Annotated in this window: 59 protein-coding genes and 1 tRNA gene (2 of these 60 cut by a window edge); 27 read left to right on the top strand and 33 right to left on the bottom strand. The window is 65.9% G+C overall.

What is annotated here, in order from left to right; translation table 11 throughout:
* The 7 genes in view from ileS to ELY13_RS14960 are tightly spaced (at most 59 nt apart) and all read right to left on the bottom strand, a layout consistent with a single transcriptional unit that may run on beyond the window.
* Positions 1-1,916 carry the 5' portion of an isoleucine--tRNA ligase gene (gene ileS / locus ELY13_RS05780; protein WP_126172947.1) on the bottom strand. It extends 931 nt beyond the left edge of the window, so the window shows 1,916 of its 2,847 coding nt (coding positions 1-1,916); its start codon is at positions 1,914-1,916; its stop codon lies off the left edge, out of view.
* A 59-nt stretch (positions 1,917-1,975) separates the two neighbouring features.
* On the bottom strand, positions 1,976-2,902 hold the full coding sequence (locus tag ELY13_RS05785) for a bifunctional riboflavin kinase/FAD synthetase (RefSeq protein WP_206435990.1): 927 nt from the start codon (positions 2,900-2,902) through the stop codon (positions 1,976-1,978).
* A complete protein-coding gene (locus ELY13_RS05790; RefSeq protein WP_126172948.1) occupies positions 2,899-3,396 on the bottom strand; it encodes a dihydrofolate reductase in 498 nt (165 codons plus the stop codon). Before ELY13_RS05790 ends, ELY13_RS05785 begins: the two co-directional genes overlap by 4 nt.
* Positions 3,393-4,445 carry a 5-(carboxyamino)imidazole ribonucleotide synthase gene (locus tag ELY13_RS05795; RefSeq protein WP_126173179.1) on the bottom strand — a complete coding sequence of 351 codons (1,053 nt, stop codon included), beginning with the start codon at positions 4,443-4,445 and terminating at the stop codon, positions 3,393-3,395. Before ELY13_RS05795 ends, ELY13_RS05790 begins: the two co-directional genes overlap by 4 nt.
* Before the next feature lie 29 nt (positions 4,446-4,474).
* The gene (purE, locus tag ELY13_RS05800) at positions 4,475-4,954 is read right to left on the bottom strand and encodes a 5-(carboxyamino)imidazole ribonucleotide mutase (RefSeq protein ID WP_126172949.1); all 480 of its coding nucleotides are present in this window, start codon (positions 4,952-4,954) and stop codon (positions 4,475-4,477) included.
* Positions 4,947-5,642, bottom strand: coding sequence for a 2,3-diphosphoglycerate-dependent phosphoglycerate mutase (gene gpmA / locus ELY13_RS05805; protein WP_126172950.1), 696 nt, complete (start codon positions 5,640-5,642; stop codon positions 4,947-4,949). Before gpmA ends, purE begins: the two co-directional genes overlap by 8 nt.
* Before the next feature lie 40 nt (positions 5,643-5,682).
* On the bottom strand, positions 5,683-5,823 hold the full coding sequence (locus tag ELY13_RS14960) for a hypothetical protein (protein ID WP_164549709.1): 141 nt from the start codon (positions 5,821-5,823) through the stop codon (positions 5,683-5,685).
* 92 nt (positions 5,824-5,915) lie between these two features.
* Between ELY13_RS14960 and ELY13_RS05810 the strand changes: the two genes are divergently transcribed.
* Positions 5,916-5,990, top strand: a tRNA-Thr gene (locus tag ELY13_RS05810).
* Between the two features lie 97 nt (positions 5,991-6,087).
* Here the strand turns inward: ELY13_RS05810 and ELY13_RS05815 are convergent.
* Together ELY13_RS05815 and ELY13_RS05820 are read right to left on the bottom strand one after the other, a co-directional pair.
* Positions 6,088-6,525, bottom strand: a complete 438-nt coding sequence (locus ELY13_RS05815; RefSeq protein ID WP_126172951.1) for a PRC-barrel domain-containing protein — start codon at positions 6,523-6,525, stop codon at positions 6,088-6,090.
* 192 nt (positions 6,526-6,717) lie between these two features.
* Positions 6,718-7,023, bottom strand: coding sequence for a GNAT family N-acetyltransferase (locus tag ELY13_RS05820; RefSeq protein WP_126172952.1), 306 nt, complete (start codon positions 7,021-7,023; stop codon positions 6,718-6,720).
* A gap of 50 nt (positions 7,024-7,073) precedes the next feature.
* Between ELY13_RS05820 and ELY13_RS05825 the strand changes: the two genes are divergently transcribed.
* Both ELY13_RS05825 and ELY13_RS05830 read left to right on the top strand, forming a co-directional pair.
* Positions 7,074-8,069, top strand: coding sequence for a threonine aldolase family protein (locus ELY13_RS05825; RefSeq protein WP_126172953.1), 996 nt, complete (start codon positions 7,074-7,076; stop codon positions 8,067-8,069).
* 71 nt (positions 8,070-8,140) lie between these two features.
* On the top strand, positions 8,141-9,052 hold the full coding sequence (locus ELY13_RS05830) for a DMT family transporter (protein ID WP_241233564.1): 912 nt from the start codon (positions 8,141-8,143) through the stop codon (positions 9,050-9,052).
* On the opposite strand, the gene ELY13_RS05835 is transcribed toward ELY13_RS05830, so the two are convergent.
* Complete coding sequence (locus ELY13_RS05835) at positions 8,986-9,792, bottom strand: Rossmann-fold NAD(P)-binding domain-containing protein (RefSeq protein ID WP_126172955.1); 807 nt, start codon at positions 9,790-9,792, stop codon at positions 8,986-8,988. The genes ELY13_RS05830 and ELY13_RS05835 overlap by 67 nt on opposite strands.
* A gap of 53 nt (positions 9,793-9,845) precedes the next feature.
* Here ELY13_RS05835 and pepN point away from each other — a divergent pair, with 53 nt between their 5' ends.
* The 6 genes from pepN to ELY13_RS05865 all read left to right on the top strand — a co-directional run bounded on the left by pepN (position 9,846) and on the right by ELY13_RS05865 (position 16,867).
* The gene (gene pepN, locus ELY13_RS05840; protein ID WP_126172956.1) at positions 9,846-12,527 is read left to right on the top strand and encodes an aminopeptidase N; all 2,682 of its coding nucleotides are present in this window, start codon (positions 9,846-9,848) and stop codon (positions 12,525-12,527) included.
* Entirely contained in the window at positions 12,520-13,296 is a 777-nt protein-coding gene (pgeF, locus tag ELY13_RS05845; protein ID WP_126172957.1) for a peptidoglycan editing factor PgeF, read from the top strand. Before pepN ends, pgeF begins: the two co-directional genes overlap by 8 nt.
* Positions 13,297-13,489: 193 nt before the next feature.
* A complete protein-coding gene (petA, locus tag ELY13_RS05850; protein WP_126172958.1) occupies positions 13,490-14,068 on the top strand; it encodes a ubiquinol-cytochrome c reductase iron-sulfur subunit in 579 nt (192 codons plus the stop codon).
* A gap of 17 nt (positions 14,069-14,085) precedes the next feature.
* Positions 14,086-15,381 carry a cytochrome b gene (locus tag ELY13_RS05855; protein WP_126172959.1) on the top strand — a complete coding sequence of 432 codons (1,296 nt, stop codon included), beginning with the start codon at positions 14,086-14,088 and terminating at the stop codon, positions 15,379-15,381.
* A 28-nt stretch (positions 15,382-15,409) separates the two neighbouring features.
* Positions 15,410-16,279, top strand: coding sequence for a cytochrome c1 (locus tag ELY13_RS05860; RefSeq protein ID WP_126172960.1), 870 nt, complete (start codon positions 15,410-15,412; stop codon positions 16,277-16,279).
* A gap of 54 nt (positions 16,280-16,333) precedes the next feature.
* Positions 16,334-16,867 carry an adenine phosphoribosyltransferase gene (locus tag ELY13_RS05865; protein WP_126172961.1) on the top strand — a complete coding sequence of 178 codons (534 nt, stop codon included), beginning with the start codon at positions 16,334-16,336 and terminating at the stop codon, positions 16,865-16,867.
* 276 nt (positions 16,868-17,143) lie between these two features.
* Here the strand turns inward: ELY13_RS05865 and ELY13_RS05870 are convergent, their stop codons facing one another.
* Positions 17,144-17,953, bottom strand: coding sequence for a hypothetical protein (locus ELY13_RS05870; RefSeq protein ID WP_126172962.1), 810 nt, complete (start codon positions 17,951-17,953; stop codon positions 17,144-17,146).
* 65 nt (positions 17,954-18,018) lie between these two features.
* On the opposite strand from ELY13_RS05870, the gene lipB reads away from it, so the two are divergent.
* Genes lipB through ELY13_RS05885 form a run of 3 tightly spaced genes read left to right on the top strand, consistent with a single transcriptional unit; the run spans position 18,019 to position 20,693 of the window.
* A complete protein-coding gene (gene lipB / locus ELY13_RS05875; RefSeq protein WP_126173180.1) occupies positions 18,019-18,693 on the top strand; it encodes a lipoyl(octanoyl) transferase LipB in 675 nt (224 codons plus the stop codon).
* Positions 18,690-18,914: a hypothetical protein gene (locus tag ELY13_RS05880; protein WP_126172963.1), complete on the top strand. Its 225-nt coding sequence runs from the start codon at positions 18,690-18,692 to the stop codon at positions 18,912-18,914. Before lipB ends, ELY13_RS05880 begins: the two co-directional genes overlap by 4 nt.
* 3 nt (positions 18,915-18,917) lie before the next feature.
* Positions 18,918-20,693 carry a DUF885 domain-containing protein gene (locus ELY13_RS05885; RefSeq protein ID WP_126172964.1) on the top strand — a complete coding sequence of 592 codons (1,776 nt, stop codon included), beginning with the start codon at positions 18,918-18,920 and terminating at the stop codon, positions 20,691-20,693.
* A 13-nt stretch (positions 20,694-20,706) separates the two neighbouring features.
* Here the strand turns inward: ELY13_RS05885 and ELY13_RS05890 are convergent, their stop codons facing one another.
* From ELY13_RS05890 to ELY13_RS05905, 4 genes are all read right to left on the bottom strand, one after another.
* Positions 20,707-22,821, bottom strand: coding sequence for a prolyl oligopeptidase family serine peptidase (locus ELY13_RS05890; RefSeq protein ID WP_126172965.1), 2,115 nt, complete (start codon positions 22,819-22,821; stop codon positions 20,707-20,709).
* 94 nt (positions 22,822-22,915) lie between these two features.
* Positions 22,916-23,902 (bottom strand): quinolinate synthase NadA, encoded by a 987-nt coding sequence (gene nadA, locus ELY13_RS05895; RefSeq protein ID WP_126172966.1) that lies wholly within the window; start codon positions 23,900-23,902, stop codon positions 22,916-22,918.
* Positions 23,903-24,023: 121 nt separating this feature from the next.
* Positions 24,024-24,707, bottom strand: coding sequence for a DUF4230 domain-containing protein (locus tag ELY13_RS05900; RefSeq protein ID WP_126172967.1), 684 nt, complete (start codon positions 24,705-24,707; stop codon positions 24,024-24,026).
* Between the two features lie 54 nt (positions 24,708-24,761).
* Positions 24,762-24,959, bottom strand: a complete 198-nt coding sequence (locus ELY13_RS05905; protein WP_126172968.1) for a YdcH family protein — start codon at positions 24,957-24,959, stop codon at positions 24,762-24,764.
* Positions 24,960-25,142: 183 nt separating this feature from the next.
* On the opposite strand from ELY13_RS05905, the gene ELY13_RS05910 reads away from it, so the two are divergent.
* Positions 25,143-25,298, top strand: a complete 156-nt coding sequence (locus ELY13_RS05910) for a YdcH family protein (protein WP_126172969.1) — start codon at positions 25,143-25,145, stop codon at positions 25,296-25,298.
* Here the strand turns inward: ELY13_RS05910 and ELY13_RS14965 are convergent.
* Positions 25,244-25,432, bottom strand: coding sequence for a hypothetical protein (locus tag ELY13_RS14965; protein ID WP_164549703.1), 189 nt, complete (start codon positions 25,430-25,432; stop codon positions 25,244-25,246). The genes ELY13_RS05910 and ELY13_RS14965 overlap by 55 nt on opposite strands.
* 18 nt (positions 25,433-25,450) lie before the next feature.
* On the opposite strand from ELY13_RS14965, the gene ptsP reads away from it, so the two are divergent.
* The 4 genes from ptsP (at position 25,451) to tilS (ending at position 30,640) form a co-directional block, all read left to right on the top strand.
* Positions 25,451-27,721, top strand: a complete 2,271-nt coding sequence (gene ptsP / locus ELY13_RS05915; RefSeq protein ID WP_126172970.1) for a phosphoenolpyruvate--protein phosphotransferase — start codon at positions 25,451-25,453, stop codon at positions 27,719-27,721.
* A gap of 85 nt (positions 27,722-27,806) precedes the next feature.
* Entirely contained in the window at positions 27,807-28,667 is an 861-nt protein-coding gene (locus ELY13_RS05920; RefSeq protein WP_126172971.1) for a helix-turn-helix domain-containing protein, read from the top strand.
* A gap of 100 nt (positions 28,668-28,767) precedes the next feature.
* On the top strand, positions 28,768-29,709 hold the full coding sequence (locus ELY13_RS05925; protein ID WP_126172972.1) for a tetratricopeptide repeat protein: 942 nt from the start codon (positions 28,768-28,770) through the stop codon (positions 29,707-29,709).
* The gene (tilS, locus tag ELY13_RS05930) at positions 29,672-30,640 is read left to right on the top strand and encodes a tRNA lysidine(34) synthetase TilS (RefSeq protein WP_126172973.1); all 969 of its coding nucleotides are present in this window, start codon (positions 29,672-29,674) and stop codon (positions 30,638-30,640) included. Before ELY13_RS05925 ends, tilS begins: the two co-directional genes overlap by 38 nt.
* A gap of 13 nt (positions 30,641-30,653) precedes the next feature.
* Here tilS and glk read toward each other — a convergent pair whose 3' ends face one another.
* From glk to ELY13_RS05960, 6 genes are all read right to left on the bottom strand, one after another.
* Positions 30,654-31,634 (bottom strand): glucokinase, encoded by a 981-nt coding sequence (gene glk, locus ELY13_RS05935; RefSeq protein ID WP_126172974.1) that lies wholly within the window; start codon positions 31,632-31,634, stop codon positions 30,654-30,656.
* Positions 31,631-33,445 carry a phosphogluconate dehydratase gene (edd, locus tag ELY13_RS05940; RefSeq protein WP_126172975.1) on the bottom strand — a complete coding sequence of 605 codons (1,815 nt, stop codon included), beginning with the start codon at positions 33,443-33,445 and terminating at the stop codon, positions 31,631-31,633. Before edd ends, glk begins: the two co-directional genes overlap by 4 nt.
* A complete protein-coding gene (gene zwf / locus ELY13_RS05945) occupies positions 33,438-34,868 on the bottom strand; it encodes a glucose-6-phosphate dehydrogenase (protein ID WP_126172976.1) in 1,431 nt (476 codons plus the stop codon). Before zwf ends, edd begins: the two co-directional genes overlap by 8 nt.
* Positions 34,869-34,959: 91 nt before the next feature.
* A complete protein-coding gene (locus tag ELY13_RS05950; RefSeq protein ID WP_126172977.1) occupies positions 34,960-35,376 on the bottom strand; it encodes a secondary thiamine-phosphate synthase enzyme YjbQ in 417 nt (138 codons plus the stop codon).
* Between the two features lie 6 nt (positions 35,377-35,382).
* A complete protein-coding gene (locus ELY13_RS05955) occupies positions 35,383-35,757 on the bottom strand; it encodes a c-type cytochrome (RefSeq protein WP_126172978.1) in 375 nt (124 codons plus the stop codon).
* A 32-nt stretch (positions 35,758-35,789) separates the two neighbouring features.
* Positions 35,790-36,152: a hypothetical protein gene (locus tag ELY13_RS05960; protein ID WP_126172979.1), complete on the bottom strand. Its 363-nt coding sequence runs from the start codon at positions 36,150-36,152 to the stop codon at positions 35,790-35,792.
* A 123-nt stretch (positions 36,153-36,275) separates the two neighbouring features.
* Here ELY13_RS05960 and ELY13_RS05965 point away from each other — a divergent pair, with 123 nt between their 5' ends.
* Entirely contained in the window at positions 36,276-36,833 is a 558-nt protein-coding gene (locus ELY13_RS05965) for an alpha-ketoglutarate-dependent dioxygenase AlkB (RefSeq protein WP_126172980.1), read from the top strand.
* Positions 36,834-36,841: 8 nt separating this feature from the next.
* Here the strand turns inward: ELY13_RS05965 and rimO are convergent, their stop codons facing one another.
* Positions 36,842-38,227 carry a 30S ribosomal protein S12 methylthiotransferase RimO gene (gene rimO, locus ELY13_RS05970; RefSeq protein ID WP_126172981.1) on the bottom strand — a complete coding sequence of 462 codons (1,386 nt, stop codon included), beginning with the start codon at positions 38,225-38,227 and terminating at the stop codon, positions 36,842-36,844.
* A gap of 78 nt (positions 38,228-38,305) precedes the next feature.
* On the opposite strand from rimO, the gene ELY13_RS05975 reads away from it, so the two are divergent.
* Entirely contained in the window at positions 38,306-38,704 is a 399-nt protein-coding gene (locus ELY13_RS05975) for a DUF1761 domain-containing protein (RefSeq protein ID WP_126172982.1), read from the top strand.
* On the opposite strand, the gene ELY13_RS05980 is transcribed toward ELY13_RS05975, so the two are convergent.
* Genes ELY13_RS05980 through serS form a run of 3 tightly spaced genes read right to left on the bottom strand, consistent with a single transcriptional unit; the run spans position 38,701 to position 41,838 of the window.
* Entirely contained in the window at positions 38,701-39,792 is a 1,092-nt protein-coding gene (locus tag ELY13_RS05980) for a potassium channel family protein (RefSeq protein WP_126173181.1), read from the bottom strand. The genes ELY13_RS05975 and ELY13_RS05980 overlap by 4 nt on opposite strands.
* Before the next feature lie 13 nt (positions 39,793-39,805).
* The gene (gene surE / locus ELY13_RS05985; protein ID WP_126172983.1) at positions 39,806-40,558 is read right to left on the bottom strand and encodes a 5'/3'-nucleotidase SurE; all 753 of its coding nucleotides are present in this window, start codon (positions 40,556-40,558) and stop codon (positions 39,806-39,808) included.
* Positions 40,558-41,838: a serine--tRNA ligase gene (serS, locus tag ELY13_RS05990; RefSeq protein WP_126172984.1), complete on the bottom strand. Its 1,281-nt coding sequence runs from the start codon at positions 41,836-41,838 to the stop codon at positions 40,558-40,560. Before serS ends, surE begins: the two co-directional genes overlap by 1 nt.
* Before the next feature lie 143 nt (positions 41,839-41,981).
* Between serS and ELY13_RS05995 the strand changes: the two genes are divergently transcribed.
* Positions 41,982-43,256: a sulfotransferase family protein gene (locus ELY13_RS05995; protein WP_241233565.1), complete on the top strand. Its 1,275-nt coding sequence runs from the start codon at positions 41,982-41,984 to the stop codon at positions 43,254-43,256.
* 48 nt (positions 43,257-43,304) lie between these two features.
* Here ELY13_RS05995 and ELY13_RS06000 read toward each other — a convergent pair whose 3' ends face one another.
* Entirely contained in the window at positions 43,305-43,880 is a 576-nt protein-coding gene (locus ELY13_RS06000) for an NADPH-dependent FMN reductase (RefSeq protein ID WP_126172985.1), read from the bottom strand.
* A gap of 45 nt (positions 43,881-43,925) precedes the next feature.
* A complete protein-coding gene (locus tag ELY13_RS06005; protein WP_126172986.1) occupies positions 43,926-44,624 on the bottom strand; it encodes a pirin family protein in 699 nt (232 codons plus the stop codon).
* Positions 44,625-44,726: 102 nt separating this feature from the next.
* Here ELY13_RS06005 and ELY13_RS06010 point away from each other — a divergent pair, with 102 nt between their 5' ends.
* Positions 44,727-45,617 (top strand): LysR family transcriptional regulator, encoded by an 891-nt coding sequence (locus ELY13_RS06010; protein ID WP_126172987.1) that lies wholly within the window; start codon positions 44,727-44,729, stop codon positions 45,615-45,617.
* A 9-nt stretch (positions 45,618-45,626) separates the two neighbouring features.
* Here the strand turns inward: ELY13_RS06010 and ELY13_RS06015 are convergent, their stop codons facing one another.
* A complete protein-coding gene (locus ELY13_RS06015) occupies positions 45,627-46,070 on the bottom strand; it encodes a DUF4126 family protein (protein WP_164549710.1) in 444 nt (147 codons plus the stop codon).
* A 128-nt stretch (positions 46,071-46,198) separates the two neighbouring features.
* Here ELY13_RS06015 and ELY13_RS06020 point away from each other — a divergent pair, with 128 nt between their 5' ends.
* Positions 46,199-47,026, top strand: a complete 828-nt coding sequence (locus ELY13_RS06020) for a uroporphyrinogen-III synthase (protein WP_126172988.1) — start codon at positions 46,199-46,201, stop codon at positions 47,024-47,026.
* A gap of 33 nt (positions 47,027-47,059) precedes the next feature.
* On the opposite strand, the gene ELY13_RS06025 is transcribed toward ELY13_RS06020, so the two are convergent.
* The 4 genes from ELY13_RS06025 to ELY13_RS06040 form a co-directional block, all read right to left on the bottom strand.
* Entirely contained in the window at positions 47,060-48,805 is a 1,746-nt protein-coding gene (locus ELY13_RS06025) for a bifunctional protein-serine/threonine kinase/phosphatase (RefSeq protein WP_126172989.1), read from the bottom strand.
* 72 nt (positions 48,806-48,877) lie between these two features.
* A complete protein-coding gene (locus ELY13_RS06030; protein ID WP_126172990.1) occupies positions 48,878-49,711 on the bottom strand; it encodes a formate/nitrite transporter family protein in 834 nt (277 codons plus the stop codon).
* Positions 49,712-49,938: 227 nt separating this feature from the next.
* Positions 49,939-50,718 (bottom strand): type I methionyl aminopeptidase, encoded by a 780-nt coding sequence (gene map, locus ELY13_RS06035; RefSeq protein ID WP_126172991.1) that lies wholly within the window; start codon positions 50,716-50,718, stop codon positions 49,939-49,941.
* 1 nt (position 50,719) lies between these two features.
* Complete coding sequence (locus ELY13_RS06040; protein WP_126172992.1) at positions 50,720-50,926, bottom strand: ParD-like family protein; 207 nt, start codon at positions 50,924-50,926, stop codon at positions 50,720-50,722.
* Between the two features lie 183 nt (positions 50,927-51,109).
* Here ELY13_RS06040 and ELY13_RS06045 point away from each other — a divergent pair, with 183 nt between their 5' ends.
* The 5 genes in view from ELY13_RS06045 to ELY13_RS06065 are tightly spaced (at most 57 nt apart) and all read left to right on the top strand, a layout consistent with a single transcriptional unit that may run on beyond the window.
* On the top strand, positions 51,110-51,400 hold the full coding sequence (locus ELY13_RS06045; RefSeq protein WP_126172993.1) for a hypothetical protein: 291 nt from the start codon (positions 51,110-51,112) through the stop codon (positions 51,398-51,400).
* Complete coding sequence (locus ELY13_RS06050; protein WP_126172994.1) at positions 51,397-51,837, top strand: Spy/CpxP family protein refolding chaperone; 441 nt, start codon at positions 51,397-51,399, stop codon at positions 51,835-51,837. Before ELY13_RS06045 ends, ELY13_RS06050 begins: the two co-directional genes overlap by 4 nt.
* A 4-nt stretch (positions 51,838-51,841) precedes the next feature.
* Positions 51,842-52,402 (top strand): RNA polymerase sigma factor, encoded by a 561-nt coding sequence (locus tag ELY13_RS06055; protein ID WP_126172995.1) that lies wholly within the window; start codon positions 51,842-51,844, stop codon positions 52,400-52,402.
* Positions 52,403-52,459: 57 nt separating this feature from the next.
* Complete coding sequence (locus ELY13_RS06060) at positions 52,460-54,250, top strand: copper resistance system multicopper oxidase (RefSeq protein WP_126172996.1); 1,791 nt, start codon at positions 52,460-52,462, stop codon at positions 54,248-54,250.
* A protein-coding gene (locus ELY13_RS06065; RefSeq protein ID WP_241233566.1) for a copper resistance protein B crosses the window boundary here: on the top strand, positions 54,247-54,691 show its beginning. It continues 794 nt past the right edge of the window; only the first 445 of its 1,239 coding nucleotides appear in the window; it begins with the start codon at positions 54,247-54,249; its stop codon lies beyond the right edge, outside the window. Before ELY13_RS06060 ends, ELY13_RS06065 begins: the two co-directional genes overlap by 4 nt.

Here is a 54,691-nt window from a genome sequence, read left to right on the forward strand (position 1 = left end):
GCGTCCATCGTAAAGCCATGGGTGAGAACGGCGTTGTACGGCGCGCGGCCGCGGGTGCCGCAGCTTTCCAGCAGGGAGGACTGGAACCAGCCGCGGTGCTGGTCCGATCCTTCGAGGTAGAGGTCCGCCGGCCACGAAAGGTCCGGCCAGCGCCCGCTGTCGAGCACGAAGGCGTGGGTCGAGCCCGAATCGAACCACACGTCCAGAATGTCGCTCACCCGCTCATACTCGGCGGCGTCGTAGGCATCGCCCAGCAGGGCTTGCGCGTTCTCGTCCGACCACGCGTCCACGCCGTCTTCGCGGATGGCGGCGACGATCCGTTCGTTCACGTCCGGATCGACCAGGTATTCCCCGGTCTTGCGGTGGACGAACAGGGTAATCGGCACGCCCCAGGCGCGCTGGCGGGACAGCACCCAGTCGGGCCGCCCTTCGACCATCGAGCCGATGCGGTTGCGGCCTTTTTCCGGGATGAAGCGGGTATCGGACAGCGCACGCAAGGCGGTCTGGCGCAGGGTTGCGCCTTCGCCCAGATCGGCGCGGATATCGGCCTCAGTCGCGCAGAGCGGGACTTGTCCGTCCAGCGGCTTGTCCATCGGCACGAACCACTGCGCGGTGGCGCGGAAGATCACCTTGGCCTTGGACCGCCAGCTATGTGGATAACTGTGTGGATAATCTCCATGAGCGAGCAGCGCGCCGGTTTCCGCCAAGGCCGAGCAGATTGGTCCGTCGGGCGCATTGAACTTCGGATTGATGACGCTGCCTTGCCCGCCAAGCCAGGCCCAGTCGTCGCGGTAGCGGCCATCGGGCTGGACGGCGAACACGGGATCGATCCCGTGAGCCTTGCACAGCAGGAAGTCGTCCTCGCCATGGTCAGGCGACATGTGGACGAGGCCGGTGCCGCTGTCGGTTGTGACGAAATCGCCGGGCAGCATCGGGCGCGGCTTGGCGTAGAACCCGCCAAGGTGGTGCATCGGGTGGCGAGCCACGGTGCCGGCGAGGTCGGAGCCTTTGCCTGCCCAAACAACGGACATGCCTGCCAAGAGATGGTCACCAACCAGTCGCATAAAGACTTGGTCCGGCAATTCACCCGCCTGTGCGATCAGGAGTACTTTACCTGAGGGATGCCCTCGCACCGCGAAGTAGCTGATCTCCGGCCCGTAAGCCAAAGCTTGGTTCACCGGGATCGTCCACGGCGTGGTCGTCCAGATTACTGCGTGGGCGCCGACCAGTTCGGGGATCGGGCTTTCCGTAATCTCGAACGCGACGTCGATCTGGGTCGAGGTGATGTCCTCGTACTCGACTTCGGCTTCGGCCAGCGCGGTTTTTTCCACCGGGGACCACATCACCGGCTTGGCGCCGCGGTAAAGCTGGCCGGAAGTCGCGAACTTGAGCAGTTCGGACACGATGGTCGCTTCGGCGGCGAAGTCCATCGTCAGGTAGGGATTGTCCCAGTCCGCCAGCGTGCCGAGCCGCTTCAGCTGGTCGCGCTGCACGTCCACCCACTGCGCGGCATAGGCGCGGCATTCGGCGCGGAATTCGGTCAGCGGGACCTGGTCCTTGTCCAGCTTCTTCTTGCGGTACTGTTCCTCCACCTTCCATTCGATCGGCAGACCGTGGCAGTCCCAGCCGGGCACATAGGGCGCGTCCTTGCCCAGCAGGGTCTGGGTGCGCACGACCATGTCCTTCAGGATATGGTTCAGCGCATGGCCGATGTGCATGTCGCCGTTCGCATAGGGCGGGCCATCGTGGAGGATGAAGGTTTCGCGGCCCTTGCGGCTTTCGCGAATCTGTTCGTAAAGCCCCGTTTCCTGCCAGCGTGCCAGGATGGCCGGTTCCTTCTGCGGAAGGCCGGCTTTCATCGGGAAATCGGTCTTCGGCAGGAAGACCGTCGCGCGGTAATCGGGTTTCTCGGACATTTGGCGCCGCGCTTAGGCGGATTCGGCCAGCGCGGCAACATGCCCGCGCACGAGGCCGATCACGCGAGCAGTTCTTTCGCGCGCGCGCAATCCTTCGCCATCTGCGTAGTCAGCGCGTCGAGCGAATCGAACTTTTCTTCCGGGCGCAGGAAATGGTGCAGGGCGACCTCGATTTCCCGCCCGTAAAGATTGCCGGAAAAATCGAAGAAGTACGGCTCGATCCACTCACGCGGCGGGTCGAACGTGGGGCGGATGCCGATGTTGGCTGCGCCTTTCAGATCCTGACCGGAATCGAGGATGCGCGCCGTCACCGCGTAGATCCCGAAGCGCGGGCGCAAGTAGTGGCCGAATTCCATATTGGCGGTGGGATAGCCGATGGTCCGCCCCCGCTTGTCGCCGTGCTGGACGGCGCCGCGAACGGCGAACGGGCGCGTCATCAGCCGGGCCGCCACTGCGCACTCCCCGGCTTTCAGCGCATCGCGAACGCGGCTGGAGGAGACCACCATCCCGCTTTCCGTCACCGGGCCCACAGTGCGCGCCTCGATCCCGTGGGCTTTGCCGCATTCGGCGAGCACTTGCGTGGTGCCGCCCCGGCTCTTGCCGAAGGTAAAGTCTTCCCCGGTCACGACCCCGCGCGCGCCAATGTGGCTGCCCAGGAGCTTGCCCACGAAATCTTCGGCTTCCGTGCCAGCAAGTTCGCCGTCGAAGTGGAACACCAGCATTGCGTCGGCCCCGGCAGCCGCGAACAATTCCTGCCGCTGGTCGAGGGTGGTCAGCCGGAACGGCGGAATATGGGGCGCAAAATGGCGCACCGGGTGCGGATCGAACGTGGCGACGATCGCCGGGCGGCCTTCGGACTGCGCCCAGGTCACCGCTTCAGCGACGACTTTCTGATGGCCGAGGTGGAACCCGTCGAAGTTGCCGAGCGCAAGCACCGCGCCGCGCAAGCCTTCCGGCACCGGATCGCGGTGATCGAGGCGGATCATGCGTGTCCGCCGCCGCGTTCCAGCGTGACGAAAGTGTATGCGGGCCAATCGTCCTTGGCCGGATAGGTTTCCTGCGCCGTTTCCCGCCATTCCGGACCGGGGTAGGGCATCAGCACGTCGCCGCCGGTCCGCTCATGCACTTCGGTCAGCTCGATCCGGGTGGCGACAGGCAGGAACAGCGCAAAGATTTCCCCGCCGCCGATCACCGAAATGTCGCCTTCGCCCGCGAGCGTGAGCGCGTCTTCCACCGTATGCGCAACTTCCGCGCCCGGAGCGGACCAGTCCGGGTCGCGGGTGAGGACGATATGGCGGCGGCCGGGAAGCAGGCCGGGCAGGCTGTCGAAGGTCTTGCGGCCCATGATCATCGGCGTGCCCATTGTCAGCCGCTTGAAGCGCCGGAGATCGTGCGAGATCTGCCACGGCACCTGGCCTTCCTTGGCGATCGTGCCGTCTTCAGCCCGCGCGACGACGAAGAAAATGTCCCGTCCGCTCATGCCCGGACCAACCGGGTGACGTGGCCCATTTTGCGTCCTTCGCGCACGCTCCCCTTGCCGTAATGGTGCAGGTGGGTATCGCCCTTGGCGAGGATTTCGGCCGCGCGCTCAATGTCCCGGCCGATCAGGTTGCGCATCTCCACACGCGGCGCGGTCAGGCCCGTGTCCCCAAGCGGAAGGCCGAGGATGGCGCGGACGTGGTTTTCGAACTGGCTGGTGATCGCCCCCTCGATGGTCCAGTGCCCGGAATTGTGAACCCGGGGGGCCATTTCGTTGAACACCGGGCCGTCGGCGCAAGCGAAGAATTCAAGCGTCAGCACGCCCACATAGCCAAGCGCGTCCGCTACCTTGCGCGCAAGCTGGCGAGCCGGTTCGACGTGCGGGCCGATGCTGGGGTGGGCAGGCAGGGTGGAACGGGCAAGAATGCCGCTTTCATGTTCGTTGTGCGGACTGTCCCAGAAGCGCACCTCACCATCGCGCCCGCGCACCAGAATCACGGAGAACTCCGCTTCGAAGCGGACAAATCCTTCGTAAATCAGGTCATTGCCGGACAAGTCGAGCCCGGCCGCTTCTTCCGCGGAGCCGATGCGCCACTGGCCCTTGCCGTCATAGCCTTCGCGCCGGGTCTTGAGGATGCCGGGAGTGCCGATCCGGGCGATCGCGGCATCAAGATCGGCGCGGGAATTTACCGGCGCGAACGGGGCGGGCCTTCCGCCGAGATCGGTCACGAATCGCTTTTCCGCCAGCCGGTCCTGCGCAACTTCCAGGGCGCGAGTGCCGGGAGCCAGCTTGTCGGCGATCTTTTCCAGCGGGGCGACGGGCACGTTCTCGAATTCGTAAGTCACCACATCGCACTGACGGGCGAACTCGATCAGTTCGGGGCTGTCCCATTCCGCGCGGGTAAAGCGGTCGCTCACGCTCGCGGCGACGCTGTCGGTATCCGGAGCGAAGACGTGGCACTTGTAGCCGAGCTGGGCCGCGGCGGTCGCCAGCATTCGGCCAAGCTGGCCCCCGCCAAGTATACCGATGGTGGCGCCGGGAAGGATCATGGGTTCGCTCAAGGTTGGGGTTCAGGAAATCAATCGGACGGGGTTTCAGCCACGGCATCGCTGCGGGCCTGACGCCAGGCTTGCAGGCGCCGGGATAGCTCGGGATCGTTCAGTGCGAGGATCGAGGCGGCGAACAGGCCCGCGTTGGTCGCGCCGGCTTCCCCGATGGCCAGCGTTCCGGTCGGCACCCCGGCGGGCATCTGGACGATGGACAGAAGGCTATCGAGACCGGACAGCGCTTTCGACTGCACCGGCACGCCGAGCACCGGCAAATGGGTGAGGGCGGACAGCATGCCCGGCAAGTGCGCCGCGCCGCCGGCCCCGGCGATCACCACGCGGAAACCTTCGTCCGCCGCGGACCGGCCGAATTCGAACATCCGTTCCGGCGTGCGGTGGGCCGACACGATCCGCGCTTCCCAGGCGACCTGCAGCTCGTCCAGCACGCTGGCGGCGCATTTCATCGTCGGCCAGTCGGACTGGCTGCCCATTACGATTGCGACATCAGCCATCGGCGCGATCTTTCAGGTAGTGCCGCTCCCCGGGCTGCATGTTCGCATCGAAATCATAGACGATCGGCTGCCCGGTCGGGATTTCCAGCCCGGTTATGTCGTCATCCGAAATATTGGAGAGGTGCTTCACCAGCGCGCGCAAGCTGTTGCCGTGGGCCGATATGATCACCGTTTCTCCGCTGGCGAGCACCGGCAGGATCTCGCTTTCCCAGTAAGGCAGCACCCGCTCGATCGTCAGCTTGAGGCTTTCGGTGTCGGGGATCGCGATTCCGGCATAGCGCGCATCGGCAGCAAGATCGTACGGCCCGCCCGCTTCCATGCCCGGAGGCGGAATGTCGAAGCTGCGGCGCCAGGTGTGGACTTGCTCCTCCCCATGCTTTTCCGCCGTTTCCGCCTTGTTGAGTCCCGTCAGACCGCCATAGTGCCGTTCATTCAGGCGCCAGTCCTTGGTTTCGGGAATCCACAGGCGGCCGCACGCTTCCAGCGCCAGGTGCAGCGTCTTGATCGCCCGGATCTGGAGCGAGGTGAAGGCGCAGGTCGGCAGGAGGTTCTTGGCGGCCAGCAACTCGCCGGCTGCGGTCGCTTCGGCCACGCCTTTCTCGGTGAGATCGACATCCCACCAGCCGGTGAAACGGTTCTCAAGATTCCACTGGCTCTGGCCGTGGCGGACAAGGATCAGGCTGGGCATGCTGCTTGCGGCTCCTGACGATTTTTAGGAGCGCCACTCGTTAGCTATCCGATTCGTTTTTGCAAAGGGGTTCGCTCTCCCGCTGAAACGCGCGGGACTGCGCCTTGCGCCGGCGGAGATTCTCCCGCAGCTTTTCCGCCAGCCGTTCTTCGCGGGTCTGGCTCGTCCGATCTTCGCTCATGCCCCGTACTCTTGCGCGATCGGAACGCGGCGCTCAAGCTCGGCTTGACTTTCGCTGCCTTCGCGACAATAGCGCCCGCCTGCCCTGCAGACGCTGCTGTAGCTCAGTGGTAGAGCACTCCCTTGGTAAGGGAGAGGCCGCGAGTTCAATCCTCGCCAGCAGCACCATTCGCGGGCACGAAAAAGGCCCCGGCATCAGCCGGAGCCCTTTCTTCCTCAATTCCTGGTCCTGCCCGGTTCTCGTGCCGGGCTACCCTGTGATCGATCAGTAGATCGTGCCGTAGTAGCGATAGACTTCTTCACCATAGGTGCGATCGAACGCCGGCGGCTGGTTCGTCGGGAACGAAGGCGCCTGCTTCAGGCGTTCCTTGTCGATGTTCACGACATAGCCTTCCTTGGCGGTGTCGTAGTCGAGCACGTCCCACGGTAGCGGGTGGTGCTTCTCGCCGATGCCGAGGAAGCCGCCGAAGTTCATCACCGCGTATTCAACGCGGCCGGACAGCTTGCCGATCATCATGTGGTCGACATAACCGAGCTTGTCGCCGTTGGTCGAATAGACGTCAGTGTTCTTCACCTTGTCCGAAGCGATGAGGTCGGTTGTCTCGTCCCTCTTCAACGGGCGGCTGCGGCTGTAGGCCGTGCGCTGTTCGAGATCGGCGGGGATTGCGGTTGCGCGGTCGGTCTTGTGGATCGTCTGGTTCATAAAGGGTCCTTTTCTGCTGGCCGATGCGGAAAAACAGCTGCTCCATGGAAGGAGCGCGTCCGGCGGTTGCCTCTTGGGAAAGCCTCGACTGCGAAAGCAGGAGGCGGGCGCCTTCATCGGCGGGGTTCACTCTATCAATGGGTGAAGCAGGATATCGTTCCGAATCAATCCCTTGCCGCGCAGGCTCTCGCTCTAGCGGGAAGGAGGCGCGCGCAAATCGCCCCATTCGGGATGGCGCCGGAATTGCGCCGCGACATAGGAGCACTGCGGTTCAATGGTGAAGCCGTGCTCCCGCGCGTCGCGTATCAGAGCGTCCACCAGTTGTTCGGCGATCTTCTGTCCGCGCAAGGCTGGCGGGACAAAGGTGTGGTCGACGATCCGGGTGTTGCCGCGGGCCTGCCAGGTGAGAACGGCTTCCTCGTCGTGGCCGGCAATCTTCGCGCTGTAGCGGCCGTGGGTCGTTTCGTCGGTACGCTCGATGCTGATCGTGTCGTTCATCGGATAGGCTCCTTCTTGCGCCTAACCGATGGCTTGGCCATGGCGTTCCGATGCAATTCCTGTCCGACAACTCCGCCGCCGTTCATCCCCGTGTGTGGGAGGCGATGCGCGCTGCCGACGCCGCCGATTCGCCTTACGACAACGACGCCTTCAGCCAGCGGCTGGACGAGGCGTTCTCCGCCTTGTTCGGCCGCGAGTGCGCGGCGTTGTGGGTCGCGACCGGCACGGCGGCCAATTGCCTTGCGCTGGCGACTATGGTCCCGCCGCACGGCGCGGTCGTCTGCCACCGCGAGGCGCACATCGAGATGGACGAGGGCGGGGCACCCGGGTTCTTCCTCCACGGGGCCAAGCTGATCCTGGCCGATGGCGATCACGCCAAGCTGACGCCGGAGACAATTCGGCCGGTGCTCGATTCGATTCGCGACGATGTCCACCAGGTGCAGCCGCAGGCGATCTCGATCACGCAGGCGAGCGAATATGGCTGCGTCTATCGGCCAGAAGAGGTCGTCGCGATCGGCGCGCTGGCGCGGGAGCGAAAGCTGGGCCTGCACATGGATGGAGCGCGATTCGCCAACGCGGTGGCCTTCCTCGGCTGCTCTCCCGCCGAAGCGGCTGGCCCGGTTGACGCGCTCAGCTTCGGCTGCGTCAAGAATGGAGGGATGAGCGCGGAAGCGATCGTGTTCTTCGATTCTGCGCTGGCCGATGTCGCGCGGTACCGCCGCAAGCGGGCGGGGCATTTGCAATCCAAGGGCCGTTTCCTCGCCGCGCAACTCCTTGCGATGCTGGAGAATGATCTGTGGGTGGAAAACGCCCGCGCCGCCAATGCCGCGGCGGGCGAACTGGCGGGATCGGCCGCTGGGCGCCTGCTCCATCCGGTGGAGGCGAACGAAGTGTTCCTTTCCTGCACGCCCGAGGAACGCGAGCGACTGCGGGAACAGGGTTTCGGGTTCTATGACTGGGGGCCGGGCGCCGCGCGATTCGTGACTGCATGGAACACCCGGGCCGAGGACGCCGGGGCACTTGCCCGCGCGATCGCGGGTCTGTGAGCACGCACCACTCTGCAAGCGAACCGCCCCATGCGCTGCTGCGGCCGCGCATTGTCATCCCTTTTGCGCTGGTGGCGCTGATCTGGGGTTCGACCTGGTTCGTCATCAAGGGGCAGCTCGACGTCGCGCCGCCGAGCTGGTCGGTCACGTGGCGTTTCGCGCTGGCGACGCTGGGCATGTTCGCGCTTGCGCTGGTGCAGCGGCATTCCTTCCGGATGAGCGGGCGCGCCCACCTGCTGGCGGTGGCGATCGGCGTGGCGCAGTTCTGCCTCAACTTCAACTTCGTGTACCGGGCGGAACTGCACCTGACATCCGGCATCGTCGCCGTTCTGTTCGGCCTGCTGGTGGTGCCGAACGCAGTGTTCGCGCGGATTTTCCTGGGCCAGCCGATCACGCGGCGCTTTCTGGTGGGCAGCGCGATCGGGCTTGCCGGCATCGCACTGCTGCTTCTGCACGAAGCGCAGACGGTAGGGGTGGCTGCGGGCCGCGAAGTCGGGCTGGGGATTTTGTTCACGGGATTGGGCATTCTGTCCGCTTCCAGCGCGAACGTGATGCAGGCATCCGCCGTTGCCCGGACGGCGCCGATAGTGGTGCTGCTCTCATGGGCGATGCTGTGGGCGTCGCTGGCCAACTGCGCCATTGCCTGGACTATCGCCGGACCGCCGGTGCTGCCGCTCGAGTCCACGTATCTCCTCGGCATCGCCTACCTTGCGATCATCGGGTCGGTCGTCACCTTCCCGCTCTATTTCGCGCTGATTCGCGAACTGGGCGCCGGGCGCGCCGCCTACAACGGGGTGGTCGTCCCGGTCGTGGCGATGCTGCTTTCGACCATGTTCGAGGGGTACCGCTGGTCGGTTCTGGCCGCCGCGGGCGGGGCGTTGGCAATGGCGGGAATGGTGGTGGCGCTGCGCGCGCGTCAGTTGCCGGTGTCGAGCCCTGCGGCGGTTTCGGATCCCGCGACGGCACGCAGCCCGGCGCGGTAATCGGGATGGCGCGGCTGCCACCCGAGCACGCGCTTCGCCTTGCCGTTCGCTACCCGGCGGTTCTCCGCATAGAAGGCCCGCGCCTGCGGGGAGAGGCCGGCTTCATCCAACGTCTGCACAGGCGGCGGGGCCACTCCTAGCAAGCGGCAGGCCTCCTCGGTCACGGCGTTCTGGCTGGTCGGGCAATCGTCGGCCAGATTGTAGGCCCCGGAGGGACCGTCCAGCCCCGCGATCACACCGGCGGCAATGTCATCCACGTGAACCCGGCTGAACACTTGCCCCGGCAGGTCGATGCGGTGCGCCCGGCCATCGCGCACCCGGTCCAGCGCACTGCGGCCCGGTCCGTAGATTCCGGGCAGGCGGAACACCCGCGCCCCGCGCATGAGCCAGGCAGCATCGCATTGTGCGCGGGCGGTGCGGCGCCCTTTGCCGACCGGTGCGGTTTCATCAACCCATGCGCCGCCCGCATCACCGTAGACGCCGGTGGAGGAGAGATAGCCAAGCCATGGGTGGTCCAGCGCATCGCCGAAGCGGTCAAGCACCGGGTCGATCCCCCCGGCGGGCGGAACGGACGACAGCACATGCGTCGCGGACCGGAGCGCGGCCCGCACGCCGTTGTCGTCATCGAACGCCAGATCGCCTTCGCGCCCCGTGCTCGACACGCTCCATCCTCGCGCGTTCAGCGCATCCCTTATGCATTTTGCCGAATAGCCGAGGCCGAATATGAACATATGCGCCATGCGAGCGTTTTAGACCCGCACCCACGCATTACCAAGAATTCCAGGAGTTCAGCTTGGACATTGTCCGCAATCCCGCCACCCCCGACGGCAATATCCAGATGGCCGACGCCGCGCCCGAACCGTCCGACCCGCCGGTGATCCGGCGCGAGGATTACCGGCCGTTCCCGTGGCTCGTGCCCGAAACCGCGCTCGATTTCTCCCTCGGGATCGAGCGGACGCAGGTGCGCGCACGGCTGTCGGTCGAACGCAATCCGCAGGCCGAGCCGAGCCAGACCCTGCGCCTGAACGGCGACGGGCTGACCGCGCTGGAGGTCACCGTCGACGGCGAGCCGGTGAACAGCTGGGCAATGGAAGGCGATGACTTGCTCATCACCCTGCCGGGAGAGCGGCACACGGTGGAGATCGCAACCGAGATCGATCCGTCCGCGAACACGCAGCTGATGGGGCTCTATGCCTCCGGCGGAATGCTCTGCACCCAGTGCGAGGCGGAAGGCTTCCGGCGGATTACCTTCTTCCCTGATCGGCCGGACGTTCTGTCCACCTACACCGTCCGGATGGAAGGGGCGAAGGACCAGTTCCCGGTGCTGCTGTCCAACGGCAACAAGGTCGATGAAGGCGTGAGGGGCGAGACCCGCTGGGCCGAATGGCACGATCCCTGGCCCAAGCCGTCCTATCTCTTCGCGCTGGTTGCGGGCGATCTGGTCGCCAACCGCGACACGTTCACCACCATGGGCGGGCGAAAGGTCGATCTCGCGATCTGGGTGCGCGCCAACCGGGACGAAGCGGCGGGCGACCGGGAAGGTGACCTGCCGCGCACCGACCACGCGATGCGCTCCCTCAAGAAATCGATGAAGTGGGACGAGGACGCCTTCGGCCGCGAATACGATCTCGACACGTTCAACATTGTCGCGGTCAGCGATTTCAACATGGGGGCGATGGAGAACAAGGGCCTCAACATCTTCAACACGAAATACGTGCTGGCCGACCCGGAAACCGCGACCGACGGCGACTACGACGCAGTCGAAGGCGTGATCGCGCACGAATACTTCCACAACTGGTCAGGCAACCGCGTGACGTGCCGGGACTGGTTCCAGCTTAGCCTGAAGGAAGGTTTCACCGTCCTGCGCGACCAGTTGTTCAGCCAGGACATGGGCTCTGCCCCGGTCAAGCGGATCGAGGACGTGCGCGTGCTGCGATCGGCCCAATTCCCCGAGGATTCGGGCCCGCTGGCCCATCCGATCCGCCCGGACGAATTCCGCGAAATCTCGAACTTCTATACCGCCACGGTCTACAACAAGGGGGCCGAGGTCATCCGGATGATGCACACGCTCGCCGGGCCGGATCGGTTCCGCAAGGGCTGCGATCTCTACTTCGACCGGCATGACGGCGAGGCGGCGACGTGCGACGATTTCATCCGGGCGATGGAGGACGGGGCCGGGCTGGACCTTACCCGCTTCCGCTTGTGGTATTCCCAGGCTGGCACTCCGAAAGTCGGCGTGCGGCTGGAGCATGACGGCGAGATCGCGACCCTGCACTTCACCCAGCAGGTTCCGCCCACTCCAGGGCAGGACCGCAAGCAGCCAATGCCCATTCCGCTGCGGATCGCGCTGTTCGACCGCGCTACGGGGCAGCATCGCGGCGAACAGCTGGTGGTGCTGGAAGCCGCGCAGGAGAAAGTGAGCTTCCCCGGCTTTGCGGAGCGGCCGATCCTGTCGATCAACCGCGGATTTTCCGCCCCGGTTTCCATCCAGCGCGACGTGGCGATGGAAGACCTCGTGTTTCTGGCCGCCCATGACGACGACTCCTTCGCCCGGTATGAGGCGATGCAGGATCTCGTCGTCGGCCACCTGCGCGCGAGCATCGCCGGCAAGCTGTCCGAAGCCGAGCGCGACGCCGGCCGCCGGTCGATCGGCCAGGCTTTTGCGGCCGTGCTGGACGATTCCGCGCTCGACAATCAGATGCGCGGCGAATTGATGATCCTGCCGGGCTCCAGCTACCTTGCGGAGCAGATGCCGATCGCTGACCCGGCGGCCATTCATCGGGAGCGGGAGGCGCTGAAAGGCTGGCTGGGCCGCACGCACGAGGACGCGCTCGTGGCGCTGCACGAACGGGCAAGCGCCGTGCCTTACGGGCTCGATGCCGCCGCCCGGGGGGCGCGCAAGCTCAAGACCCAGGTCCTGATCCTGCTGGCCGCCGCCGATCCCGAAAAGGCTGCGGATCTGGCGGCAAGGCAGTACCGCGCTGCCGACAACATGACCGATCGCCAGGGCGCGCTGATGGTGCTCGCCGGGCTGGACACCCCCTTGCGCGAAGAGCTGCTGGCGGACTTCTACCAGCGATACCGTGGCAACGCGCTGGTGATCGACAAGTGGTTCGCGCTGCAGGCGCAATCGCTCCACCCACAGGCGCTGCGGCACGTGCGGGAACTGGCGGCCCATCCGGATTTCACCTTGCGCAACCCGAACCGGGTGCGTTCGCTCTACATGGCGTTCGCCGCAAACCCGCAGGCGTTCCACGCCGAGGACGGGGAAGGATACCGGACGATCGCCGACCTGATCCTCGCGCTGGATCCGATCAATCCCCAGACCACGGCGCGCTTCGTCGCCCCGCTCGGCCGCTGGCGGCGGATCGAGCCGGTGCGGGCCGCGCTGATGCGTGCACAACTGGAACGGATCGCCGCCGCGCCGAAGCTGTCGCGCGATACGCATGAACAAGTGAGCCGCAGCCTTGGCTGATTCGCGCACCGACGAAGCCGTCGAGGTCATCCGCGCCGCCCAGCTGGCGGGCGTGCCCCACGGCTTCCTTGGCCGTCGGGGCGGAGTGTCGGGCGGCGTGGTGGCCGGGCTGAACGTCGGGCTGGGAGCGGGTGACGACGATCTGGCCGTTGCCGAGAATCGCCGCCGCGCCCTCGAAGCGGTGCTGCCCGATGCCCGCCTCGTCACCGTGTACCAGGTTCATTCGCCCGATGTCGCCGTGGTGACGGAGCCATGGCCCGGGGATGAACGCCCTCGCGCCGATGCGATCGTCAGCGACCGGCCAGGCGTGCTGCTCGGCATCGTGACCGCCGATTGCGCGCCGGTGCTGCTGACGGATGCGGAAGCAGGCGTGATCGGCGCGGCGCACGCCGGGTGGCGCGGGGCGCGCGGCGGTGTGCTGGAAGCGACTGTGGCGGCGATGGAGCGCCTCGGCGCCACCCGCCAGAGGATCGGGGCGGCCATTGGCCCGGCGATTGCGCAGGCGAGCTACGAAGTTGACGATTCGTTCCGTGCCCGGTTCGGGGAGGACGATTCGCCGTTCTTCGTTCCGGGCCGGCCTGGGCACTGGCAATTCGATCTGGAAGGCTATGCCGCCCGCCGCCTGGAGCAAGCGGGGGTAGGCGGAATCGACCGCCTGGGGCTCGACACCTACGCCCAGGAGGCGCGGTTCTATTCCTATCGCCGCGCTACTCACCGGAAAGAGCCGACTTACGGGCGCCAGTTCTCGCTGATCGGCTTACCGCGCTAAACGCACATCACGGCGGTAAAATGCCTGTTGGCAGGAGGGGACTCGTGGTCTATCAGCCGCGCCAAGTCGGCACCGGGGCGGGCGGAAAATCCATGTCCGGTGCAGCTTTCGGGGGGTCTTCCTGAACGCGCGGCTAATCTGGTTTTTAGGTCGTCCGCATCCTCGCTGGGCAGACCGAGGCAAGGCAAGGCTGATGGTAACGAACACTGGCTCCGTAGATCCGGGTCCGCTGGTACCCGCAGCGGACGAAGAAGGTGTCCGCCGGCGTGACTTCATCAACATCGCGGCCGTTTCGGCTGCCGGGGTTGGTGGACTCGCCGTGCTGGTCCCGCTGATTTCCCAGATGGCTCCCTCCAAGGACGTGCTCGCCGAAGCCACGACCGAAGTGGACTTGTCGGCGATCCAGCCCGGTCAGACGATCAAGGCGGTGTTCCGCAAGCAGCCGCTGTTCGTCCGCAACCTGACGCCGGAGGAAATCGCCGCGGCGCAGGCCGTGGACGTTTCCAGCCTGCGCGATCCGGAAACGCTGGAGGAACGCACCAAGGAAGGTCACCTGAACTGGCTGGTCACCATGGGCGTGTGCACCCACCTCGGCTGTGTGCCGCTGGGTGCCGGCGAGGGCGAGACTCGCGGCGAATTCGGCGGTTTCTTCTGCCCCTGCCACGGATCGTCCTATGATACTGCGGCGCGTATCCGCAACGGCCCGGCGCCTCTGAACCTCGTCGTGCCGGATTACGAATTCACCTCTGATACCACGATCGTGGTCGGCTAAGGGAAAAGGGACCGACAATGAGCTTCCCCTGGGCCAAGCAATACCAGCCGACCAATCCGGTAATGCGGTTTCTCGATGAGAAGCTGCCGCTGCCGCGCTTCGTCTACAACGCCGTCGGCGCCGGATACCCGGTCCCGCGCAACCTCTCCTACATGTGGAACTTCGGCGTTCTCGCCGGATTCGCGCTGATGTTGCAGATCGTCACCGGCGTCGTGCTGGCGATGCATTACGCATCGAACGCAACGATCGCGTTTGCTTCCGTTGAGCAGATCATGCGCGACGTGAACTGGGGCTGGCTGCTGCGCTATGCCCACGCAAACGGCGCAAGCGCCTTCTTCGTCGTTGTCTACATCCACATCTTCCGCGGCTTCTACTACGGCTCCTACAAGGCCCCGCGCGAGATGATCTGGTTGCTGGGCGTGGTCATCTTCCTGCTGATGATGGCGACCGCGTTCATGGGCTACGTGCTTCCCTGGGGGCAGATGAGCTTCTGGGGTGCAAAGGTGATTACCGGTCTGTTCTCGGCGATCCCGCTGGTGGGTGAACCGCTGCAGGTGTGGCTGCTGGGCGGCTACGCGCCGGACAACGCTGCGCTCAACCGCTTCTTCTCGCTGCACTTCCTGCTGCCGTTCGTCATCCTCGGCGTGGTGATCCTGCACATCTGGGCGCTGCATATCCCGGGCTCCACGAACCCGACAGGCGTCGAGGTGAAGAGCGAGAGCGATACGGTTCCGTTCCACCCCTACTACACCGCGAAGGACGGGTTCGGGCTGGGCGTGTTCCTGATCCTCTACTGCATCGTCCTGTTCTTCCTGCCGAACGCGCTTGGTCACGCGGATAACTATATCCCGGCCAACCCGCTCTCGACGCCGGCGCATATCGTGCCCGAATGGTACTTCTGGCCGTTCTACGCGATCCTGCGCGCCTTCACCCAGGACTTCTTCTTCCTGCCGGCGAAGCTGCTGGGCGTGCTGGCGATGTTTGCGGCGATTTTGGTGTGGTTCTTCCTGCCTTGGCTCGATACCTCGCCGGTGCGTTCGGGGCACTATCGCCCGCTGTTCCGGAGGTTCTTCTGGATCGGGCTGATCCCGGCGATGCTGGTGCTGTTCTGGTGCGGCGGTGCTCCGGCCGAGGAACCGTACGTAATGCTCAGCCAGCTTGCGACCGCGTACTACTTCATCCACTTCCTGGTGATCCTGCCGATCGTTGCGCTCGTCGAGCGTCCGGAACCGCTCCCGTATTCGATCACGGACGCGGTGCTCCATTCCGACGACCGACTTGTGGTGGGCGAAAACGCCGCCCCGGCCATCTGAAGACAGCGCCCGAGAGAAAGCCAGACTCATGACCCGTATCATCGGAATCCTCGCCGGCCTGTTTTTCAGCGTGGCCGTACTCTGGGCCTTCGTGATCGGCGCTTATACCGCCGCGACCGAAGGACTGGGTGAAGTCACGGCCGAAGAGGTGTTCCACGAAGAACCCATCGACCTGCACCTTGCCGCAGCCAGCCCGTTCGGTACCTGGGATCTCCAGCAGCTTCAGCGCGGCTATCAGGTCTACAAGGAAGTGTGCGCCGCCTGCCATTCCCTGCGCTATGTCGCGTTCCGCGATCTTGCGCAGCTTGGTTACACCGAGGCCGAAGTGAAGGCGGAAGCCGCAAGCTGGACCGTGCCGGGCATCGATCCCAACACCGGTGAGGCAACCACGCGTCCCGGCCTGCCTACGGATTACTTCCCGGAGCCGTATCCGAACGAAATCGCCGCAGCGGCTGCGAACAACAACGCCATTCCGCCTGATCTTTCGATCATCACCAAGGCGCGCCATCATGGCACGGCGTATCTCTATTCGCTGCTGATCGGCTACCGCCCGCCGCCGCCGGAGTTGCTGGCGCAGTTCCCCGCAGCGGAAACGCCGCCCGGACTCTATTACAACCCGTTCTTCCCGAACCTCAACCTCGCCATGCCGCCGCCACTGACCACGACTGGACAGGTTACCTACGCTGACGGGACAACGGCCACGATCCCGCAGATGTCGGAAGACGTGGCGGCGTTCCTGACCTGGTCGGCCGAACCGACCCTGGTGAAGCGCCATCAGACCGGCTGGCCTGTCATCGGCTTCCTGATCTTCGCCACCGTGCTCGCTTTCCTGGCCAAGAAGCATGTGTGGTCACGGGTAGTGCCGCCAGCGCGGCGCCGCGAAGAAGAAGTCCTCTAAGACAGTCAGGCGCCCCCCGATGATCATCGGGGGGCGTTCAGTCCTGGAGGCGGGATGACCATCGAGGAACTCAGGCAGCTGATCCGGACCATTCCGGATTTTCCCGCCAAAGGCATCCAGTTCCGCGACATCACCACCTTGCTGGCGCATGGTGCCGGCTTTGCCGCGACCATTGATCGCGTGGCCGAAGAGGCTCGTGCGGCTTCGCCGCAGGCGATTGCCGGGATCGATGCACGCGGATTCATCTTTGGAGCTGCGATCGCAGCCCGGCTCGGCGTGGGGTTCATCCCCGTTCGAAAGGCCGGCAAGTTGCCGATGCGAACGATCGGCATCGATTACGCCTTGGAGTACGGCACAGCGCGGCTTGAACTCGACCCCGGTGCGATCGGCCCTGGCGAAAGAATAGTGCTGGTGGACGATCTGATCGCGACCGGCGGGACCGCGCTGGCGGCGGCGCACCTTCTCCGACAGGCCGGTGCAATCGTTCCGATCGCGCTTTTCGCAATCGAACTACCGGAGCTGGGCGGGCCGGCGGCGCTTCGCTGCGAAGGTATTGAATCCACGGCGCTGTTCACGTTCGAGGGTTAGCCTGCCAGCGGCGGCACCGGAGGCGCGGCGCGAAGGCGTGCCGGCTAATCAGGCGCAGGGCAGCCTCTCTTCGGGGCGGCAGGCGCATGCTTCACCGCAGTGGGCGATTGGTGCGCGTCACCCTTATAAACCGGCTGCTTCAGGGGTGCCGGAAGTCAGATCTCCCGGTCACCTATTCGCCGGCAGCGCATCCTGAGCAGGTGAAATCGCCGACTGCCAGTGCGCCGGTGAACGCGCTTCGGAGTGCCCAATTCCACCATCCGATCGACGCCCGCGCTAGCTCTCGGCGCCGCGGGCATTCTCGGGCGAGGTTCCGGTCAGCTGGCGGTGAACACCCGCAAGTACCGCGACGAAGATCACTGTCACCGCAGCATCGAGCAAAGACGAAACGACGGCTTCGATCACTTGGCCCAGACTTTCTCCCAGCACGAGGACGAGCGCACCAAGCACCATTCCAAGCACCAGCATCACCACCATATAGGCGATCCCGATCAGGAGGTAGAACACGAGCAGGCGAAGCCCCGCGCCCTTGGTGAGGTTCCAAGAGCGCTGCAGCGCCGCGACCGGGTTCAACAGCTTGTCCACCGCGATTACGGGCGGGATGAGGGAGAGCTTGACGAAGCAGTAGATTGCCAGCGCAATGAACGCGAGCGTGCCCAGCGCCGCCAGCACGCCGCTGCCGGAAGCTGCGGGAATCCCGACCAGCACCATCAGGACGGCAAATACTCCGAACGCAATCAGGAGCGTGGCGAGCAGATAGGGCAGGACCCCGGTCAGCCCGGTGCGGATGGCTTCTCCCACCGTGGGCTGCGATTTGTCGCGCAGCAAGGCGAGCAGGGTCAGCATTCCGATTGTCTGTGCGATGGCCACCAGCAGGATCAACCACCAGTAGTCGCCGTAGACCTGCAGGACCGCTTGTCCCACGTCGGGCTGGTTCACCAGAGCGTCCTGCATTCCCGGGACCAGCAGCGAAGTGGCAAGAGCGGGAAAAAAGAAGAAAATCCCCGCGACGATCAGCAGGACTTCCCGATTGGTCTTGATCATCGCCACGGCATCGCGCCAAGCGTGGCTCATGTCGAATTTCACCCCAGGTCCCCTCTTCAGCAATGGTGCTTGATAAGCCTCTCATCACCCTTCACGCAAATCGCGTGATGGAGAATTCGACCGAAGTGCCCGAAGACCCGATTGAGTGGCGACGCGAACCCTCGCTGGTGGCCTATACCGAAGCCGCCCGCGAGATGGAGCAGCGCAATGCAGCGATTGCTGCCGGGACCGCGCGCGAGCTTGTCTGGCTGCTGGAGCATCCACCCGTCTACACGGCCGGCACCAGCGCGCCGGCGGGCGAACTGTTGGATCCCCGCTTCGACGTGGTCCAGACCGGGCGCGGCGGGCGCTACACCTATCACGGGCCGGGCCAGCGGATCGGCTACGTCCTGCTGGACCTCGCCACGCGCGGGCGCGACGTGCGGGCATTCGTCCACGCGCTGGAAGGCTGGGTCATTGCGACACTGGCGGATTTCGGGGTGGAAAGCTGGGCGGTGCCCGACCGCATCGGGATCTGGACGCGGGACATCGACGGCAGCGAAGCCAAGATCGGCGCGATCGGCGTGCGCGTCCGCAAATGGGTGACGATGCACGGCTTTGCCGTCAACCTCGACCCGGATCTCAGCCATTTCAGCGGGATCGTACCGTGCGGAATCAGCGATTTCGGCGTGACCAGCCTAGCCCGACTTGGCATCGCGCTTGCGCCGGGGGAGTGGGATGAGGCATTGCAGCGCCGCGCGGCATCCTTCTTCGCCGCCCTGCAGTCCCGGAGCCCTGAATGAAATCCCGCTTGCCCGTCCTGCTCCTGCTCCTGCTCGCCGCCGGTTGCGACGATACGTCCGACCAGCCGAAGAATAGCGTCGCGTCGGGCGAAGTGCTGGAAGGCACGATCAGCGACGAGATGCTGCCGTACAGCGAGTTGCGATCGCACCCGCCGATCGCCGAACCGGGAGCCGCGGAAGGCGATCCAGCGGGGCCGGCGGCAGCCGAGGAAGACGAGTAGCCGATGCGGCCCGTCAACACGGCAGCCCTTTTGCTGGCTGCGCTGGCCCTGACCGCGTGCGCCGGAGTGCCCCGTACGGGTTTGGCCGAGTCGCCGATGCTTGATGCCGGACACGCGAGCGTAGCCGATGCCGCGCTTGACCGGCTGGCGCAGGATTTCATCACCCAGGCCGCCGCGCTCAATCCCGTAGCCGGAACCCAGATGGGCGATCACCGGTACGACGACCAGCTGCCTGACATCACCGCAACCGGCCGTGCGCGGGAGCGGCAACTGGTCCAGACCCTGCTTGCCCGGCTGGAGCGGATCGACCGCTCCCGTCTGTCGCGCGACAACCAGGTCAATGCGGCGCTGCTGGAAAACGAACTGCGCTATCAGGTGTGGCAGCTCGACACGCTGCAGGAATGGGCGTGGAATCCGCAGCGTTACAACGATCTGGCTTCCGGATCGCTCTACACGCTGGTCGCGCGCGATTTCGCGCCCTGGCCGCAGCGATTCGCCAGCATCGTAGAACGGATGGAACTGTTGCCCGCGTTCCTTGCCGAGACGCGGCGGCAACTTGTCCCCGCGCGCGTGCCGAAAGTCTACGCCGAAACGGTCGCCCGGCAGAACGCGGGGCTGCTGGAAATCATCGACTCTGCGATCGTGCCGGAGGTGGAGCGCCGCGGTGTGCCGCGCGCTCGCTTCGATGCTGCGCGGAGCGCGCTGAAGACGGCGGTGGCAGAGCACCAGACCTGGCTCGACACCGTGTTGGTCCCCAACGCCAAGGGCGATTTCCGGCTGGGCGCGCCGCTTTACGACCAGAAGATGGCTTTCGCGCTGTCGAGCCCGTTGGATCGGCCGGAGCTGAAGGCGCGGGCGCTGAAGGCGTTCGCGGATACGCGGGCGGAAATGGAGCGGATCGCCCGCAGCTTCCCCGATTGCGCCACGGGAAGCCAGCAGCAGGCGATCGAATGCGCGCTGGCCAAAAGCTATGCCAACCGCGCCACGCGGGAAACGCTGGAACAAGCCGCGCGCGACACGCTGGCGCAGGCGACCGCCTTCACCGCCCGGCAGGGCTTCGTCACGATGCCTTCTGGCCCGGTGCAAGTGATTACCATGCCCAAGTTCCAGCAAGGCAATTCGGTGGCTTACGACGATCCGCCCGGGCCGCTGGAACAGGACCAGCCGAATTTTTACGCCGTGTCTCCCATTCCCGACGACTGGACGGATGAGCAGGCGACCAGCTTCCTGACCGAATACAACACCTACATGCTGCACGACCTTTCGATCCACGAAGGTGTGCCGGGGCACTACCTGCAGCTCGACCATGCGAACAAGAACGACGACCTCCTGCGGGCCGTGCTGATGAGCGGTCCGTTCGTGGAAGGCTGGGCAGTCTATGCCGAAGAAGTCATGGCCGATGCGGGTTACCTCGATAACGATCCGCTGTTCCGGCTGACGGTGCTGAAGATGCGCCTCCGCTCGATCATCAACACCGTGCTCGACATTGGCATCCACACCGAAGGGATGACGCGCGAGCAGGCAATGCAGCTGATGATGGAAGGCGGCTTTCAGCAGGAGCGGGAGGCCGCGGGCAAGTGGCTGCGCGCAAATCTCTCCTCAGCCCAGCTGCTCAGCTACTTCACCGGCTACTCCGAGCACATGGCGCTGCGCGAGGAAGCGAAGCGCCGGTGGGGCGAGGACTACAGCTTGCGCCGGTACAACGATGCGGTGCTGTCCCACGGATCGATCCCGGTGAAGCATGTCCGGGCCCTGATGTTCGGTTTGCCGATCGACTGACGAACGTCGGCTCTTACGGAGCCGACGTGTCTCCTTCCACCAGCACCCGCGTCAGGTACGCGTGGAGCAGGGCGGCGCGCACGGCGTCCTCCGCATGATCCGCGCCGACCGAGTGGCCTCCTTCGCGGTGTTCGTGGAAATAGACCGGGTTGCCGAGATCGATCAGGCGTGCCGCCATCTTACGGGCGTGGCCGGGGTGCACCCGGTCGTCCTCGGTCGAGGAATAGAAGAACACCGGCGGGTACTCCACGCCTTCCCGGACCTTCTGGTAGGGTGAGTACCCGGAGATGAACTCCCAGTCCGCCGGCACGTCCGGATCCCCGTATTCCGCCATCCACGATGCCCCGGCGAGCAAGTGCGAGTAACGCTTCATGTCGAGCAGGGGGGAGCCGATGATCGCCGCGCCGAACAAGTCCGGCCGCTGCGTCACCGCGACCCCGGCCAGCAGACCGCCGTTGGAGCGGCCTGAAACCGCGATCTTGCCTTCCGCTGTGATCCCGCGGTTCACCAGATCCTGCGCCACCGCGTAGAGATCGTCATAGGCGTTCTGCCGCTTTTCCCGCAGGGCGGCGTCGTGCCAGCGCGGGCCGTATTCCCCGCCGCCGCGAATGTTGGCCAGGACATAGGCATTGCCGTCCTCCACCCACCACTTCGCCAGCGGACCGGCGCGATAGGGTTCGGTGGTAAGATAAGTCGGCGTCTGCGCGCTGCGGAACCCGCCATAGGCATGGATCAGCGCCGGAACCGGGCCCTGCACTCCGTTTCGGGTTGCCAGGAAGTAGGGCACCTTCGTCCCGTCTTTCGAAGTGGCGAAGTGCTGCTCAACCGTGAACTGCGAAGCGTCGAACTTCGCGGGCAGGGACTGGAGGAGCCTGGCCGATCCGTCCGCGTTCACCGCATAAAGGGAAGGCGGGACAAGGAAGGACTGCACGGTGGCAAAGGCGAGGTTCTGCCCGTCCGCGCCCGACACCAGCGAAACGGTCGCCTGGTCCGGCAGATCGGCCACGGTCCGCGTCCAGCCGCCATCGGCGGCGCGGCGCAGCACCAGCAGACGGCCGGACACGTCGTCCAGCAGCTTGACCCACAGCGCGTCGTCGGTCGCGCTTACTTGCTCGATCGCTTCCTGGCTGGTCGGCGAATAGACCACTTCCGGCGCAGGGCTCCGGCCCGCGAGTACGTCCGCGACGGGCCAGGCCACCAGCGATCCGGCGGGAACCTTCCCGAGCGGCTCATGCAGGTAGACGATCATCCGCCCATCGTGGACCGCACGAAGATCGGCGGTTTCGGGCACCGGCGTGCGGATGAAGGTGCCGTCATCCTTCCCGATCCACAGCTGAGACGTGTAGAAGCTCAGCCCCCGCTGCAGGAAGACGTGCCGCGCGTCGTCGGTCGCAATGACCGTGGGGGAGACGGAGATATCGGCCGGCTCACCTTCCAGCACTACGCTGGCGGCGGACAGCGGCGTGCCGCGTTTCCAGCGCTTGACGATCCGCGGATAGCCCGACGTCGTCATCGACCCTTCGCCGAAATCGGTGCCGACCAGCAGGGTGTCGGCATCTTCCCACGCGACATCGCTCTTGGCCTCGGGCAGCGTGAAGCCGTCCGCGACGAATTGCCCGGTTCGCCGGTCCCATTCCCGCACCACGTCGGCATCCGTCCCGCCGGGGCTAAGCGAGACGAGGCAGCGGACGTAGTCGGGCGCCAGACAATCGGCGCCGTGCCAAACCCACGACTTGCCCTCCTGCGCGCCAAGGGCATCGACATCGATCAGGGTGCGCCATTCGGGATTGCCGGACAAATACGACGCCAGGCTCGCCTCGCGCCAGAGGCCGCGCGGGTGCTGCGCATCGCGCCACAAGTTGGTGACGACATCGCCCATCACCTCGTCCGGAGTGGCGATCTGGCTTTCATCATCGAGGATTGCCCGGGCCTCAGCGCGGTGCGCCTCATAGCCGGGCGTCGCAGCCAGCGCGTCCGTCGTGGCCGCGTTCCACCGGCTGACCGCCTCCAGCGCGCGCTCCCGGTGGATGTCTTCCAGCCAAAGATAAGGATCGGCCGGCGCAGTAGCAGCGAGCAGCAGCGGGGCGGCTGCGAGCGAAAGAATGGTGCGCAGGGAAAAACGGGACATCGGGCAGCCTTCAGCGACGGAACAAACCGGTTTCAGATGCTACCGTGTCCCGCCGCCCGAGGCCAGCCCGAACGCCGCCGTTGAAAGGTGCGCTTCAGACCCGGCCGAGGTCGCCCTGCCCGATTGTCCCGCTGGCCAGTTCCAGCATCCGGTCGAGGCTGCGCTTGGCCGCAAGGCGCAAAGGCTCCTCGATCTCAATCCGCGGCTCAAGGTCCCGCAAGCAGGTGTAGAGCTTTTCCATCGTGTTCAGCGCCATGTACGGGCAGATGTTGCAGTTGCAGTTCCCGTCCGCTCCCGGCGCGCCGATAAAGCGTTTTTGCGGCAGCGCCTTTTCCATCTGGTGGATGATGTGCGGCTCGGTCGCGACGATCAGCGTGTCGCCTTCGAAGGTCTTGGCGTACTGCAGGATCGCGCTGGTCGATCCGACGAGATCGGCGTGGTCGACGATGTGCGGCGGGCATTCCGGATGCGCGGCGATCGGCGCATCGGGGTACTGCTGCTTCAGCTTCAGCAGTTCGCGCTCCGAAAACGCCTCGTGCACGATGCACACGCCGGGCCACAGCAGCATGTCGCGGTTGAACTTCCGGTTGAGATAGCCGCCAAGGTGCCGGTCCGGGCCGAAGATGATCTTCTGGTCCTTCGGGATCTGCTGCAGGATCGTTTCGGCGGAAGAACTGGTGACGATCACGTCGGACAGCGCCTTCACTTCTGTCGAGCAGTTGATGTAGGTCAGCGCAATATGATCGGGGTGTGCTTCGCGGAAGGCCTTGAACTGGTCCGGCGGGCAGGAATCCTCCAGGCTACACCCGGCATCGAGATCGGGCAGGACCACGATCTTGTCGGGGGAGAGGATCTTGGCGGTTTCGGCCATGAACTTGACCCCGCAGAACGCGATCACGTCCGCGTCGGTTTCCGCAGCCTTGCGCGACAGCTCCAGGCTGTCCCCGACGAAGTCGGCAATGTCCTGAAGTTCGGGCCTCTGGTAATAGTGAGCCAGGATCACCGCATTACGCTCCTTGCGCAGGCGGTCGATCTCGGCACGCAGATCGGTGCCGGTGAGCGGGGCGAACTGGGTGGTCATGCGCGTTCCTATTCGTGCGGGCCTATTCGTGCGGGCTTACCGGACACGCCCGTTCGCGGGCGCACCGGTCCGTTCGGCCCCATATGGGGACAGTGCCCGTGCAACAACAGGGCGCTTGCCCCTATTGCTGCTTCTCGCCCTCAAAGCGCACGTTGACTTCCACTTCGCCGAAACCGGCAACCTGCAGCGGAATGGCAAGGTTCTGCCGGATCGCGTCCTTCGCGGCGGATCGGGCAAGACCGACCAGAACGGGGTTGGCCGCCTGCTGCACCGCCAGTTGCTCCGCCAGCTTGGTGTTGTCGCGCGTCAGCTTGTCCTGCGCTTCGCGGGTGATCCACGTTCCTTCGCGCAAGTACTGGGCGCGCGCCTCATCGAGATTGGGCTTGCTGATCCTCAAGGGAGGCAGCAGCACCCCCAGCGTGTTCGTTTCGGGGCTCCACGACAGCCGGTTGCGGTCCATCTGCGAAAGGTCGAGCGAATAGTCCACCCGCGCCGGGATTACCGCCACCTGCCGGGAATTGACGAGGCCGAGATAACGAGTGTCGCTGGACGAGACGACGGGTGCCAGCTGGGCGGAAAACACCGTCAGCCGGTTCTGCTTTTCGAACGTCACCAGGCTGGTAGCCAGCGGATCGCCGTTGTCCTCCGGCCCGAAGGCCTGCCAAGCGAGCCACGTGGCCAGCGCCAGCATCAGGATGAACAGCAGCCACGGCAAGGCCTGCACGCGGGCAAGCGGTTGGTCGCGGTGCGGGGGCTCGGCAACCCCGGGGGCGCGGGTTCCCTCTCGAGTCGGCTTCAGGTCCATGGCCGGCAAACGGCCGAGGCCGTCTCCCCGTTCCGGTGGCACGCCGTTCCGCGTTTACGCGATGATGTCGGGGGTGAGGTTGTCCTCGATCAGGTAGATCTGGTCCCTCAGGCGCAGCTTGCGCTTTTTCAGCCGCGCAATCTGCAGCTGGTCCTGCCCGTCGGCCGCGGTGAGCGCGTCGATTGCGGCGTCGAGATCGCGATGCTCGATCCTGAGGGCGGCGAGCCGCTTGCGCATCTCCTCCTCGTTCATCGAATTTCCGCTCCCGTATCCCTGACGCACGCCGTCCCCGGCTGCGTGCGTCCTGCCGCACCCCGGTTGCCCTCTAGGTCGATTGTGATCTGATAACAATCGGGCGCTGCGCTTCATCCCGAGTCGTCGGACGAGCGGCGCAGGCCAAAGGGGGCATCAATCCCTTACATAGGAGGAAAGCGAATGGAATCTCCACACGTCGCAGCTCTTCAGGCCAAGCATCAAGGGCTGGAACGCCGGATCCGGGAAGAGATGAACCGACCGGCACCCGATGTGGACACCCTTCAATCGCTTAAAAAGCAGAAGCTCAGGATCAAGGAAGCGATCACGCACACCTGAGTTGCTGAGGTCGCATTCGGATGGGCGGCGCCGACGCAGTGCGCCGCCCGTTCTCCTGCCCCCTTTTCGCGCTGTTTCGATTGATCGTACACGGGTGACGAGCGCAGGCTTTCAATTCCCATGATCGTATTCATGCGATAGGCACGGAGCCTATGACCGCTGTTGCCTCTGCCCGCTCCATCCTGACCCAGCTTCACGAATTGATGGCTTCGCGCATGCACGCGCAGGGCAAGCTCAACCAGGTGGTCGACATCATCGGCGAAGCGCTGTCGAGCGAGGTCTGCTCGATTTATCTGCTGCGTGAGGGAATGCTTGAGCTGTACGCCACGCGCGGCCTCAACCAGGATGCGGTCCACGTCACCCGGATGGCAATCAGCGAAGGGCTGACCGGCACGATCGCGCAGAACGTCGAAACGCTGAACCTTGCCGAGGCCGCTGCGCATCCAGAGTTCCAGTACCGCCCCGAAACAGGCGAGGAGAAGTTCCACTCCTTCGCCGGCGTGCCGATCGTCCGGCGCGAACGGGCAGTCGGCGTGCTTACCGTCCAGCATGTCGACCCGCGGCGGTATGACGAAGTGGAGATCGAGGCGCTGCAGACGGTCGCCATGGTCCTGGCCGAACTGATCCACAACGCCGGGCTGGTCGATGACGAGGGAGCCTCCGGCTTGTCGCCCGCTCACTCGGGGCAGGAGATTCTCCACGGGCTCACCCTTGTGAGTGGACTCGCATCCGGCAACGCGGTGTTCCACCAGCCGCGCGTCACGATCGAACACACTGTGGCGGAAGATACCGAGACGGAGCGGCAGCGCGTCTACCTTGCGTTCGACAAGATGCGTGAGCAGATCGACACGATGACCAACCAGGCCGAATTCGGCGTGGGCGGGGAGCACGAGGAAGTGCTCGAGACCTACAAGATGTTCGCCTACGACGAAGGCTGGTCCCGCCGGATCAACGAAGCGATCGATTCCGGGCTGACAGCTGAAGCGGCCATCGAGCGAGTCCAGCAGCGCACCCGGATGCGAATGCGCCAGATCGACGATCCGCTGCTGGCGGATCGGATGCATGACCTGGAAGACTTGTCGAACCGCCTGCTGCGGATCGTCTCCGGGCAGCTCGGCACCGCGGCCAGCACCGGCCTGCGCGGCGACACGATCCTGATCGCCAGGAACCTCGGCCCGGCCGAATTGCTGGAATACGACAAGCGGCGCCTGAAAGGCGTCGTGCTGGAGGAAGGGTCGCTCACTGCCCACGTGGTGATCGTCGCCCGGGCGATGGGCGTCCCGGTCGTGGGCCGGGTGCGCAACCTTCGGGGGCTGATCCGGGAAGGGGACCCGATGCTGCTCGACGGCAGCGCCGGGCAAGTCACCCTGCGTCCGCTGCCGGGCATGATCGATACGTTCGAGACGCGATTCGCCCGCAGCAAGCAACGCCAGGCGGCTTACGCCAAACTGCGCGACGTGGAGCCGTTCACCCGCGACGGGCAGCGGGTGCAGGTGATGATGAACGCAGGGCTCAGGGACGATATCCCGATGCTGAGCCTGACGGGCGCGGACGGCATCGGCTTGTTCCGCACCGAGTTCCAGTTCCTGGTCTCGGCGGCACTGCCGCAGCGCGAACGGCAGATGCGGCTTTACCGCGACGTGCTCGAGGCGGCCGGAAAGAAGCCGGTGATCTTCCGCACGGTGGACATCGGGGGCGACAAGTCGCTGCCGTACTTGCGCAGCGAAAGCTCGCGCGAGGACGAGAACCCCGCGATGGGCTGGCGCGCGCTGCGGCTCGCGCTGGAACGCGAAGGCCTGCTGAAGTCGCAGGCCCGCGCCCTGATCGAAGCTGCCGCGGGAAAGACGCTGAACGTCATGTTCCCGATGGTGTCCGAACCCTGGGAATTCGATGCCGCGCACGCGGTGTTCCAGGCGCAGCTTGCCTTCCTGAAGCGGCAGAAGCGCAGGCTGCCACAGGAAATCCGCTATGGCGTGATGCTGGAAGTGCCCTCGCTGGCAGAAATGCTCGATGTCCTGATGCCGAAGCTGTCGTTCATCTCGATCGGCACGAACGATCTTACCCAGTTCCTGTTCGCGGCCGACCGGGCCAATCCCAAGCTGGCGGAACGGTACGACTGGCTCAGCCCCTCGATCCTGCGCTTCATCCGCCGGGTGGTCGGCAGCACGACAGGTTACCCGGTGGACCTCGGCGTTTGCGGGGAAATGGGTGGACGCCGGCTGGAGGCGCTGGCCCTGATCGGGATCGGCTTGCGGCGGTTCTCGATCACCCCCGCGGCGGTCGGACCGATCAAGGAACTGGTCCGCAAGGTAGACACTGCGGAAATCGGCGCGGCCATGTCGGCCTGGCTCGCTGCCCCGCCGCCGGACCTGCGCGCCGCCCTGCAGCAGTGGGCCGAAGATCGCGATATCGAGGTGGAATAACACCTGCCCGCCAAGAGGTGCTTGACTTGTATGGCCCGCACCCCTTCTGTCGCACGGGGTCAAGCGCATCACATTACAGGACGAGATGGCAGAGGAAATCGCCGAGCATCGCGAGAACGCAACCGTTCACTCCGTCGGCGCGCAATTGCGCGCCGCGCGCGAGGAAAGGGAGCTGAGCCTCCCGGACGTTGCCGCCGAAACCCGCATTCCGCTGCGGCATCTGGAATCGATCGAGGCGGGGGACTTCGGCAGCTTGCCGGGGCGGACCTACGCGGTCGGTTTTTCCAAGACCTACGCGCAGGTGGTCGGGCTCGATCCGGAAGCGATTGCCGGGATGGTCCGGGCTGAGCTGAACTCGCAGCAGCCGACCCGGGTCTATCGCCCGTCGTATGAGCCGGGCGATCCTGCCCGCGTTCCTTCCGCCCGGATCGGCTGGATCGTCGCAATCCTGTTCCTGCTGCTGCTGGTGGCCGGGTTCTTCTTCTTCCGCCCGATGTTCGCCCCGGCCGCGCAGTTGCCGCCGATCGAGGAGGAAGTGCAGGAGCCGACTCCCGGTGCGCAGCCGCTTCCCGGTACCGTCGCAGCGGATCCGGCGCAGCCTGCAACCAGCGGACCGGTGGTGTTCACCGCGCTGGAAGACGGCGTCTGGGTCCGGTTCTATACCGCCGGTGGACAGCAGCTGCTGGAAAAGGAAATGGCGGAAGGGGAAACCTTTACCGTCCCGCAGGACGCGGACCAGCCGCGGGTGTGGACCGGCCGTCCCGACGCGCTGCGGATTACCGTCGGTGGGCGTGAACTGCCCAAGCTTTCCGAGGAGCAGAGGGTGATGCGCGACGTGCCGATCACGGCCGAGGCGCTGCTGGCCCGCGGCGGAGCAGCGCCATCGCCTCAGGCGTCGCCGGCAACCCAAACGTCGGCAGCGCCGCAAACGTCGCCGGCAACCTGATATTCGACAGACAGTCTGGGCCAACAGCCCCCGCCGTTCAGGCGCTGTTCCGGCCTGCCGGAGCATCCACGGCGTGATTCGGAAGGGAGAAATGGAAGCAATGGCAACCGGTTGGGCACGATCGCGGGCAATCCTCGCCAGCCTGGCGCTGGCGGGCACGGCGCTGACGGCATTGCCGGGAACGGCCGCGGCCCAGGAAGACGCGCGGCTGCGCAAGCTTGAGGCGGAAGTCCGCGCGCTGCAGCGCCAGGTCTTCCCCGGCGCCGACGGCAAGTACTTCACGCCGGAGATTACCCCGGCCACGCCAGCCCCGTCCCAGCCTGCGGGCACGCCGTCGACCAGCGCCGTGACCGATATTCTTTCCCGGCTGGACGCGGTTGAATCCCAGCTTTCCCGCCTGACTGCCGCAACCGAGATCAACGCGAACGCGATGGTCCGGCTGGAAGAGCGGATCGACGCGCTGGAAGCCCGGCCGGTGGCTCCCGCTTCCCCGGTGGAGCAGCCGAGCGGCGTGATCCCGGTTCCGGGCACCTCGGCCGCGCGCGGCGCCGCCACACCTCCTGCCGCCGCGCAGGCGCCCGCAAGACCGGCCGCGCCGAGCGCGGAGCGGCTGGCCCGGGTGCAGGCGATCGCCAAGCCGGACACGGGCGACGCCGGTGACGACGAATACACCTATGGCTTCCGCTTGTGGGAAGCCGGGCTGTTTCCGGAGGCGCAGCAGCAATTGAAGCTGTTCCTCGATCGTTATCCCAGCCACGCGCGCGCGACATTTGGCCGCAACCTGCTGGGCCGCGCCTATCTGGACGATGGCAAGCCGAAGGAAGCGGCGGTGTACTTCCTCCAGAACTATCAGGCCGACAAGCAGGCAGCGCGCGGACCGGACAGCCTGCTGTTTCTGGCCGAAACGATGATTGCGATGAACGACACCAGCCGCGCCTGCATCGCGCTGGCCGAATTCGGGGACACGTATCCGGGCCTCGCCACCGGACGCCTGCGGGACCAGTATGAGGCAAACCGCACGAAGGTCACCTGCACCCGCTGATCCGGCTGCCCGCTTTGCAAAGCGGCTGGCGCGGCTCTGGCCCGAAGGCGGGCGGATCGGACTTGCCGTTTCGGGCGGGGCAGACAGTCTCGCCCTGCTGCTGCTCGCCCAGAAGGCCATCCCCCACCGGTTCGCCGTCGCCACTGTCGACCACGGGCTGAGAGCGGAAGCGGCGGCGGAATGTGCTGGTGTCGCGCAAGTCTGCGCGGCGCGCGGGATCGCATGCGAGGTCCTGACCGTCACCGTCGCGCCCGGCAACGTTCAGGACCGCGCCCGGCACGCGCGCTACGCGGCGCTGTCCGACTGGCTGATCCGGCACGATCTTTGCGCACTCGCCACTGCTCACCACGCCGACGACCAGGCCGAAACGCTGCTGATGCGGCTCAATCGGGCAAGCGGGACCGGCGGTCTTGCGGGAGTGCGGGAGCGTGGGAGAGTGCCGGGAAGCGAAATCCCGCTGCTGCGGCCGCTGCTGGGCTTCCGCCGAACGGAGCTTGAGGCGATCGTCAGCGCGGCCGCGCTGGACCCGGTGCGCGATCCCAGCAACGCCGATGAGCGGTTTGACCGGGTGCAGATCCGTCAGGCACTTGCCGATGCCGACTGGCTCGACCCGGCGGCTCTTGCCCGAAGTGCGGCGCATCTTGCCGAGGCCGAGGACGCGCTGGACTGGGCTGCCGCGCGCGAGTGGGCAGAGAACGTCGCCTGCACCGAGGAGACCATCCGTTACCGTCCCGCCGCGCCGAACGCGATCGCGCTGCGAATCGCGGCGCGGGCGATGGCCCGGTTCGGCGCCACTCCGCGCGGAAGCGAACTCGCCCGGCTGGTCGAGCGCCTGCACGCGGGCGAAGGCGGGAATGTTGCCGGAGTGATGGTCCGGCCCGAAGGCGATGCATGGCTGTTTTGCCGCGAACCGGCGCGCCGGACCGGCTGATCGCCTGCCGACGTCACATCAGGGTGGCGAGATGCTCCCGCGAGAAAGCCGCCGCGGCGCCGAACAAGCCGGGCTGCGGATGGGCGATCAGCTTGACCGGAATGCCGGCCATCATCTGCTCATAGCGTCCCTTGTAGCGGAACCGGCTGGCGAAACCCGACTGAGGCAGGATCGCCTTCAGCCGCAAGCCGAGACCGCCTGCGAGCACTACGGCCGACGCGCCGTGGGCCAGCGCATAGTCCCCCGAGACGCTGCCGAGAGCGAGGCAGAACCGGTCGATTGCCGCCGAACATAGCGCGTCCTCATTGGCGAGGCCGCGTTCCCAGATCGTCCGGTCGTCCAGATCCTCGATCTTGCGGTGCTCCATCGAGGCGAGGGTGGCGTGGATGTCCACAATGCCGGGGCCGGAGACGATCCGTTCGGTCGAAACGCGGCGGTGCCGGGCGCGCAGCCGGGCAAGAATCGCGTCGTCGATGTGATCGACGGGCGCGAAATCGATGTGCCCGCCCTCGGTCGCCTGAACATGGTAGCTGCCCGGGAAGCGATGAAGATGGGCAACCCCCAGCCCGGTGCCTGGGCCGATCACGCTGACCGTGCCGGACGACGGCAGCGGCTTGTCCGGTCCGGTGATCGGTACGAACTGGTCCTCGTCCGCACGCGCCACTGCGTGGGCGACCGCGCCGAAATCGTTGATCACCGTAAAACGATCGACCCCGAGCTGCTCATCGATTTGCCCGGTGCGGATCACCCAGCTGTTGTTGGTCATGCGGATCGTCTCGCCGGTGACCGGCCCGGCGATGGCAATCGCGGCGGCGCGCGGCAGGGTACGGCCGGTGCGGCTTTCGAACTCCTCCCAGGCGGTCTGCAGGCTGACGAAGTCGCTCGTCTTGAGCGTGACGGGGTCGCCAAGGGCAATCGTGCCGTCTTCCGCCACCGAAGTCAGCGCGAAGCGGGCGTGGGTGCCTCCGATATCGAGCGCGACGAGTTCGGTCATAGTCCCGCCGCCGCCAGCATGGCCGATCCCCCGCGCTCCGCCTCATCGGCGTCTGCGCGGAACATGGCGAACAATTCGCGGGCCGTGCCCATCTGCGCCTCCGGCGCGGGGGCGGGATCGCGCAGCGCAAGATCGGCGGCGGTCGAGAGCACTCCCTCGTCGGCCGAAACCCGGATCAGGTCGCCATCGCGCAGGCGCGACAACGGGCCGCCTCCGTTGGCCTCGGGCGAACAGTGGATCGCCATCGGCACTTTCCCGCTCGCGCCCGACATGCGCCCGTCGGTGACCAACGCGACTTTCTGCCCCCGGTCCTGCATCACGCCGAGCACCGGAGTGAGCGTGTGCAATTCGGGCATTCCGTTCGCGCGCGGTCCCTGGAAGCGGACAACGATGACCACGTCCCCGTCCAGTTCGCCCGCGGTGAAAGCCTGGGCGACCGCGTGCTGGGATTCGAACACCCGTGCCGGAGCCTCGATCGTCCAGCGTTCCGGTTCGACCGCGCTGGTCTTGAAGCAGGCGCGGCCGAGATTGCCTTCGACCAGCCGCATCCCGCCGTCGGGCTGGAACGGGTCGGACGCCGTGCGCAGGACCGTTTCGTCCCCGCTCGTCCCGCATGCGCGCCAGGCAAGCTCGCCTTCATCCAGCCACGGTTCCTGCGCGAAGTCATCCAGGCTGTCTCCCCCTGCCGTCACGATATCGCGGTGGATCAGCCCGGCGTCGATCAGCTGCCGGGTCACGAAGCCGATCCCTCCTGCGTCCTGGAACTGGTTAACATCCGCCGTCCCGTTCGGATAGACCCGTGCAATCAACGGAGTCACGTGGCTCAGTTCCGCCATGTCGGTCCAGTCGATGCGAACGCCCGCGGCGCGCGCGAAGGCGGGGATATGGATCGCGTGGTTGGTCGATCCGCCGGTAGCCAGCAAGCCGACCGCCGCGTTGACGATCGCCTTTTCATCGACGCAGGCGGACAGCGGGCGGTAATCGTTGCCGTCCCGGGTGATCGCGGAAAGCCGGTGGACCGCGGCCCGGGTCAGCGCCTGGCGCAGCGGAGTTCCCGGCGGGATGAAGGCAGCGCCCGGGACGTGCAGCCCCATCAATTCCATCATCATCTGGTTGGAATTTGCCGTGCCGTAGAACGTGCAGGTACCGGACGTGTGGTAGCACTGGCTTTCCATCTCCAGCAGTTCCGCCCGGGTGGCTTTCCCTTGCGCGTAAAGCTGGCGGACCTTCTGCTTTTCCTTGTTGCCGAGGCCGGTCGGCATCGGGCCGCCGGGCACGAACAGCGCGGGGAGCCAGCCAAAGCGCAAGGCGCCCATCAGCAGGCCCGGCACGATCTTGTCGCAAATCCCCAGCAGGGCCACGGCATCGTACATCGCGTGGGACAAGCCGACAGCCGCCGACAGCGCGATCACGTCCCGGCTGAACAGCGACAATTCCATCCCCGCCTGTCCTTGCGTCACCCCGTCGCACATTGCGGGGGTCGCCCCGGCGACTTGCGCCGTCGCGCCAACTTCGCGCGCCCAGACCTTCATCTGCGGGGGAAAGGCGGCATAAGGCTGATGCGCGGAAATCGTGTCATTGTAAGCAGTGATGATCCCGATGTTCGGGCCCTGGCGCGTCGCGATCGAGGCCTTGTCCTCCCCCGCAGCGGCAAAGCCGTGGGCGAGGTTCGAACACGGCAGCGCGGTGTTCCGGTCGCGGTGCCGGTCCCCTTCTTCCGCCATCAGGGAGAGATAGGCCCGGCGGCTGTCGCGCGACCGTTCGATAATCCGGTCGGTCACGCGTTCTACTGTCGGGTGGATTCTAGTCATTCCAACTCACTCCGTCGCGGGCGACCAGCCGGGCCGCGCCTTCCGGGCCCCAGGTCCCCGCGTCATAGGGTTCGGGGGCCTGCCCCGCCTGCTGCCAGCTTGCCCGGATCGCGTCGATCCATTCCCACTGCGCTTCCACTTCATCGCGCCGGACGAACAGCGTCCGGTTGCCTTCGATCAGGTCGAGCAGCAGCCGTTCATAGGCGATCCGCTGCACCTGGCCGGTAAACGGATCGGGAATCGCAATTTCGAGCGGGACCCGGCGCAGCGAAATTCCGTCGCGATCAAGCCCGGGCACTTTGGCCATCAGCGACAGGGTGATGTTTTCTTCCGGCTGGATGCCGATCACCAGGCGGTTCGGCACCGTGTTGGCGCCGGTGAAGATCGAATGGGGAATGCAGCGGAACTGGACGACGATCTCGGTCACGCGTTCGGGCAGCCGCTTGCCGGTGCGCAAGTAGAACGGAACGCCCGCCCAGCGCCAGTTATCGACATGGGCCTTCAGCGCGACGAAGGTTTCGGTATCGCTGTCCTTGTCCAGTTCCTTGAGGAACCCGGACACAGGGTCTCCCGCCACCGTGCCCGCGCCGTACTGCCCTGTGGCGCTTTCCCCTCGGCCAATCGGGCGCAGCGCGCGCAGCACCTTTACCTTTTCATCGTGCACTGCCCCGGCATCGAAGCTGGTCGGCGGCTCCATCGCCACGAGCGACAGCAGCTGGAGCATGTGGTTCTGCACCATGTCGCGCAAGGCGCCGGTCTGGTCGTAGAAGTCCATCCGTTCATCGACCCCGACGGTCTCTGCCACGGTGATCTGGATATGCTCGATGTAGCGGGCGTTCCAGATCGGCTCGAACAGGATATTGGCGAACCGCAGCGCCAGCAGGTTCTGGACGGTTTCCTTGCCGAGGTAGTGGTCGATCCGGTAGATTCGCTCCTCCGGAAAGGCTGCCCCTACTGCGTCGTTGATTTCCCTGCTCGATTCCAGATCGACGCCGAGCGGCTTTTCCAGTCCGATCCGGACGTCGCCGTCGGTCAGCCCGGCACTTTGCAGGCCCTTGATCGTCGGGGGAAACAGGCTGGGCCCGGTGGAGAGGAAAATCGACAGGCTTTCCCGCTCGCCGATCTGCTCGGCCAGCTTGTCGTATCCCTCGATCGTGGTCGCGTCGATCGGCTGGTAGGACAAGCGGTTGAGGAAATCGGCCATCTGGCCGCGCCGGTGAGCCGGCAGGTATTTCTCGATCGCCGAGCGGGCGAAGTTGCGGAATTCCCCGTCGCTCATCGGAGCGCGCGCCGTGCCGAGGATTTGCAGGTTGGGGGGCAGCAGTTCTTCCACGTTCAGCGCGCAGAGCGAGGGCAGCAGCATGCGCTGGGCAAGGTCGCCGGTCGCACCGAACAGCAGGAGGCGGTCCGAGGTGAAGCTCATCGGCCGGGTACTCCGAAGAGGAGGGAAGGCAAGCGGCGGGGAGTGCGGGGGTCCATACGCGCGGTAACGCACCGGCGCGGGGCTTGTTTCGTTATTGCCCGAGGATATGCACCGCCACCCGGCGAGCGTGGCCGCGGCGGCGGTGCTCCACCAGGTAAATGCCTTGCCAGGTACCGAGCATCATTCGCCCGTTCTCGACCGGGATCGTCAGGCTGTTGCCGGTCAGCATCGCCTTGATGTGGGCGGGCATGTCGTCCGGCCCTTCGTCGTCATGCTCATAGCCATCGCCTTCCGGGGCGATCCCGTCCAGCCAGCGGAGCAAGTCGCGGCGCACTGCGGGGGCGGCGTTCTCGTTGATGGTGAGCGACGCGGAGGTGTGCTGGCAGAATACGGTGACGAGCCCGGTGCGGATGCCCGACCGGCTGAGCCAGCCGGCGACGTCATCGGTAATCTCGATGAAGCCGCGTCCGGGCGTCGAAAAGCTGAGAGTGGTAATTTCCTGGCGCATGGCCCGTTACGTATCGCCCGCCGCAGTCACGTGCAGCAGGTAATCGGCGAGCTGTTCGATTTCTTCCTCGGCCAGGATGCCGAGGAAGCCGGGCATATCGTTCCGGCCATGCGCCACCCGTTCGACGATCAGGGCCCGGGTCAGGTGCGGATTGCCGTCCAGCACCGGCCCTGCGCCCCCGGTCGATCCCGCGTCGCGCAAGGTGTGGCACTGCACGCAGCCCGTGTCGGTGAACAAGGCGCGCCCGCGTTCCGTGGCTTCGGCCGATGAATTCGTGGAAGCGTTGGCGTGCAGCTGCACCCCGAACGGAAGGAAAGCAGCGAGCGCCAGTATCGCCCCGGCAAGCGAGAGGCGGGAACGGGGAAAAGCGTGCCGAGTCATGCGATCCGCTGTTTCAATTCCTTCCCGCACGATCAATCGGCCTTGCCGGATGAAAGCACGCACGTGCCTGAGGTTTCCAGCACGTACTGCTCTCCCATCCGGTGGTCCGTCAGGTACGTCGTCGCGTGGTATTCACCGGTCGCGGGATCGATCCTGTGCGTCGTCTGGGATTCGGAGTCCCCGTTCATCGTCACCTCGCGCCGGGTCAGGTGCGGGCCGTCGGCTTGCAGGTCCGATGCCGGGTGGAAGGTCTTGCCGTCCTTGTCCACCGGCAGGTTCTGGCCAAGGCTGGTGTTGATCCGGCTTTCGGCCACGCAGCGGTAACCCTCTGCCTCGCCTGCAAGCGCAGGGACCGGCGCAAGGGCCAGGGCAAGAACGGCCAAAGACCGGGTCATGAGGTTTTTCTCAGGCATCCTGATCAGTCTAGCGTCCGCAAGCTTGCTGTCCCCTGAAACGCGCCGGATGACAGATACCTGCGCCATTGTATCCGCCGCTGCCGCCCCCATAAAGCTCGCACCATGCAGGAAGATCTCTTTGCCGCGCCCCTCGTTCCCGGCTTCCGGCTGGTCGAGGACGCGGTCACCCCATCCGAGGAAACCGGGATCGCCGTGCAGATCGATGCCGCGCCGCTGCAGCCGTTCCAGTTCGGCCAATGGGAAGGCAAGCGGCTGACGGCGAGTTATGGTTCGGCGTATGACTTCACGCGCCATGCGGTGGTGCCCGCGCCGCCGTTTCCGGGCTGGCTGGAGGATCTGCGCAGCCGACTCGCCGCGCTTGCCGGACTGGATGCGGGAGCGATCGCGCAGGCGCTGCTGATCCGCTACGATCCCGGCGCGGGGATCGGCTGGCACCGCGACCGGCCGCAGTACGAAGACGTGCTCGGCCTCTCGCTCAGCGCGCCGGCCACCTTGCGGCTGCGGCGGAGGACCGAAACCGGATTTCAGCGGCACAAGGTGTTCCTGCCGCAGCGGTCCCTTTACCGCCTGAGCGGAGAGGTACGCCGCGAGTGGGAGCATTCGATCCTGCCGATGGAGGTGACGCGCCGCTCGCTCACCTTGCGCACGATGCGAAGCTGACTGCGGCTTCAGGCCGAAGGGATCACGCCGAACAAGTCGTGCGCGTCGGAATCCTCGACCAGCGCCTCGACAATCGCGCCGGGCGCCAGCGTTTCCGGCACGTTGCGCAGGTAGACTTGCCCGTCGATCTCCGGCGCATCGGCCTGGCTGCGGCCGGTCGCGCCGATGTCGCCGTCCTCGTCCGGCTCCCCCACTTCGTCGATGATGACGGGCAGGGTGCGGCCGATCTTCTGGGCAAGCTTCTCGGCGCTGATCCGCTCCGTCACTTCCATCAGCCGGGCGTAGCGGTCTTCCTTCACTTCTTCCGGAACCGGATCGGGCAGGATGTTGGCCGTGGCCCCTTCCACCGGTTCGAACCGGAAGGCGCCGACGCGGTCCAGTCGCGCTTCCTCCACCCAGTCGAGCAGGTAGCGGAAGTCGTCTTCGGTCTCCCCGGGGAAGCCGACGACGAAGCTCGACCGGATGGCGATGTCGGGGCAAATGGTGCGCCAGCTTTTCAGCCGCTCCAGCACCTTCGCCTCATTCGCCGGACGCTTCATCGCCCGCAAGACCTTGGGGCTGGCGTGCTGGAAGGGAATGTCGAGATACGGGGTCAGCAGCCCTTCGGCCATCAGCGGGATCACCGCGTCGACATGCGGATAGGGATAGACGTAGTGCAACCGGACCCACGGCGGTGCGCCTTCGCTCGTGCGCAGGTGGCCGAGTTCACGCGCAAGATCGATCATGTGTGCGCGGACCGGATGGCTCTTCCACATCCGCTCCTCATGCCGGGTGTCGACGCCATAGGCCGAGGTATCCTGGCTGATGACCAGCAGTTCCTTGGTGCCGGCCTCAACCAGCTTTTCCGCTTCGCGCAGCACCGCGTCGATCCGCCGGCTGGCGAGCTTCCCGCGTAGCTGCGGGATAATGCAGAAGGCGCAGGAGTGATTGCAGCCTTCGGAAATCTTCAGATAGCTGTAGTGACGCGGCGTCAGCTTGACGTCCATCTGCGGGACCAGATCGATGAACGGCCCCTGGCTCGGCGGTGCAGCCTCATGCACTGCGCCGACCACGTCTTCGTACTGGTGGGCGCCCGTGATCGCGAGCACCTGGGGGAATTTTGCCCGGATCGTCTCCGCTTCCTCGCCCATGCAGCCGGTGACGATTACCCGGCCATTCTCCGCAATCGCTTCTCCGATCGCGGCGAGGCTTTCCTCCTTCGCGGAATCGAGAAACCCGCAGGTGTTGACCAGCACCACGTCGGCCCCGGCGTAGTCGGGGCTCATCGCGTAACCGTCGGAACGGAGGCGCGTGAGGATGCGCTCGGAATCGACCAGAGCCTTCGGACAGCCGAGGCTGACCATGCCGACCTTCTTCTGGTCGGGAATACGAGTATCTTGATTGCGGGTGGCCATTGCCAGCGCCCCTAGCTACGACGAAACCGGGAGTCACGCAGGTTTCGTGCGGCGCGACGCTGCGCAGATGGTGAGAACATGGGCAATATCAACCTTCTGGCGGTGTTTCTGGCGACCGCCGCCTTCTTTATTCTCGGTCTGGTCTGGTACGGGCCCCTGTTCGGCGGTGCGCGGAATCGCGCCGTGCGGGGAAGGGAGCGCCTGCTGCACCGCCGCGCTACCCCGGTTACCTGGGCGCTCGTGTTCCTGTTCGAACTGGTGATCTGCTGGATGCTGGGCCACTTGTTTGCCCGCATCCACCCGAGTCCGAACGCCATCCTGATGATCTCTGGCGGTTTCGGCGCGACGATCATGGCCCCTGCAGTGGGGATCGCCACGGTGCTTCACGGGAAGCCGGGCCGCCTGCTGGCGATCGACGCCGGCTACTTCACGGTCGGCATGCTGCTTGCCGGGACCGTGTTCCTGCTGATGGGCTAGCGCTTCCGGGAACGCGGGCGATTTGAGGGCCCGTGTTCCTCACCCTCGGTGGGCAGGATCTCCACGATCATGTCGCCTTCCTCCAGCAGTCCGGCTTCCCAGAAGCCCAGCGCCCGCCCGTCGCGGTACACCCGCAGGCCTTTGCCGCCGGTGACCAGGCTGTCCAGCGTCCGCCCCGCTTCCTCACGCAGGACCTGCCGCTCGATCAGCTGCACCCGGCCCGTGACGGAGGCGAGATCGGCCATGTATTCCGAGATGTGCGCCCCTTGCGCGCTTCCGGCGAGCAGCAGGCCGGTAAAGCGCACCGGATTGATGACGTTGTTGGCACCCGCCTGCCGGGCAAGCACCTCGTTGTCCGCGGCGCGCACCACCACGCTGATCGGAACGTCGGGCGCGAGATGGCGCACCGTCAGCACGATCAGGATCGAGGAATCGTCCCGGCCCGCCGAGACGAGCACCGTCTTCGCCGTTGCAATCCGCACCGCCACCAGATCCTCGTCGCGCGTGGCGTCCCCCTCCATCACGTTGCAGCCCAGGGCCTCGGCGAAGCTGAGCCGTTCGCTGCTTCTTTCCATCACGACGATGCACGAGGGATCGGTCCCGCGGGCAATCAGTTCGCGAACCGCTTCGGAGCCGGAAATTCCAAACCCGAGCACGACCACGTGGTCGGTCAGCTGGTCCTGAATGCGGGCCATGCGCCATTTCTCCCATGTACGCCGGATAACGAAAGTATAGGCCGTGCCGATGAAGATGAAGATCACCGCCAGGCGGATCGGAGTGACGATGACCGCCTCGACCAGCCGGGCGCGGTCGCTGACCGGTGCGATATCGCCGAAACCGGTCGTGGTGATGGAGATCATCGTGAAGTAGACGACGTCCAGGAAGCTGACATGCCCATCGACGTTGTCGACCAGGCCCTCCCGGTCGAAGTAGTGGACCATCACCACCAGGAAGATCAGGCCGACTGCGGCGAACAAGCGGATCGCGACGTCGGCCCAGACCGGCACTTTTACGGCACGGCGCAGCGGCGTGGCGCGCTGCGCAGGCGGGACCGGCTTAACGGCCGAAGAGCGGTTGCCGCGCGCCATGGTCAGCTTTCCCTCATCCGGAAAACCGTTCCGCCACCGCATCGAGCGACGCATAATGCGTCAGGTCGACGTGCAGCGGAGTGACCGAAATGTACCCGTCGGACACCGCTTCCAGATCCGTACCGTGATCCAGGGTGTGCTCGATATCGTGCAGGCCGAACCAGTAGTACGGCCGCCCGCGCGGATCGGTGCCTTCGACCAGGGATCCGCGCCCGTAATCGTGAAATCCCTGCCGCACCACGCGCACGCCCTTCACCGCTTCGGCCGCAAGCGGCGGGAAGTTGACGTTGATCACCGTGCGCGGGGCCATCGGAACGTCGGCCAGCGGGCGGATCACCTTCGCGGCCCAGCCCAAGGCAGCGGCAAAGCCGAGACCGCTGTCGCGCATCGCCTGGCTCAGCGCGATGGCTGGGATGCCTGCCAGTGCGCCTTCCATCGCGGCGGAAATCGTACCTGAATACGTCACGTCGTCGCCCAGGTTCTCACCGTTGTTGATCCCTGAGATCACAAGGTCAGGCGGCCGGTCGAACAGCTTGCGTAAGGCAAGGTTGACGGCATCGGTCGGGGTGCCGGTGACGGAAAAGCGCCGTTCCGAATGCTGGCGCAGGCGAACCGGCAAGTGCAGGGTCAGCGAATGGCCCGCGCCGGAATTCTCCTCCGCCGGGGCGCAGACCCAGACGTCGTCGGACAGCTGCGCGGCGATCTGCTCCAGCAATTCGAAGCCGGGAGCGTGGATGCCATCGTCGTTGGTCAGCAGGATGCGCATCAGCGGGCAGGCTCCAGCACGGTCAATCCGCCGGTGTACGGATGCAGCGCAGGCGGCACCGTCACCGATCCGTCCTCCTGCTGTCCGTTCTCCAGCACTGCCACCAGCGTGCGCCCGACGGCGAGGCCGGAGCCGTTGAGGGTGTGGACGAACTCGGTCTTCTTGGCGCCTTCCGGGCGGTAGCGGGCGTTCATCCGCCGGCCCTGGTAATCGCCGCACCAGCTGATCGAGCTGATTTCGCGGTAGGCGCCTTGCCCCGGCAGCCAGACTTCGAGGTCGAAGGTCTTCTTCGCCGTCGCGCCCATGTCCCCGGCGCACAGCAGCATCCGGCGGAAGGGAAGGTCGAGCGCGTGCAGCACCGCTTCGGCGGACGCGAGCATGTGCTCGTGCTCCGCCTGCCAGTCCTCGGCCCGGCAGACGCTGACCAGCTCCACCTTTTCGAACTGATGCTGACGGATGTAGCCGCGCGTGTCGCGCCCCGCGGCTCCGGCTTCGGACCGGAAGCACGGGGTCAGCGCCGTCAGGCGGATCGGTCTGGACAAGTCGTCGACGATCTGGTCGCGCACCGAGTTGGTCAGGGACACTTCGGCGGTCGGGATCAGCCAGCGCCCGTCGGTGGTGCGGAACAAGTCGTCGGCGAACTTGGGCAGCTGCCCGGTGCCGAACACCGCCTCATCGCGCACCAGCAGCGGCGGGGCGCATTCCGCAAACCCGTTCGCGCCCGTCTGAAGGTCCAGCATGAACTGCCCGAGTGCACGCTGCAGCCGCGCCATCTGGCCGCGCAGGAACGTGAACCGCGCGCCCGACATCGCCGCCCCGGTTTCGAAATCGAGCCCGAGTGCGGGGCCGAGATCGGCATGCTCCTTCGGTTCGAAAGGAAACTCCCGCGGCGTGCCCCAGCGGAATTGTTCGACGTTGCCGCTTTCATCGCTGCCTTCGGGCACGTCTTCGGCCGGGATGTTGGGCAGGACGGCCAGTGCGGCCTCAAGCTCCTCCCCCAGTGCCTTTTCCTGCTCCTCAAGCGCAGGGAGGGTCTGCTTCAGCGCGGCGACTTCGGCCTTCAGTGCCTCGGCGGTCGCGCTGTCGCCCTTGCCCATGGCGGCCCCGATGGCTTTCGAAGCCTCGTTCCGGCGGCTTTGCGCCTCCTGCATCTGCCGGGTGAGCGCGCGGCGCCGCTCATCGAGGTCGAGCAGGGACGCGGACACGGGGTCCAGGCCGCGCCGGGCAAGGCCGGCATCGAAAGCTTCCGGATGGTCACGGATGAAGCGCAAGTCGTGCATGGACGGGCTATGCCTGCACGCTCCGGGGGTTGTCCAGTCGGCAGAAACAGGCCAGCAGGGAACCGAACCGCCCGATCGGGGTAAATGAGCTGGAGCGGCCCCCCGGCTGCGAACAAAAACATAAGGCTAGCTGGGCGCCACACTTGCCGAACAGAACCCTCCGGCCGCCGAAGCGGACTCCCTTCATCGACATTCTCGACACCGGTATTCGCGCCGGGCGGCGCGTCGGCCTGGCCGACCCCCCGCTGTTCGACAAGCAGGGATTCCTGGATCGCGCGCGTGCGGCCACCGGGCTGGACGACTTCGGCGATCCCTGGTTCGAACGCCCGATGGCCATGCTGCTGAAGACGCTCCAGCGGGAGGCGCGGCTGAATGCGGTCGGCGAATGGGCCGCCAAGCTGCAGACCCACAAGGTGCTGTGCGACCGGCTCTGGGCCCAGCAGTGGTTCGATCGTCATCCGGAAATCCTCGCCCGTCCGATTCCGCGCCCGATCGTGATTGTCGGGCCGATGCGATCGGGCACGACGCGGCTGCACCGCCTGCTGTCGTCCGATCACCGGCTGACGCACATGCGCAGCTTCGAAACGATCAGTCCGGTTCCCAAGCCCGATTTCACTTTCGGCGGCCCGGACACACGCCCGCGGCTGGCCAGCCGGATCATGCGCGTCGCCCGGCTTGCCAATCCGCGCACGCTGACGATCCATCCCACCGGGCCGATGGAGCCGGAGGAGGAACTCGGGCTGCTGGTGAATTCGTTCTGGGGAATGAAGAACGAGGCGCAGTGGTGGGTGCCGTCCTATGGCCGCTGGTGCGAACGGCAGGACGCGCGGCCCGCCTATCGCCAGCTGGCCCGCCTGCTCAAGCTGGTCGGCTGGTCTCAGCAGGCCTCCAGCCTCAAGCCGTGGATCCTGAAGACGCCGCAGCACATGCTGGACTTGCCCGCCTTGCTCGACGTGTTTCCCGATGCACGGCTGATCTTTACCCACCGTGATCCGCTGTCGGTGGTCGGCAGCACGGCCTCGCTCGCCTGGAACCAGACGATCATCTACTCCGACGAGGTAAACCCCCATGAGATCGGGCGGGAATGGCTGCGCAAGGTCCGCAAGCAGACGGAGCGGATGCACGCCGGCCGCGCCAGGCTTCCCGCAAGCCGGATGATCGACATCCACTATGAGGACATGGACCGGGACTGGCCGGGCACGATGCGGCGGATCTACGAATTCCTTGATCTTGAGATCGAACCCGCGCTGCCGGCGATGGAGCACTATGTCAGCCGCGCCCGCGCGCTGAAGCGCCGCCCGCACCAATACAGCCTCGAGCAATTCGGCCTTACGCCGGACCGCGTGCTCGACCAGCTGGAGGACTATGTGAAGACGTACGGCGTCGCGGTGGAGGATCGCCGGGCGGCCCTGAGCTAGAGCGGCTTTCGCTCTGGCTGCGTCAGGTCGGCCCGGCGTTCCCGCCGATCAGCCGCCGCTCTCGGGCGCAGCCGTCCGTTCGATCCAGTTCGCGAACGCATCGATGAACGTCTGGAAGAAAGCCCGCGTGCCTTCCGCCGCGATCTCGCCTTGTTCGTCGAACAGCGTAAACCCGCCCCCGACGTAAGCTTCCGGCTGCTGCAGCACCGGCATGTCCAGGAATACGAGCGCCTGGCGCAACTGGTGGTTGGCCCCGAAGCCGCCCATCGCCCCGGCCGAAATGCTCATCACCGCCGCTGGCTTACCGGACCATGCGCCGCTGCCGTAAGGGCGCGATGCCACGTCGACCGCGTTCTTCAGCGCGCCGGGGATGGAGCGGTTGTATTCCGGGGTCACGAACAGCACCGCGTCGGCCGCAGCGATTTCACGGCGGAACCGCTCCCACGCCTGTGGCGGCCCAGCGGCTTCGGCGTCTTCATCGTAAAGGGGCAAGTCCCCGATCTCGACGATCTCCAGGTCCAGCGTGTCCGGGGCCATTCCGGCCAGGGCCAGCGCCGCCTTGCGGTTGATCGATTCCTTGCGCAGGCTGCCGACGACCACTGCGACCTTGTACGTTCGTGCCATGAATATCTCCTCTGAAATGAAAACTGAATCTGGCCGCGGGGGCCCTTATCGCGCGTCCACCAGCACCAGTTCGCTGTCTTCCAGCGCGGTAATCGCGATGCTGCCGAGCCCGGTGATCGCCGCTCCGTCGCGGGCGTTCACCTCGACATCGCCCACCCGCACCTTACCGGTTGCCGGGACAAGGTAGAGGTGACGCTCGGCAGCCGTATCGTACATCACCGTGTCGCCCGCCTTGACGGTGGCCCCCAGCACGCGCGCCTCGGCGCGGATCGGCAGGCTGTCTTCGTCGCCCGCGATACCTGACGCGAGCGTGACGAACCGTCCGTGACGATCATCCTTCGGGAACGGACGGGCGCCCCAGGTCGGCTCTCCGCCGCGCCGGTCCGGGATGATCCAGATCTGGAAAATCTGGGTCGTCTCGTCCTCAAGGTTGTGCTCGGCATGCGCGATCCCGGTTCCGGCGGACATGACCTGCACGTCGCCAGCTTCGGCGCGCCCGGAGTTGCCAAGGTTGTCCTGGTGCGAAATCGCGCCTTTGCGGACATAGGTAACGATTTCCATGTCCCGGTGCGGATGCGGCGGAAAGCCGGACTTCGGGGCGATAGTGTCATCGTTCCACACCCGCAGCTGGCCCCAGTTGGTCCGGGCGGGGTCCTGATAATCGGCGAACGAGAAATGGTGATGGGCATCGAGCCAGCCGTGATTGGCGGCCCCAAGGCTGGCGAAAGGACGAAGTTCGATCATGGTTCCGGCTCCCTGACGGGTTGCGTTGAAGGGAAGATGGGCCTTGGCAGGCTTTCGGAAAACCGGGATAAAGCCGTTCAAGATGTTCGATGGAGTTGAACGATGGATGTCGGCCGGCCCACTCTTGACCAGCTCCGCATCTTCCTCGCCGTGGCCGACGAAGGCAGCTTCAACGCCGCCGCCCGGAAGCTGGGGCGCGCCTTGTCGGTCATCAGCTACGGCGTGGCGGCGCTGGAAAGCCAGCTGGGCCTGAGCCTGTTCCACCGCGAAGGGTCCCGCCGCCCGGAACTCACCGAAGCCGGGCGCGCGCTGCTGGCTGACGCAAGGGCCGTGGTCGACGAAAGCGCGGGGCTGGTCGCGCGGGCACGCGGCATCCGGCAGGGACTGGAGACCGAAGTCTCGCTGGCGGTCGACGTCATGGTTCCAAGCAAGACGGTCGCCGGCGTGCTGCGCGATTTTCAGGCCGCGTTTCCAACCGTCGACTTGCGCCTTCACGTCGAAGCGCTTGGGGCCGTCGCCGCCCTGGTGCTGGACCAGCGCGCCGATCTCGCCATTGCCGGGCCGGACATCCTCGACCTGCCCGAACTGGAGCGGCTGAGCGTCGGCACGGTCCAGCTCGTTCCTGTTGCCGCGCCGGGGCACCCGCTGGCTCAGATGGACCGGATCGAACCGGGCGCGACGCGGCAGCACTTGCAGCTGGTGCTGACGGATCGCTCCCCCCTGACCAAGGGGCGCGAGTTCTCGGTGCTCAGCCCGCGCACGTGGCGGCTGGCCGATCTCGGCGCCAAGCACGCCCTGCTGGTGGAGGGGATCGGCTGGGGCAACATGCCGTGCCACATCGTGGCCGAAGATCTGGCCGAAGGCCGGCTGGTGAAATTGTCGCTCCCTGAAGCCGCCCCGCTCGATTACCGGCTGCATGCCTTGTGGAGGAAGGACAGCCGGCCCGGTCCGGCCGGGTCCTGGCTGCTGGAAGCGCTGATCGCGCGCTGCTGACGTCCGATGCTAGGAGCGGACGATCGCGGCCGCACTGGCCAGCACGGCGGTATCCTCGACAAATCCGGTCGCTGTCTGGCCATATTCCTCCATCGCCCTGATCCGGATGCGCCAGCCGACGTACGACGCGGCAAGGGCCGTGCCCCCGCCGATCAAGGCCCCGAGCCACCGCTCCCGCCTTGGAGCCAGCGCGGCTCCGGCAATCGCCGAGGTGACGAAGCGAGCGGCCAATCCGATCGGGACGATCCGGTCCGGCGCGCTCTTCTGCTTGTCGCCGACCATCTCCGCCACGGCTAGGGCAACCGCTCCCGCAGCGATCAGCGGATGGCCCAGAAAGCGGGTCAGGCGGTTGTCGGCCGTCAGCTCATCGCGGGCCGATGCCACGGCCACGCTGGCCAGCGGCGTCAAGGCACGTTGGCCGCCGACGAGGCCCATCAGAAAGGAAGCACGCACGTTGTTTTCTCCTGCAGTACAGCAGTGCAATCCGCACGGGACGGGATCGGTCCCGTTTAACGGGAAACCGGGTTGGGCATCACGTCGTTGACGGGTATGAAGGCGAAGCGAAACAAGGGGATACGGACATGAAGCAGCATCAACAGGCCTTGAGCGGGGACCGGGTCGTGGTGCCGGAAAGCCGTGAGCTGGATCGCTTCTCCGCGATGCTGGAACGTCATGGCGCCACCGTTCTGCGATCCCCGTTGATCCTAGTCAGTCCGCTTCAGGACACGAGTACGCTGGATGCCTGGCTGGACCGGCTGATCGCCGGCCGCCACGATACGCTCGTCTTTTACACCGGGGAAGGAGTGACGCACATTGTCGCCCGGGCCGAGGAGCTTGGCCGGCGAGACCAAGCGCTCGCCGCATTCGCCGCCACGCGCAAGATCGCGCGCGGGCCCAAGCCGGGGGCCGCGCTGCGCAAGCTGGGGCTCAGTGCGGACATCGTGGCGGAGGCGCCGACGACCGAAGGGCTGCTGGCAACGCTGGAAAAGCTGGCCCCGCACGGTCAGTGCGTCGCGGTGCAGCTCTATCCCGGAGCGCCCGCCGACCGTCTTGGCGATGCGCTGAAGGCGTTGGGCGCCGGGTTCGATCCGGTGCTCCCCTATCGCTACATTTCGGATGAAGTGGACGACGAAGTGGCGTCCGTGATCCGTGCTATGGCCAGCGGCGATATCGACCTGATCGCCTTCACGTCCAAGCTGCAGGTCCAGCGCTTGTGCGACGTGGCCAAGCGCCAGGGACTGGAAGCGGAGCTTGAGCAGGCCTTTGCGGCGACGACGATCGCTGCCGTCGGCCCCGTCGCCGCCGCCGCGGTCGAAGAGGCGGGGGGAACCGTCCGGATCCAGCCGACGTCCAGTTTCCACCTCAAGCCCTTGGTGACGGAGATCGTCCGCACCCGCGGCGAACGGTGAGCGGGCCCTGTCGGGAAGCATCCCGCATCGGTATCAGCCGCGCACCAGCGCAAGGATCAGCAGCACCAGCAGCACCGCGCTGATCGCCTGCCAGATACGCACCGAATCCTGCGCTACCAGCGGGCGCGGATCGGGCGAAACCAGCGCGGAATTCGGTTTCGCAAGATCGAACGTGAACTCCGACAGTTCGGCATAGCGTCGTTCGGGTGCGATGCTGACCGCCTGGGCGATCGCGGCGTCCACCCAGTCCGGCACCGCCGGGTTGTACTCGGTCGCGGGCGTGTAGCGCAGCCGGCGCTGCGCAGCGCGGGTTCCAGCCGCCGATACGCGTGGGCCGTAAGGCAGGTGGCTGGTCAGCAGCCAGTAGGCAATCACACCCAGGGAAAACAAGTCCGACTGCGGGCTGGCGGCGGCACCGAGATAAAGCTCGGGCGCGCTGAACTGCATCGTTCCGGCAAAAGCAGCCTCATCGCTGTGCCCGGTCAGCTCATCGATTCCGGCAACCTGAACCGATCCGAAGTCGATGATCTTCACCGCGCCTTCCTTGTCGATCAGGATGTTCTCGGGGCGCAGATCGCGGTGAAGCATTTCGCGGCGGTGGAAGGCGAGCAGGCCCGCCGCGACTTGCCCGACGATGGAGCGCAGCTGCACCAGATCCGGACGCCCGTTGTCCGCCACCCATTCCGCGAGGGTTTGCCCTTCGACATATTCGGTCACGGCATAGGCATGACGCCGGGCCCGGCGCACCGGCGGCGCGCGCAGCACGTTCGGGTGATCGAGCCGGCGTGCGACCCATTCTTCCAGCAGCAGGGCGCGCACGTGGTCCGCGTCCTCGGCCCGTTCGGTCGCCGGAATCTTGAGGGCAAGGCTGGTGCCGCCCGACGAGTCGCGCGCCAGGTAGACGTGGCTGCGCGCGCCGGAATGCAGCTCCCGCAGGATTGTGTAGCCTTCGAATTCGTCACCGGGTCTCAGGGGGGGAGGGACCGGCAGGGCGACGTCATGGCCGATCAGGTCGTCCACCTCGCCGTCCGGCAGGGCTTCGATCCGGATGACCTGCACCGTCACGTTGTCGATGCTGCCCGCCTCCAGCGCGGCGGCGCAGATCGCGGCGGCGGCGTCGTCGAGGTCCTCGCCCTCCATGGCGACGCGGGCGGCAAGTTCCGCCAGCCGCGTATCGGGCAGGAAATCGTGGACGCCGTCGGTCGTCAGCAGGAATACGTCGCCCGGTTCGACCGCGAACTGGCGATAATCGACCTGCACGTTGCGGTTCACGCCCAGCGCACGGCCGAGATAGGTCTCGCCTCCGCCCAGGGAGACGCGGTGCGCTTCGGTCAGGGGCTCGACGGCGCCGCCGGAAAGCCGGGCGATCCGGGCATCGCCCACGTGAAAGATGTGCGCGCTGCGGCCCTTCAGGACCAGCGCGGTGAACGTGCAGACGAGGCCCCGCTCACGTTCCTGATCGGAGGGTATTCCTCCGGCGCGCCGACGGTTCTGCGCGTGGAGCCAGCTGTTCGTGGCCGAAATCACGCGATCGGCGGAAGTCCGCACCGACCAGGCTTCGCCAGTGCAGTAATAATCGGCAAGGAAGCTTTTCACTGCGGTTTCGGCCGCCGTGGCGCCGAGCGTCCCGGTGCTGATCCCGTCGGCAATGGCAACGGCGATGCCCTTGCTGGCCAGGTCGGCGCCTTCGGGCTGGACTACCCCGTGAAAGTCCTGATTGGCGGGTTTGAGCCCGGCGGTGCTGAACTGACCGAGCGCGATGGCGAGCTGGCTACGCATGGGCAAGACGCGGGCAGGAGGCGCCCCTGAAAGTCAAGGGCGCCTCCTGTTGATGTTGCAGTCCGGGCAGGATCAGGCGGCCAGCTTCATCTTCGGCTGGGGCCGGCGCTGCGGTGAGGTGCGGATGTGGGTGGAATAGAGGGTGAGACCGGTAAAGGTCAGCCCGCCGACCAGATTCCCGAGCACCGTCGGGACTTCGTTCCACCACAGGTAGTCGCTGAAGGAGAAGTCGCCGCCCATCATCAGCGCCGTCGGGAAGAGGAACATGTTCACGACCGAGTGCTCGAACACCATGTAGAAGAACAGCATGATCGGCATCCACATCGCGATCACCTTGCCGCTGACCTGCGTGGAAATCATCGCCCCGACCACGCCGGTGGAAACCATCCAGTTGCACAGCATGCCGCGCACGAAAATCGTCAACCAGCCGGCCGCGCCGAATTCCGCATAACCGATCGTGCGCGAGACGCCTATTCCGGCCAGCTTCTGACCGACTTCACTGGGCGGCGTCGAAAATCCGTTGGTGAAGTAGACGGCCATCAGGAACGCCACCACCAGCGCCCCGGCGAAGTTGCCGGTGAACACCAGCCCCCAGTTGCGCAGCACGCCGTTCCAGCTGCAACCGGGCCGCTTGTCCCATACCGCGAGCGGCGCCAGCACGAAGACGCCGGTAAGCAAGTCGAACCCCAGCAGATAGAGCATGATGAAGCCGACCGGGAACAGCAGGGCACCGATCAGCGGCTGGCCCGTCTGGACGTTGACGGTGATCGCGAAAGCCGCGGCCAGCGCGAGCGTCGCCCCGGCCATGAAGCCGCGGATCAGGGTGTCCTTGGTGGACATGAGGATCTTCGATTCCCCGGCGTCCACCATCTTGGTGACGAATTCGGTTGGTGCGAGATAGGACAAGATCGCTTCCTTTCGGTCCCGGCAATGCGCACGCGAAAAAGCCGCCTCGAACTGGTCTGCTTGACCAGCACGGGCGGCTCCGTTGCCACGCGTCAGATAGTGTAAAGCGGCTGCGCGTTCCCGCCCATCGTTGGGCGGCGCATTCGCTCGGGACACTGAGTACCTGCTCCACCGTCGCCCGGCAAGCCGGTTTTGCAGTGCAGCAAGAGTTCGGCTCAAATTGGACGTCAGGCGGTGCGCTCCAGCATCGGCTGCTCGTTCCGGCGCAGGGTCAGGACTTCGACTCCGTCCCGCGTGACGGCGACGGTATGCTCGAACTGAGCGGACAGCTTCCTGTCGTCGGTGACGACCGTCCACCCGTCGCTTGTCGTCGAGACTTTCCGGGTCCCCTGGTTCACCATCGGCTCGATGGTGAAGACCATGCCTTCGCACAGCTTCAGGCCGGTTCCGGGGCGCCCGAAGTTGAGCACTTGCGGTTCTTCGTGCATCTCGCGGCCGATCCCGTGTCCGCAGTAGTCCCGCACGACCGAATAGCCGTTCTTCTTCGCGTGGCGTTCGATCGCATGGCCGATATCGCCCAGGCGGGCTCCGGGCCGAACCCGGCTGATGCCCTTCCACATCGCCTCCCTGGCAACCTGCACCAGGCGCCTTGCGGCGGGCGGGACATTGCCGACCATGTAGGTCTTGCTCGAATCCGCGATGAAGCCGTTCTTCTCCAGCGTGATGTCGAGGTTGATGATGTCGCCGTCCCGGATGATCGTGTCCGGATCGGGTACCCCATGGCAAACGACATGATTGATCGAGCAGTTCAGGACATACTGGAACCCGTACTGCCCCTTGCTTGCAGGACGAGCGGAAAGATCCTGAGTGATGAAGCGGTCCACCAGATCGTTGACCTGCAAGGTCGACATCCCGGCAAGCTCCAGCCCGTCGAGCATTTCGAAGACGGAAGCCAGCAGCTTGCCCGATATGTGCATGAGCGCCAGCTCGTCAGCGGTCTTCACCATGTCACGCCTCCGCCCGGTGCACGACACGCTCCTGCGCGGCGGCGAGCTGCATTGCGACGATGTCGTTGAAGGACGAAGTCGGACTCGCTTCGGCCAGCATGCCGATCTTGATCCAGAATTCGGCCTGCGCATTGATGGACCGGCACATGACCGCGCTGGCCCGGCGGACGTCCTCATGCAGTTCGTCGCTGATCTTCACGATGCCCAACGGGGGCTCCTTCAAACGGGGGATATACGAAACGTATATGGATCGGATGTTGCCAGGTCAATCGATCGACTTCCCGCCCGTCAGGCATCGCGGCGATAGATTGCGCATTATCGCCAGCGTGCGGAGGCTTCTTGAGGGGAGGGGCATTTCCGTGCGTATAAGGCACCGGACAGGAAAGACGGGATGGCCATGGACGACAACGATCTCGATGCGGCGCTGGCGCGCATGACGGCGGAGGCTTCGGCGTGCCGTGCGGGTGCCGACTTTCACACCTGCGTCTGGGAGCGTGTCGGCGGGATGCGCCGCGCGCAGGAGAGAAACCGGCGTGCGCTCCTCAGCCTGGGCATTTTCGCCGTCGCGCTTGGTGCCGGAATGGGGACGACCCGGGCCTCCCTGTCCGCCGAACCCGTTAGGAACAGTCTGGCGATCGGCGCGGAGCTTGCCCCGTCGGCCCTGCTCGATCCTTCCCGGTGAAGGTTACTCCGCTTCAGATCGTCCTTTTGCTGGTCCTCGCGGTCTTTGCGGGGCTGCTGGGGGCGGTCGCCGGCAACAGCTGGCTGCAGCAGGCAGAGCCGGGCGGAATGCACCGGTTCGTCCACGAGGAACTGGAGCTTACTCCCGCACAGGACGCGCGCATCGATGAGCTGGAGGAAAGCTTCGCGGTTGAGCGAAAGCGGCTCGAGCAGGACCTGAGGGCGGCCAACGCCCGTCTGGCGCAAGCGATGGAGAGCGAGCATCGCGCCGGTCCCGCAGTGGCCGCGGCGATCGATGAAGTCCATGCCCGGATGGGCGATCTCCAGAAGGCGACCATCCGCCACGTTTTCGGCATGCGTGCCTTGCTCGAACCGGGGCAACAGGCCGCCTTCGACCGGGAAGTCACACGGGCGCTGACCAACACGCCGCCCGAATGATCGCGTGGCGACGGACGATGATCTTGACGAGGCGGCACTGGTCGCATCGGCGAAGGCAGGCAGCCAGGGGGCGTTCGATCACCTGATCGGACGCCACGCGCCGCGCCTGCTCTCGCTGGCGCGTCGGCTGCTCGGCAGCGCGGCCGATGCCGAAGACGCGGTACAGAATGCGCTGGCGTCCGCCTGGCTGGGGCTGCACCGCTTCGAAGACGGCAAACCGCTCGGCCCGTGGCTTACCACGATCACGGTGAACAAGTGCCGCGATGCCTTGCGGCGTCAGCGGTTTGCCCGGCTGTTGAGCCGCCGCAAGGATGAGCCGGAACTGCTGATAGCCGACACCGCCCCGGGACAGGAGCGTGAGATAGCCGGGCGGCAGTTGCTGGAGCGGGTGGAGCGGGAAATCGCCCGCCTGCCCGCAAGCCTGCGGGAGCCCTTCATCCTCGTCACGTTCGATGGCCGCAGCCAGAGCGAAGCCGCGCAGATCCTCGGCATGAGCGAGAAGGCCGTGGAAACGCGCATCTACCGCGCCCGCGCCCGGCTGAAAGAAAAGTTCGCCGAACGCTGAGGGGTCGGTCGATGGCGCGCGTATCAGCGGGTAGGAAACTCGGACGGGCTCTAGGACATGACATCGATCAATCGCAGGCGCTTCCTCGGAGCGGGGATGGCCTCCTTCGGCTCGCTCGGCCTGCTGCAGGCTGCGCCCGCGTGGGCGCGCGGCGTCGTGCACGGCGCTGGACACGGGGCAGGCGGCGCGCTGGCCCGGAAGGGGAGCGACGTTCTTTCGGGCAATCACCTGACCATGACCGTGGCCGATGCGACCTTCGTCACCGGAGATCGCCGCGGTCCGGCGGTCACCGTCAACGGCACGCTGCCGGGGCCGCTGGTGCGCCTGAGGGAAGGGCAGGACCTCACGGTCGATCTGGTCAACCACAGCGCGGACGGGACGTCGATCCACTGGCACGGATTGCTCCTCCCCTTCCTGATGGACGGCGTTCCGGGGGTGACGATGCCCGTCGTGCTGCCGGGCGAGACCTTCCGCTATCGCTTCCCGATCCGGCAGGCGGGCACGTACTGGTGGCACGCGCATACGATGCAGGAGCCGATGGGCCACTACGGGCCGATCATCATCGATCCGGCGGAGCCCGATCCGTTCACCTATGAACGCGAATACGTGCTGATGCTGACCGACTGGTCGCCGATGCACCCGCACGAGATCATCAAGAAGCTGAAGGTCGGAGAAGGCTACTTCAACTACCAGAAGACCACCCTGACCGACGACTATCCGCTGAGCGCGGAGGAGCGGCGGATGTGGGCGAAGATGCGGATGATGCCGACCGACATCTCCGATGTGACCGGATCGCTCTACACGTTTCTGGTCAATGGCCACGGGCCGGAAGACGGGCTGGAGCTTGCCTTCACGCCGGGTGAGAGGATCCGCCTGCGGATCATCAATGGTTCGGCCATGACCTTCTTCAACGTCCGGATACCGGGCTTGCCGATGACGGTGGTCGCGGCCGATGGGCAGAACGTCCATCCGGTGGAAACCGACGAATTCCAGATCGGCATCGCCGAAACCTACGATGTGATCGTGCAGCCGGAAAACGCCGATGCCTTTGCCTTCGTGGCCGAGGCGATGGATCGATCCGGGATGGGGCTTGCCACGCTGGCAAGCCGCCCCGGAGCCCGCGCCGCCGTGCCCGCCCTGCGTCCGCCGCCGCTGCTGACGATGGCCGACATGGGAATGAACCACGGGGCTGCCGCGGACGGCATGGCCGGAATGGATCACGGGTCGATGGCCGGAATGGATCATGGCGCGCATGGGCAGGGCATGGACATGTCCGGCATGGACATGCGCGACACGTCGCTGCTGCCGCCGGACGTGAAGGTCGGCCCGGGGCTGGACATGGTGGCGATGAACCCGGTGGACCGCATGGGCGATCCCGGGATCGGGCTCGACACGGTCGATCACCGGGTACTCAACTACAAGCAACTGGTCGCGCACCGGCCGAATGCCGATCGCCGCCAGCCGACGCGCCTCAAGCAGATCCATCTTACCGGAAACATGGAACGGTACATGTGGTCGTTCGACGGCAAGAAGTTCTCCGCCGTCGCCGACGAGCCGATCCGCTTCGCTTATAACGAGCGAGTGCGCGTCCGGCTGGTGAACGACACGATGATGGCTCACCCCATCCACCTGCACGGCCATTTCTTCGAACTGGTGAACGGCGCGCCGGATGGGCACCAGCCGCTCAAGCACACGGTGATCGTCCAGCCGGGAGGCAGCGCCACCTTCGACCTGACCGCGAACGAGCCCGGCGACTGGGCCTTTCACTGCCATCTGGTCTATCACATGCACACCGGCATGTTCCAGGTCGTGACCGTGCGTCCGCTCGACGGGGGGAAGGGCGCGTGAAGCGGGCCGTTCTTCTGGTCCTGCTCGCCAGCGCTGTCCCGGTCCACGCACAGGACCATTTAGGGCATTCCGCGCACGAAGCGTCACCGGCCGAAGCTGCATCCGATCCCTCTGGCGGAGAGGTGGTGGACCACTCGCAGATGGACCACTCGCAGATGGATCACGGCGGGATGAACCATGGCGGGATGGGCGAGGATGCCGGAGACAGTGCCAGCGGCCAATCCGTGGACCATGGGGAAATGGATCATTCCCAGATGGATCATGGGGCAATGGATCACGGTGGCATGGATCATTCCCAAATGCAGGGCATGGACCATGGCGCGATGGATCACGCTCCGATGGAGGGAATGGACCATTCCCAAATGGACCACGGGGCCATGGATCACAGCACGATGGACCACGGGACCATGGACCATGGCACGATGGATCACGGGACCATGG

This window comes from Altericroceibacterium xinjiangense (assembly GCF_003958635.1).
Classification (GTDB): domain Bacteria; phylum Pseudomonadota; class Alphaproteobacteria; order Sphingomonadales; family Sphingomonadaceae; genus Altericroceibacterium_A; species Altericroceibacterium_A xinjiangense.

Excerpts from the sequence above, each read along its gene's own strand:
- ELY13_RS05880 (WP_126172963.1), top strand. The coding sequence starts at position 18,690 with ATGAAATCCCGCTTGCCCGTCCTGCTCCTGCTCCTGCTCGCCGCCGGT.
- ELY13_RS05820 (WP_126172952.1), bottom strand. The coding sequence starts at position 7,023 with ATGAACGACACGATCAGCATCGAGCGTACCGACGAAACGACCCACGGC.
- ELY13_RS06045 (WP_126172993.1), top strand. The coding sequence starts at position 51,110 with ATGGCCATGGACGACAACGATCTCGATGCGGCGCTGGCGCGCATGACG.
- ELY13_RS05860 (WP_126172960.1), top strand. The coding sequence starts at position 15,410 with ATGACCCGTATCATCGGAATCCTCGCCGGCCTGTTTTTCAGCGTGGCC.
- serS (WP_126172984.1), bottom strand. The coding sequence starts at position 41,838 with ATGCACGACTTGCGCTTCATCCGTGACCATCCGGAAGCTTTCGATGCC.
- purE (WP_126172949.1), bottom strand. The coding sequence starts at position 4,954 with ATGGCTGATGTCGCAATCGTAATGGGCAGCCAGTCCGACTGGCCGACG.
- surE (WP_126172983.1), bottom strand. The coding sequence starts at position 40,558 with ATGCGCATCCTGCTGACCAACGACGATGGCATCCACGCTCCCGGCTTC.
- glk (WP_126172974.1), bottom strand. The coding sequence starts at position 31,634 with ATGACCGAACTCGTCGCGCTCGATATCGGAGGCACCCACGCCCGCTTC.
- edd (WP_126172975.1), bottom strand. The coding sequence starts at position 33,445 with ATGACTAGAATCCACCCGACAGTAGAACGCGTGACCGACCGGATTATC.
- ELY13_RS05920 (WP_126172971.1), top strand. The coding sequence starts at position 27,807 with ATGGCAGAGGAAATCGCCGAGCATCGCGAGAACGCAACCGTTCACTCC.
- ELY13_RS06010 (WP_126172987.1), top strand. The coding sequence starts at position 44,727 with ATGGATGTCGGCCGGCCCACTCTTGACCAGCTCCGCATCTTCCTCGCC.
- ELY13_RS05865 (WP_126172961.1), top strand. The coding sequence starts at position 16,334 with ATGACCATCGAGGAACTCAGGCAGCTGATCCGGACCATTCCGGATTTT.
- map (WP_126172991.1), bottom strand. The coding sequence starts at position 50,718 with ATGGTGAAGACCGCTGACGAGCTGGCGCTCATGCACATATCGGGCAAG.
- lipB (WP_126173180.1), top strand. The coding sequence starts at position 18,019 with ATGGAGAATTCGACCGAAGTGCCCGAAGACCCGATTGAGTGGCGACGC.
- ELY13_RS05905 (WP_126172968.1), bottom strand. The coding sequence starts at position 24,959 with ATGAACGAGGAGGAGATGCGCAAGCGGCTCGCCGCCCTCAGGATCGAG.
- ELY13_RS05790 (WP_126172948.1), bottom strand. The coding sequence starts at position 3,396 with ATGAGCGGACGGGACATTTTCTTCGTCGTCGCGCGGGCTGAAGACGGC.
- ELY13_RS05910 (WP_126172969.1), top strand. The coding sequence starts at position 25,143 with ATGGAATCTCCACACGTCGCAGCTCTTCAGGCCAAGCATCAAGGGCTG.
- nadA (WP_126172966.1), bottom strand. The coding sequence starts at position 23,902 with ATGACCACCCAGTTCGCCCCGCTCACCGGCACCGATCTGCGTGCCGAG.
- ELY13_RS05980 (WP_126173181.1), bottom strand. The coding sequence starts at position 39,792 with ATGGCGCGCGGCAACCGCTCTTCGGCCGTTAAGCCGGTCCCGCCTGCG.
- ELY13_RS05795 (WP_126173179.1), bottom strand. The coding sequence starts at position 4,445 with ATGATCCTTCCCGGCGCCACCATCGGTATACTTGGCGGGGGCCAGCTT.
- gpmA (WP_126172950.1), bottom strand. The coding sequence starts at position 5,642 with ATGCCCAGCCTGATCCTTGTCCGCCACGGCCAGAGCCAGTGGAATCTT.
- ELY13_RS05855 (WP_126172959.1), top strand. The coding sequence starts at position 14,086 with ATGAGCTTCCCCTGGGCCAAGCAATACCAGCCGACCAATCCGGTAATG.
- ELY13_RS05955 (WP_126172978.1), bottom strand. The coding sequence starts at position 35,757 with ATGACTCGGCACGCTTTTCCCCGTTCCCGCCTCTCGCTTGCCGGGGCG.
- ELY13_RS14960 (WP_164549709.1), bottom strand. The coding sequence starts at position 5,823 with ATGAGCGAAGATCGGACGAGCCAGACCCGCGAAGAACGGCTGGCGGAA.
- ELY13_RS06025 (WP_126172989.1), bottom strand. The coding sequence starts at position 48,805 with ATGCGTAGCCAGCTCGCCATCGCGCTCGGTCAGTTCAGCACCGCCGGG.
- ELY13_RS06000 (WP_126172985.1), bottom strand. The coding sequence starts at position 43,880 with ATGGCACGAACGTACAAGGTCGCAGTGGTCGTCGGCAGCCTGCGCAAG.
- ELY13_RS05835 (WP_126172955.1), bottom strand. The coding sequence starts at position 9,792 with ATGGCGCATATGTTCATATTCGGCCTCGGCTATTCGGCAAAATGCATA.
- ptsP (WP_126172970.1), top strand. The coding sequence starts at position 25,451 with ATGACCGCTGTTGCCTCTGCCCGCTCCATCCTGACCCAGCTTCACGAA.
- tilS (WP_126172973.1), top strand. The coding sequence starts at position 29,672 with ATGAGGCAAACCGCACGAAGGTCACCTGCACCCGCTGATCCGGCTGCC.
- ELY13_RS14965 (WP_164549703.1), bottom strand. The coding sequence starts at position 25,432 with ATGAATACGATCATGGGAATTGAAAGCCTGCGCTCGTCACCCGTGTAC.
- ELY13_RS05960 (WP_126172979.1), bottom strand. The coding sequence starts at position 36,152 with ATGACCCGGTCTTTGGCCGTTCTTGCCCTGGCCCTTGCGCCGGTCCCT.
- zwf (WP_126172976.1), bottom strand. The coding sequence starts at position 34,868 with ATGAGCTTCACCTCGGACCGCCTCCTGCTGTTCGGTGCGACCGGCGAC.
- ELY13_RS06060 (WP_126172996.1), top strand. The coding sequence starts at position 52,460 with ATGACATCGATCAATCGCAGGCGCTTCCTCGGAGCGGGGATGGCCTCC.
- ELY13_RS05950 (WP_126172977.1), bottom strand. The coding sequence starts at position 35,376 with ATGCGCCAGGAAATTACCACTCTCAGCTTTTCGACGCCCGGACGCGGC.
- ELY13_RS05785 (WP_206435990.1), bottom strand. The coding sequence starts at position 2,902 with ATGATCCGCCTCGATCACCGCGATCCGGTGCCGGAAGGCTTGCGCGGC.
- ELY13_RS05885 (WP_126172964.1), top strand. The coding sequence starts at position 18,918 with ATGCGGCCCGTCAACACGGCAGCCCTTTTGCTGGCTGCGCTGGCCCTG.
- ELY13_RS06020 (WP_126172988.1), top strand. The coding sequence starts at position 46,199 with ATGAAGCAGCATCAACAGGCCTTGAGCGGGGACCGGGTCGTGGTGCCG.
- ELY13_RS05965 (WP_126172980.1), top strand. The coding sequence starts at position 36,276 with ATGCAGGAAGATCTCTTTGCCGCGCCCCTCGTTCCCGGCTTCCGGCTG.
- ELY13_RS05975 (WP_126172982.1), top strand. The coding sequence starts at position 38,306 with ATGGGCAATATCAACCTTCTGGCGGTGTTTCTGGCGACCGCCGCCTTC.
- rimO (WP_126172981.1), bottom strand. The coding sequence starts at position 38,227 with ATGGCCACCCGCAATCAAGATACTCGTATTCCCGACCAGAAGAAGGTC.
- ELY13_RS05815 (WP_126172951.1), bottom strand. The coding sequence starts at position 6,525 with ATGAACCAGACGATCCACAAGACCGACCGCGCAACCGCAATCCCCGCC.
- ELY13_RS05900 (WP_126172967.1), bottom strand. The coding sequence starts at position 24,707 with ATGGACCTGAAGCCGACTCGAGAGGGAACCCGCGCCCCCGGGGTTGCC.
- ELY13_RS05925 (WP_126172972.1), top strand. The coding sequence starts at position 28,768 with ATGGCAACCGGTTGGGCACGATCGCGGGCAATCCTCGCCAGCCTGGCG.
- petA (WP_126172958.1), top strand. The coding sequence starts at position 13,490 with ATGGTAACGAACACTGGCTCCGTAGATCCGGGTCCGCTGGTACCCGCA.
- ELY13_RS06005 (WP_126172986.1), bottom strand. The coding sequence starts at position 44,624 with ATGATCGAACTTCGTCCTTTCGCCAGCCTTGGGGCCGCCAATCACGGC.
- ELY13_RS05825 (WP_126172953.1), top strand. The coding sequence starts at position 7,074 with ATGCAATTCCTGTCCGACAACTCCGCCGCCGTTCATCCCCGTGTGTGG.
- ELY13_RS05890 (WP_126172965.1), bottom strand. The coding sequence starts at position 22,821 with ATGTCCCGTTTTTCCCTGCGCACCATTCTTTCGCTCGCAGCCGCCCCG.